This is a genomic window from Bradyrhizobium sp. CCGUVB4N (assembly GCF_024199945.1).
Classification (GTDB): Bacteria; Pseudomonadota; Alphaproteobacteria; order Rhizobiales; family Xanthobacteraceae; genus Bradyrhizobium.
In genome coordinates, this window is the sequence record NZ_JANADP010000001.1 from 2,740,155 (window position 1) to 2,793,104 (window position 52,950).

62 protein-coding genes (2 of these 62 running past the window's edge) are annotated in these 52,950 nt (G+C 64.1%); 33 read left to right on the forward strand and 29 right to left on the reverse strand.

The features are described from left to right. On the forward strand, positions 1–305 hold the 3' portion of the coding sequence (locus NLM31_RS12325) for a hypothetical protein (RefSeq protein ID WP_254135299.1). The gene continues 58 nt to the left of window position 1, outside the view; only the last 305 of its 363 coding nucleotides appear in the window; its start codon lies beyond the left edge, outside the window; its stop codon occupies positions 303–305. Between the two features lie 12 nt (positions 306–317). On the opposite strand, the gene NLM31_RS12330 is transcribed toward NLM31_RS12325, so the two are convergent. Further along, complete coding sequence (locus tag NLM31_RS12330; protein WP_254129534.1) at positions 318–593, reverse strand: DUF6496 domain-containing protein; 276 nt, start codon at positions 591–593, stop codon at positions 318–320. 83 nt (positions 594–676) lie between these two features. After that, the gene (locus NLM31_RS12335) at positions 677–871 is read right to left on the reverse strand and encodes a DUF3072 domain-containing protein (RefSeq protein WP_200472691.1); all 195 of its coding nucleotides are present in this window, start codon (positions 869–871) and stop codon (positions 677–679) included. 115 nt (positions 872–986) lie between these two features. Between NLM31_RS12335 and NLM31_RS12340 the strand changes: the two genes are divergently transcribed. Genes NLM31_RS12340 through NLM31_RS12350 form a run of 3 tightly spaced genes read left to right on the forward strand, consistent with a single transcriptional unit; the run spans position 987 to position 1,676 of the window. After that, positions 987–1,196, forward strand: coding sequence for a hypothetical protein (locus NLM31_RS12340; RefSeq protein ID WP_254192372.1), 210 nt, complete (start codon positions 987–989; stop codon positions 1,194–1,196). 34 nt (positions 1,197–1,230) lie between these two features. Next, complete coding sequence (locus NLM31_RS12345) at positions 1,231–1,440, forward strand: hypothetical protein (protein ID WP_254129536.1); 210 nt, start codon at positions 1,231–1,233, stop codon at positions 1,438–1,440. Between the two features lie 35 nt (positions 1,441–1,475). After that, positions 1,476–1,676 (forward strand): hypothetical protein, encoded by a 201-nt coding sequence (locus tag NLM31_RS12350; RefSeq protein ID WP_254192373.1) that lies wholly within the window; start codon positions 1,476–1,478, stop codon positions 1,674–1,676. Between the two features lie 102 nt (positions 1,677–1,778). On the opposite strand, the gene NLM31_RS12355 is transcribed toward NLM31_RS12350, so the two are convergent. Beyond that, positions 1,779–2,018, reverse strand: a complete 240-nt coding sequence (locus NLM31_RS12355) for a hypothetical protein (RefSeq protein ID WP_254192374.1) — start codon at positions 2,016–2,018, stop codon at positions 1,779–1,781. Between the two features lie 98 nt (positions 2,019–2,116). After that, positions 2,117–2,320 carry a hypothetical protein gene (locus tag NLM31_RS12360; protein WP_254129539.1) on the reverse strand — a complete coding sequence of 68 codons (204 nt, stop codon included), beginning with the start codon at positions 2,318–2,320 and terminating at the stop codon, positions 2,117–2,119. A gap of 7 nt (positions 2,321–2,327) precedes the next feature. Between NLM31_RS12360 and NLM31_RS12365 the strand changes: the two genes are divergently transcribed. Next, positions 2,328–2,762, forward strand: coding sequence for a hypothetical protein (locus tag NLM31_RS12365; protein WP_254196174.1), 435 nt, complete (start codon positions 2,328–2,330; stop codon positions 2,760–2,762). Here the strand turns inward: NLM31_RS12365 and NLM31_RS12370 are convergent. The 3 genes from NLM31_RS12370 to NLM31_RS12380 form a co-directional block, all read right to left on the reverse strand. After that, positions 2,759–4,252: a sensor histidine kinase gene (locus NLM31_RS12370; RefSeq protein WP_254192375.1), complete on the reverse strand. Its 1,494-nt coding sequence runs from the start codon at positions 4,250–4,252 to the stop codon at positions 2,759–2,761. The two genes, NLM31_RS12365 and NLM31_RS12370, sit on opposite strands and share 4 nt — an antisense overlap. Before the next feature lie 13 nt (positions 4,253–4,265). After that, complete coding sequence (locus tag NLM31_RS12375; RefSeq protein ID WP_254192376.1) at positions 4,266–10,562, reverse strand: HAMP domain-containing protein; 6,297 nt, start codon at positions 10,560–10,562, stop codon at positions 4,266–4,268. 351 nt (positions 10,563–10,913) lie between these two features. Continuing rightward, on the reverse strand, positions 10,914–11,426 hold the full coding sequence (locus NLM31_RS12380) for a DUF4142 domain-containing protein (RefSeq protein ID WP_254192377.1): 513 nt from the start codon (positions 11,424–11,426) through the stop codon (positions 10,914–10,916). A 95-nt stretch (positions 11,427–11,521) separates the two neighbouring features. On the opposite strand from NLM31_RS12380, the gene NLM31_RS12385 reads away from it, so the two are divergent. The 3 genes from NLM31_RS12385 (at position 11,522) to NLM31_RS12390 (ending at position 12,257) form a co-directional block, all read left to right on the forward strand. Then, positions 11,522–11,716: a hypothetical protein gene (locus NLM31_RS12385; protein WP_254129543.1), complete on the forward strand. Its 195-nt coding sequence runs from the start codon at positions 11,522–11,524 to the stop codon at positions 11,714–11,716. Positions 11,717–11,835: 119 nt separating this feature from the next. Then, positions 11,836–11,967, forward strand: coding sequence for a hypothetical protein (locus NLM31_RS42990; RefSeq protein ID WP_256561251.1), 132 nt, complete (start codon positions 11,836–11,838; stop codon positions 11,965–11,967). Positions 11,968–12,050: 83 nt separating this feature from the next. Beyond that, positions 12,051–12,257 (forward strand): hypothetical protein, encoded by a 207-nt coding sequence (locus NLM31_RS12390; protein WP_254192378.1) that lies wholly within the window; start codon positions 12,051–12,053, stop codon positions 12,255–12,257. Between the two features lie 153 nt (positions 12,258–12,410). Here NLM31_RS12390 and NLM31_RS12395 read toward each other — a convergent pair whose 3' ends face one another. Next, the gene (locus tag NLM31_RS12395; protein WP_254129545.1) at positions 12,411–12,647 is read right to left on the reverse strand and encodes a hypothetical protein; all 237 of its coding nucleotides are present in this window, start codon (positions 12,645–12,647) and stop codon (positions 12,411–12,413) included. A gap of 173 nt (positions 12,648–12,820) precedes the next feature. Here NLM31_RS12395 and NLM31_RS12400 point away from each other — a divergent pair, with 173 nt between their 5' ends. The 3 genes from NLM31_RS12400 to NLM31_RS12410 all read left to right on the forward strand — a co-directional run bounded on the left by NLM31_RS12400 (position 12,821) and on the right by NLM31_RS12410 (position 13,670). Then, positions 12,821–12,979 carry a hypothetical protein gene (locus NLM31_RS12400; protein ID WP_254129546.1) on the forward strand — a complete coding sequence of 53 codons (159 nt, stop codon included), beginning with the start codon at positions 12,821–12,823 and terminating at the stop codon, positions 12,977–12,979. Beyond that, the gene (locus NLM31_RS12405) at positions 12,963–13,178 is read left to right on the forward strand and encodes a hypothetical protein (protein WP_254192379.1); all 216 of its coding nucleotides are present in this window, start codon (positions 12,963–12,965) and stop codon (positions 13,176–13,178) included. Before NLM31_RS12400 ends, NLM31_RS12405 begins: the two co-directional genes overlap by 17 nt. A gap of 117 nt (positions 13,179–13,295) precedes the next feature. After that, entirely contained in the window at positions 13,296–13,670 is a 375-nt protein-coding gene (locus tag NLM31_RS12410) for a PRC-barrel domain-containing protein (protein ID WP_254192380.1), read from the forward strand. Between the two features lie 74 nt (positions 13,671–13,744). On the opposite strand, the gene NLM31_RS12415 is transcribed toward NLM31_RS12410, so the two are convergent. Then, a complete protein-coding gene (locus NLM31_RS12415; RefSeq protein WP_254192381.1) occupies positions 13,745–14,212 on the reverse strand; it encodes a helix-turn-helix domain-containing protein in 468 nt (155 codons plus the stop codon). Positions 14,213–14,369: 157 nt separating this feature from the next. Here NLM31_RS12415 and NLM31_RS12420 point away from each other — a divergent pair, with 157 nt between their 5' ends. From NLM31_RS12420 to NLM31_RS12440, 5 genes are all read left to right on the forward strand, one after another. Then, positions 14,370–15,107, forward strand: a complete 738-nt coding sequence (locus NLM31_RS12420; RefSeq protein WP_254192382.1) for an SDR family oxidoreductase — start codon at positions 14,370–14,372, stop codon at positions 15,105–15,107. A 63-nt stretch (positions 15,108–15,170) separates the two neighbouring features. Next, positions 15,171–16,172 carry a nitronate monooxygenase family protein gene (locus NLM31_RS12425; RefSeq protein WP_254192383.1) on the forward strand — a complete coding sequence of 334 codons (1,002 nt, stop codon included), beginning with the start codon at positions 15,171–15,173 and terminating at the stop codon, positions 16,170–16,172. Between the two features lie 108 nt (positions 16,173–16,280). Further along, positions 16,281–16,700 carry a hypothetical protein gene (locus tag NLM31_RS12430; protein ID WP_254129552.1) on the forward strand — a complete coding sequence of 140 codons (420 nt, stop codon included), beginning with the start codon at positions 16,281–16,283 and terminating at the stop codon, positions 16,698–16,700. A gap of 292 nt (positions 16,701–16,992) precedes the next feature. Next, positions 16,993–18,558: an alkaline phosphatase gene (locus NLM31_RS12435; RefSeq protein ID WP_254192384.1), complete on the forward strand. Its 1,566-nt coding sequence runs from the start codon at positions 16,993–16,995 to the stop codon at positions 18,556–18,558. Positions 18,559–18,685: 127 nt separating this feature from the next. Next, positions 18,686–19,504, forward strand: a complete 819-nt coding sequence (locus NLM31_RS12440) for an aldo/keto reductase (RefSeq protein ID WP_254192385.1) — start codon at positions 18,686–18,688, stop codon at positions 19,502–19,504. A 141-nt stretch (positions 19,505–19,645) separates the two neighbouring features. Here NLM31_RS12440 and NLM31_RS12445 read toward each other — a convergent pair whose 3' ends face one another. After that, on the reverse strand, positions 19,646–20,569 hold the full coding sequence (locus tag NLM31_RS12445; RefSeq protein WP_254192386.1) for a LysR substrate-binding domain-containing protein: 924 nt from the start codon (positions 20,567–20,569) through the stop codon (positions 19,646–19,648). A 478-nt stretch (positions 20,570–21,047) separates the two neighbouring features. Here NLM31_RS12445 and NLM31_RS12450 point away from each other — a divergent pair, with 478 nt between their 5' ends. Then, positions 21,048–21,866 (forward strand): alpha/beta fold hydrolase, encoded by an 819-nt coding sequence (locus tag NLM31_RS12450; RefSeq protein WP_254192387.1) that lies wholly within the window; start codon positions 21,048–21,050, stop codon positions 21,864–21,866. 95 nt (positions 21,867–21,961) lie between these two features. Here the strand turns inward: NLM31_RS12450 and NLM31_RS12455 are convergent, their stop codons facing one another. Together NLM31_RS12455 and NLM31_RS12460 are read right to left on the reverse strand one after the other, a co-directional pair. Beyond that, positions 21,962–22,180, reverse strand: a complete 219-nt coding sequence (locus NLM31_RS12455; RefSeq protein ID WP_254192388.1) for a hypothetical protein — start codon at positions 22,178–22,180, stop codon at positions 21,962–21,964. Between the two features lie 105 nt (positions 22,181–22,285). Beyond that, positions 22,286–22,738 carry a hypothetical protein gene (locus NLM31_RS12460; protein ID WP_254192389.1) on the reverse strand — a complete coding sequence of 151 codons (453 nt, stop codon included), beginning with the start codon at positions 22,736–22,738 and terminating at the stop codon, positions 22,286–22,288. A gap of 158 nt (positions 22,739–22,896) precedes the next feature. Here NLM31_RS12460 and NLM31_RS12465 point away from each other — a divergent pair, with 158 nt between their 5' ends. Then, positions 22,897–23,169 carry a helix-turn-helix domain-containing protein gene (locus NLM31_RS12465; protein WP_254129557.1) on the forward strand — a complete coding sequence of 91 codons (273 nt, stop codon included), beginning with the start codon at positions 22,897–22,899 and terminating at the stop codon, positions 23,167–23,169. A 7-nt stretch (positions 23,170–23,176) separates the two neighbouring features. Here the strand turns inward: NLM31_RS12465 and NLM31_RS12470 are convergent, their stop codons facing one another. Next, positions 23,177–24,409 (reverse strand): PLP-dependent aminotransferase family protein, encoded by a 1,233-nt coding sequence (locus tag NLM31_RS12470; RefSeq protein WP_254192390.1) that lies wholly within the window; start codon positions 24,407–24,409, stop codon positions 23,177–23,179. A 260-nt stretch (positions 24,410–24,669) separates the two neighbouring features. Beyond that, a complete protein-coding gene (locus NLM31_RS12475) occupies positions 24,670–25,197 on the reverse strand; it encodes a DUF3124 domain-containing protein (RefSeq protein ID WP_254192391.1) in 528 nt (175 codons plus the stop codon). 67 nt (positions 25,198–25,264) lie between these two features. Here NLM31_RS12475 and NLM31_RS12480 point away from each other — a divergent pair, with 67 nt between their 5' ends. From NLM31_RS12480 to NLM31_RS12495, 4 genes are all read left to right on the forward strand, one after another. After that, the gene (locus tag NLM31_RS12480; protein WP_254192392.1) at positions 25,265–26,995 is read left to right on the forward strand and encodes a cation:proton antiporter; all 1,731 of its coding nucleotides are present in this window, start codon (positions 25,265–25,267) and stop codon (positions 26,993–26,995) included. Between the two features lie 186 nt (positions 26,996–27,181). Next, the gene (gene ribB / locus NLM31_RS12485) at positions 27,182–28,258 is read left to right on the forward strand and encodes a 3,4-dihydroxy-2-butanone-4-phosphate synthase (protein ID WP_254192393.1); all 1,077 of its coding nucleotides are present in this window, start codon (positions 27,182–27,184) and stop codon (positions 28,256–28,258) included. A gap of 161 nt (positions 28,259–28,419) precedes the next feature. Next, positions 28,420–29,634 (forward strand): acyl-CoA dehydrogenase, encoded by a 1,215-nt coding sequence (locus tag NLM31_RS12490; RefSeq protein WP_254129562.1) that lies wholly within the window; start codon positions 28,420–28,422, stop codon positions 29,632–29,634. 158 nt (positions 29,635–29,792) lie between these two features. Then, on the forward strand, positions 29,793–30,716 hold the full coding sequence (locus tag NLM31_RS12495) for an MBL fold metallo-hydrolase (protein WP_254192394.1): 924 nt from the start codon (positions 29,793–29,795) through the stop codon (positions 30,714–30,716). Between the two features lie 7 nt (positions 30,717–30,723). On the opposite strand, the gene NLM31_RS12500 is transcribed toward NLM31_RS12495, so the two are convergent. Together NLM31_RS12500 and NLM31_RS12505 are read right to left on the reverse strand one after the other, a co-directional pair. Then, a complete protein-coding gene (locus NLM31_RS12500; RefSeq protein ID WP_254192395.1) occupies positions 30,724–31,578 on the reverse strand; it encodes a DUF1499 domain-containing protein in 855 nt (284 codons plus the stop codon). A gap of 214 nt (positions 31,579–31,792) precedes the next feature. Continuing rightward, complete coding sequence (locus NLM31_RS12505) at positions 31,793–33,421, reverse strand: fatty-acid--CoA ligase (RefSeq protein WP_254192396.1); 1,629 nt, start codon at positions 33,419–33,421, stop codon at positions 31,793–31,795. 65 nt (positions 33,422–33,486) lie between these two features. On the opposite strand from NLM31_RS12505, the gene NLM31_RS12510 reads away from it, so the two are divergent. Beyond that, positions 33,487–34,608 (forward strand): extensin family protein, encoded by a 1,122-nt coding sequence (locus NLM31_RS12510; RefSeq protein WP_254192397.1) that lies wholly within the window; start codon positions 33,487–33,489, stop codon positions 34,606–34,608. Positions 34,609–34,646: 38 nt separating this feature from the next. On the opposite strand, the gene NLM31_RS12515 is transcribed toward NLM31_RS12510, so the two are convergent. Continuing rightward, a complete protein-coding gene (locus NLM31_RS12515) occupies positions 34,647–35,330 on the reverse strand; it encodes a L,D-transpeptidase (protein WP_254129567.1) in 684 nt (227 codons plus the stop codon). A 326-nt stretch (positions 35,331–35,656) separates the two neighbouring features. Here NLM31_RS12515 and NLM31_RS12520 point away from each other — a divergent pair, with 326 nt between their 5' ends. Beyond that, positions 35,657–36,634, forward strand: coding sequence for a magnesium transporter CorA family protein (locus tag NLM31_RS12520; RefSeq protein WP_254129568.1), 978 nt, complete (start codon positions 35,657–35,659; stop codon positions 36,632–36,634). 206 nt (positions 36,635–36,840) lie between these two features. After that, positions 36,841–37,077, forward strand: a complete 237-nt coding sequence (locus NLM31_RS12525) for a hypothetical protein (protein WP_254129569.1) — start codon at positions 36,841–36,843, stop codon at positions 37,075–37,077. A gap of 82 nt (positions 37,078–37,159) precedes the next feature. On the opposite strand, the gene NLM31_RS12530 is transcribed toward NLM31_RS12525, so the two are convergent. From NLM31_RS12530 to pdxH, 3 genes are read right to left on the reverse strand one after another with little or no spacing between them, the layout of a single operon-like run. Further along, positions 37,160–37,930, reverse strand: coding sequence for a class I SAM-dependent methyltransferase (locus tag NLM31_RS12530; RefSeq protein WP_254192398.1), 771 nt, complete (start codon positions 37,928–37,930; stop codon positions 37,160–37,162). Between the two features lie 24 nt (positions 37,931–37,954). Next, the gene (locus NLM31_RS12535; protein ID WP_254129571.1) at positions 37,955–38,707 is read right to left on the reverse strand and encodes an SDR family NAD(P)-dependent oxidoreductase; all 753 of its coding nucleotides are present in this window, start codon (positions 38,705–38,707) and stop codon (positions 37,955–37,957) included. 26 nt (positions 38,708–38,733) lie between these two features. Further along, the gene (pdxH, locus tag NLM31_RS12540) at positions 38,734–39,375 is read right to left on the reverse strand and encodes a pyridoxamine 5'-phosphate oxidase (protein WP_254129572.1); all 642 of its coding nucleotides are present in this window, start codon (positions 39,373–39,375) and stop codon (positions 38,734–38,736) included. 113 nt (positions 39,376–39,488) lie between these two features. Here pdxH and NLM31_RS12545 point away from each other — a divergent pair, with 113 nt between their 5' ends. Further along, positions 39,489–39,896 (forward strand): RT0821/Lpp0805 family surface protein, encoded by a 408-nt coding sequence (locus tag NLM31_RS12545; protein WP_309143685.1) that lies wholly within the window; start codon positions 39,489–39,491, stop codon positions 39,894–39,896. A gap of 159 nt (positions 39,897–40,055) precedes the next feature. Then, the gene (locus NLM31_RS12550) at positions 40,056–41,021 is read left to right on the forward strand and encodes a DnaJ C-terminal domain-containing protein (protein WP_254192400.1); all 966 of its coding nucleotides are present in this window, start codon (positions 40,056–40,058) and stop codon (positions 41,019–41,021) included. Between the two features lie 318 nt (positions 41,022–41,339). Here the strand turns inward: NLM31_RS12550 and NLM31_RS12555 are convergent, their stop codons facing one another. After that, on the reverse strand, positions 41,340–42,113 hold the full coding sequence (locus tag NLM31_RS12555) for an anti-sigma factor (protein ID WP_254129575.1): 774 nt from the start codon (positions 42,111–42,113) through the stop codon (positions 41,340–41,342). 106 nt (positions 42,114–42,219) lie between these two features. Next, positions 42,220–42,708, reverse strand: a complete 489-nt coding sequence (locus NLM31_RS12560; protein WP_128953175.1) for a sigma-70 family RNA polymerase sigma factor — start codon at positions 42,706–42,708, stop codon at positions 42,220–42,222. Positions 42,709–42,879: 171 nt separating this feature from the next. Here NLM31_RS12560 and fabI point away from each other — a divergent pair, with 171 nt between their 5' ends. From fabI to NLM31_RS12585, 5 genes are all read left to right on the forward strand, one after another. Continuing rightward, entirely contained in the window at positions 42,880–43,701 is an 822-nt protein-coding gene (gene fabI / locus NLM31_RS12565; RefSeq protein ID WP_254129576.1) for an enoyl-ACP reductase FabI, read from the forward strand. 12 nt (positions 43,702–43,713) lie between these two features. Then, positions 43,714–44,313, forward strand: coding sequence for a histidine phosphatase family protein (locus tag NLM31_RS12570; RefSeq protein ID WP_254192401.1), 600 nt, complete (start codon positions 43,714–43,716; stop codon positions 44,311–44,313). Between the two features lie 88 nt (positions 44,314–44,401). Beyond that, positions 44,402–45,490, forward strand: coding sequence for a chorismate synthase (gene aroC, locus NLM31_RS12575; protein ID WP_254129578.1), 1,089 nt, complete (start codon positions 44,402–44,404; stop codon positions 45,488–45,490). Between the two features lie 140 nt (positions 45,491–45,630). Next, on the forward strand, positions 45,631–46,821 hold the full coding sequence (locus NLM31_RS12580) for an adenylate/guanylate cyclase domain-containing protein (protein ID WP_254129579.1): 1,191 nt from the start codon (positions 45,631–45,633) through the stop codon (positions 46,819–46,821). 16 nt (positions 46,822–46,837) lie between these two features. Continuing rightward, the gene (locus tag NLM31_RS12585) at positions 46,838–47,332 is read left to right on the forward strand and encodes a GNAT family N-acetyltransferase (RefSeq protein ID WP_254129580.1); all 495 of its coding nucleotides are present in this window, start codon (positions 46,838–46,840) and stop codon (positions 47,330–47,332) included. Between the two features lie 2 nt (positions 47,333–47,334). On the opposite strand, the gene NLM31_RS12590 is transcribed toward NLM31_RS12585, so the two are convergent. From NLM31_RS12590 to leuC, 3 genes are read right to left on the reverse strand one after another with little or no spacing between them, the layout of a single operon-like run. Further along, positions 47,335–48,648 carry a 2-hydroxycarboxylate transporter family protein gene (locus NLM31_RS12590; protein ID WP_254192402.1) on the reverse strand — a complete coding sequence of 438 codons (1,314 nt, stop codon included), beginning with the start codon at positions 48,646–48,648 and terminating at the stop codon, positions 47,335–47,337. 50 nt (positions 48,649–48,698) lie between these two features. Next, positions 48,699–49,301: a 3-isopropylmalate dehydratase small subunit gene (gene leuD, locus NLM31_RS12595; RefSeq protein WP_254192403.1), complete on the reverse strand. Its 603-nt coding sequence runs from the start codon at positions 49,299–49,301 to the stop codon at positions 48,699–48,701. Then, positions 49,298–50,722, reverse strand: a complete 1,425-nt coding sequence (gene leuC, locus NLM31_RS12600) for a 3-isopropylmalate dehydratase large subunit (protein ID WP_254192404.1) — start codon at positions 50,720–50,722, stop codon at positions 49,298–49,300. The genes leuD and leuC overlap by 4 nt, the downstream gene beginning before the upstream one ends. Before the next feature lie 112 nt (positions 50,723–50,834). Between leuC and NLM31_RS12605 the strand changes: the two genes are divergently transcribed. Then, positions 50,835–51,794, forward strand: coding sequence for a LysR family transcriptional regulator (locus NLM31_RS12605; RefSeq protein WP_254192405.1), 960 nt, complete (start codon positions 50,835–50,837; stop codon positions 51,792–51,794). Between the two features lie 3 nt (positions 51,795–51,797). Here NLM31_RS12605 and clpS read toward each other — a convergent pair whose 3' ends face one another. The 4 genes in view from clpS to crcB (NLM31_RS12625) are tightly spaced (at most 44 nt apart) and all read right to left on the reverse strand, a layout consistent with a single transcriptional unit that may run on beyond the window. Then, positions 51,798–52,103, reverse strand: a complete 306-nt coding sequence (clpS, locus tag NLM31_RS12610) for an ATP-dependent Clp protease adapter ClpS (RefSeq protein ID WP_148752581.1) — start codon at positions 52,101–52,103, stop codon at positions 51,798–51,800. Between the two features lie 44 nt (positions 52,104–52,147). Continuing rightward, the gene (locus NLM31_RS12615) at positions 52,148–52,489 is read right to left on the reverse strand and encodes a DUF190 domain-containing protein (RefSeq protein ID WP_254129585.1); all 342 of its coding nucleotides are present in this window, start codon (positions 52,487–52,489) and stop codon (positions 52,148–52,150) included. Between the two features lie 2 nt (positions 52,490–52,491). Further along, the gene (gene crcB / locus NLM31_RS12620; protein WP_254192406.1) at positions 52,492–52,917 is read right to left on the reverse strand and encodes a fluoride efflux transporter CrcB; all 426 of its coding nucleotides are present in this window, start codon (positions 52,915–52,917) and stop codon (positions 52,492–52,494) included. Between the two features lie 6 nt (positions 52,918–52,923). Next, positions 52,924–52,950, reverse strand: partial view of a fluoride efflux transporter CrcB gene (gene crcB / locus NLM31_RS12625; protein WP_375143556.1) — the final stretch only. The gene runs 363 nt beyond the window's last position; the window shows 27 of its 390 coding nt (coding positions 364–390); its start codon lies beyond the right edge, outside the window; the stop codon is at positions 52,924–52,926.

Sequence of the window (52,950 nt, forward strand, 5' to 3'; positions counted from 1 at the left end):
CGACCGGAAATGCCTTGGGGCGCGACGACGGCCGCTTCACCGACTCACCGCTAAAACCCTGGTTCGACAGCCTGCGCAGCCATCTCGGTCCATGCTGTTCGGACGCGGACGGCGTTGCCGTCGCCGATCCCGACTGGGACTCGCACAATGGGCATTACCGGGTTCGTCTTGACGGGGAGTGGGTCGAGGTCCCCGACGAAGCCGTGATTACCGAGCCGAACCGCGCCGGTCGCACCATGGTCTGGCCGGTCAAGACAGCGTTCGGCGTTTCGATTCGCTGCTTCATGCCCGGCAGCATGATCTGACGCCGGGCGGCGTCAGCGCTTGGCGGATTTCCGCTTCGAGCTCTTCTTGGCCGTCTTCTTCTTTGACGTTTTCTTTGACGTTTTCTTGGATGCCTTCTTTGGCACCTTCTTGCCCTTTGCGCGTGCTTCCGACAGGCCGATTGCGATCGCCTGCTTGCGGCTCTTCACGCGACCGCCGCGGCCGCCGGGTCCGCTCTTCGCGGTCCCCTTCTTGTAGCGCCGCATCTCTCGTTCGACATCACTGCCGGCACTGCGTGAGTAGCGGCGTTTCTTTGCCTTGCGTGCCATCAACTCTCTCCCTTGACCTCCCCTTGGCCTCGGAAGAGAACAGGAGGGCTGACGCAACGTTCCAAAGGCGCCGGCCGCGGGCCTCAGAAGGAGTTCGCGAGCTCGATCTCCGCTTCAAGCACCTGGATGCGGCGTGCGGCTTCGGCCGAGGACAGGCCGCGATCATATTGCGCGGGCTGGTAGGCCTCTTCGCTCAGCCGCTTCAGCCGCAGCCCTTGCGCCCGGGTCATCTGCTCCATGAGAAAAGCCTTGGCGTCGTATTTACCCTGAACCTGCATCTCTGCTCTCCACTCTGAATTCGTGACTTGACTATATGTTCTTATTTTGTTCTAACAAGCCATGGACAACAGAATTAATGAAATTCGACGCAAAATCAGCGCCTTGAGGCTGGAGATGGCCGATGTCGAGGCGTCCGTGCGCGATCTCGTCAATCGCGATCGCGACTGCACCGGGCGGGCTCTGACGCAGATGGAGCTGCGCCGGAAAATCAATCTGCTGATCGGCGAATGGAAGGCCGCCGGCGGTGGCGGGGTGTTGCCCGACATCCGCGACCGGGTGCGTCTTCGTGCGCAGAAGAGCGAGAGCAGGGCGGCGCGCCGTTGAGACATGCCACGGCGGTGGCGGATGGAGGCTGGCGGTGGAAGAAGACCCGGACGCCTACCGGATTCTGAAGCTCCGCGCCGAGATCCTCGAATTGGGCTCCGCGATCCGGCAATTGCAGCGCGAGGGCCTCGACGATGCCGCGGCCCAGCTCCTGATTACGCGCAAGCGGGCGCGGCTCGACCACCTCGTGAAGACAGCTCCCACAGGCGGCCACCTTAACATCACTGACATTCGACGCAGCTAAAGCGATCGCGCAACGCGACATGCCGGAGCTCGTCCGTGCCGGAAGCCGAAATGGCCGCTCTGCTGAGGGCCGTGCTTGATGAGGTCTGTGCCGATCTTGCGCCGTCCGAAATGGCGACGCGCGAACGAATTGCCGCACGACTGGGTGATCTTGCTCGATCGGGGCAATGTTCGGTCGACGATTTGAAGCGCGCCGGCCGGGACGTGCTGACCCGCGCGCCGACGATGTGGCGCTAAGTTCGCTGGCCATGTGCCTCGACTGCCGATCGAGACCGGCATCGCCAAAGCAACGAAAAGCCCCGCGTCGCCGCGGGGCTTCTCATTGTCTTGAGCCCGCGCTTACTTGCTCATTCCGTTCTGGGGCTTGGTCATGCTGCCACCCTGATCGCTGCCGGGGCCAGCACCGCCTTGGCCGGACGCGTCGGCAGGTACGGTCTTCTTCATGTTGGCGCCTGTCGTCTGCGACGACGAGGTTGATGATTCATGCTTCGCCTTGTGCGACTTGGCCTGCGCGGCGAAGGGCGCGGCAGCGAGGCCGGTTACCAACATCACGGCGAGAGTGAGCTTGGTCGTGTTCATGCGCGGGAACTCCCTGAGTTGAATTGACGCAGGCAGAGCCAACCGCTCATTGCCGAGGGAGTTCCGAACCAAAGAGCGCATTGCGCCTCACGCGCGCTTCAAGATTCCTTGTCCTCGTTGAGGATGAACACGACACCCGTCAGCGCCGCACCGATGGCAAACGTCGTCACCATCGTGCCGACAAAGACGAAGGCTGCCGCATGGCCGCCGTGATTCAGCAATTCTGCGACCGCGGGATTGGCCAGGATCAGTGCAAGTGTGAAGACCAGGCCGAGTGCCGCGCCCATCATCGCGTGTGTCATCAGCTTGATGATGCCGGTGGGAGAGATCAGGCTTGGCGATCTATTTGGCGACCTGTTTGGCGACTTTTTTGTGCGCATGGAACTGCCGATCGATCTGGCACGCCAACGCGCATCGTCGTCGCGGGTTCCATTTTGCATGAAGGAATTGTCATCCCCCGCTTCATCCGACGTTCATGCCGATCTTGCCAGGATGAACGGCATCAACACGGGAACATTCGCTATGGGTAAGGTGGTCTTTCTCTATCGCTCGCTGGCCTACCGTAACGCAGCGGCCGACATGTTGCGCAAGGCGCGCAAGCTGCCGCGCGGTGCAGAGCGCAGCGCAACCCGCCGCTACGCGACGGCGTTGCGCGATCTCGCGCAAACGGAGGCCTGGCTCGAGGGGCGTGTCGCCGATGAACCGAAGCCGATGTTACGGCTGAAGGTCGCTGCGTCGCGCTAACCCGACGCGCGCTGAAGTTCGGGGGAGGTGCTGGCCTCGAACTTGTCCTGCGTTGCCGATGTTGCCGCGCTCTTGCGTATCAACGGCACATTGAGGCGGCACAACAGGCCCTCCGAACGCCAGTCGAATTGCGCCTGTCCGCCGAGCTGGGATTCGACACTGGCCAGCAGGCTTCTCGTGCCGAAGCCTCGCGACTTCGGCGTCCTGACCAGCGGCCCTCCGGTCTCCTCCCAGGTCAGGACGAGAAGATCGTTCTCGACCTGCCAGCCGATCGCGAGCCGCCCCGACCGGGTCGAGAGCGCGCCATATTTGGCCGAATTGGTGAAGAGCTCGTGCAGCGCAAGCGCCAGCGTCTGCGCCGTCGCCGGCAGCAACTGCACCTCGGGACCCGTGAGCTCGATCTGTCCGCCGAGCGAGTAGGGCGCAAGCTCCTCCTCGATCAGCTTGGAGAGCTCGGCGCCCTGCCAGCTCGACAGCGACAGGATGGTGTGCACGCGCGCGAGCGCATTGATGCGCCCCTCGACGGCATGGACGTAAGCCTTGACCTCGTCGGCACGGGTGAGGCGCACGATCGACTGTGCCAGCGCCAGCGCATTCTTGGCGCGGTGATCGACTTCGCGCGCCAGCAGGTTCTGCCGTTCCTCGGCGCGCTTGCGTTCGGTGATATCGACCGTGACGCCGCTCACCCGCACCACGCGGCCGCCCGGATCCACCGTTGCGGCCGCCGTGCCGACGCACCAGCGCACCTCGCCATCGGGCCTGCAGACGCGAAACTCTCCCTCATAGGCGTGGGCGCCGGTATTGAACGCGGCAATCGCCTGTCCGAACCGGTCGAAATCATCCGGGTGCAGCAGCGCCTGGATGTTGGCCGAGGTGACGTTGAAGGTCTCCGGCGTCACGCCGAAAATGCGGTACTGGCCTTCGTCCCACATCCAGTCGCCGTTGACCCAATCCCAGTCCCAGGATCCCATCTTGCCGGCGGCAATCGCCATGCTGCGCCGCTCTTCGCTCTCGCGCAACTTCGCGGTGGAATTCTCGAGCTCGGCCGTGCGGGCGCGGACGCGATCCTCGAGATCCTGGTTCAGCCGTTCGAGCTCGCGCGTCTTGCGATAGAGCTCGGCAAACACCTTGACCTTGGCGCGCAGCACTTCCGGTATGACGGGTACCGGAACATAGTCGACCGCGCCCATCTCGTAGCCGCGGAGCCGGTCGATGTCGCTGACCTGGATTGCCGAGATGAAGATCATCGCGGTCTTCTGGAAGCGCGGATGCTCGCGGATCATCGCGGCGAGCTCGAAGCCGTCGAGCTCGGGCATGCAGACGTCGACCAGGATCACCGCGATCTCGGTCTTGAGCAGAACCTCCAGCGCCTCGCGGCCGGACGAGGCGATCACGAGGTTCTCGCCGAGTTCCTTCAAGATCACCTCATAGGCGAGCAGCTTGGCCGGCTGGTCGTCGACGAGGAGGATATTGACCTTTTCGTGGTCCATTCTCGGATCCAGCTCAGCGGTGCAGCCACATGCGGATCGCAAGCAGCAATTGATCGGTGTTGACGGGTTTGGCGAGGTAGTCGGACGCGCCGGCTTCCAGGCATTTTTCGCGGTCGCCCTTCATCGCCTTCGCCGTCAGCGCGATGATCGGCAGGCGGAGGAAGGCCGGGTTCTCCCGGATCACGCCGATGGTCTGGTAGCCATCCATCTGCGGCATCATGATGTCCATCAGCACGATGGCGATTTCCGGATTGGATTCGACCAGCGTCACCGCCTCGCGGCCGGTGGTCGCCGTCAGCACCTTCATGCCGCGCCGTTCCAGCACGCTCGACAGCGCGAAGATGTTGCGGGCATCGTCGTCGACGAGCAGTGCGGTCTTGCCGATCAGATCCTCGTCGGAACTGTTCAGCTTCTCCAGCATGCGCTGTTTCTCGACGGGCAGTTCCGTGATCACGCGATGCAGGAACAGCGCGGTCTCGTCGAGCAGACGTTCGGGCGATTCCACGCCCTTGACCACGATGCTGCGCGCCATGGTGTGAAGTTCCGCATCCTCTTCGGCCGAGAGTTCGCGGCCGGTGAACACCACCACGGGAACATTCGATAGCGTGTCGTCGCGGCGGATCTGCTCCAGCACCTCAAAGCCGCTCATGTCGGGCAGCCGGAGGTCGAGCACCACGCAGTCACAGGGGGCCTCGCGCAGCGTCGAGAGCGCACCCGCGCCGGTATCGGTGGTCACGATCTCGATGTCGTCGTGATGCAGCAGCTCCCGGATCGACAGCTGCTCGGCTTCGTTGTCCTCGACGATCAGGAGCCGCTTGCGTCGTGGCTGCGCATATTCCTTGATCTGGGTCAGCGCCGCGGAAACGCCCTCGGTCGTGGTCGGCTTGTTGACGAAGGAGAAGGCGCCGCGGGCCAGCGCATGCTGCCGGTCCTCGTCGAGCGTGATGATCTGTACCGGAATGTGACGCGTCAGCGGGTTGTGCTTGAGCTGGCTCAGCACCGTCCAGCCGAGCATGTCGGGCAGGAACACGTCGAGCGACACGGCGCGCGGCTGGTACTGTTTTGCGAGTTCGAGCGCCTCCGCGCCGCGCGCGGCGACCAGGACCTTGAAACCCTTGTCACGCGCAAGGTCGACCAGGATGCGGGCATAGTGCGGATCGTCCTCGACGACCAGCAGGATGCTGTCGCCGGGTTCGAGATTGAGCCGGTCGTCGGGCAGCTGCTCGATGACGCGCTGCTGCTCGGGGACAGCGGGCTGCAGTGCCGGCGGCTGGTTGTATTGTTGCGGCGCCGGCGCGGCACGCGGCGCCAGCGTCGGGCCGGAATATTTCAGCGGCAGATACAGCGTGAAGGTCGAGCCCTTGCCGGGGGCGCTGCGCAGGTGGATTTCGCCGCCGAGCAGGCTCGCGAGCTCGCGGCTGATGGCAAGGCCAAGGCCGGTGCCGCCGTATTTGCGGCTGGTGCCGGCGTCGGCCTGCTGGAACGCCTCGAAGATCAGCTTCTGCTTCTCCAGGGGAATGCCGATGCCGGTATCGGAGACCTCGAAGGCGATGACGGCCGGCGCGGAGTTCAGCACCGGATGATCCGTGCCCCAACCACCGAGCGCGCCGGCGACCTTGAGCCGCACTTCGCCTTCACCGGTGAACTTGAACGCGTTGGAGAGCAGGTTCTTCAGCACCTGCTGCAAGCGTTTGGAGTCGGTGACGATGCTGCGTGCGAGGTTCGGATCGACGTCGATCTGGAACGACAGATTGCGGTTCTCCGCCTCGTGCCGGAACGGCCGCCCGACCGTCTCGAGCAGGTTCGCGGTGAGGATCTCCTCGGCCTCGACCGTCACCGTGCCGGACTCGATCTTGGAGAGATCGAGAATGTCGCTGATGAGGTTCAAGAGATCGGTGCCGGCGCCGTGGATGGTGCGGGCGAACTCGACCTGTTTGGCGGAAAGATTGCCGTCCGGATTGTCGGTGAGCTGCTGGCCGAGAATCAGGATGGAGTTCAGCGGCGTGCGCAGCTCGTGGCTCATATTGGCCAGGAATTCCGACTTGTACTTCGAGGTCAGCGCGAGCTCGGTCGCCTTTTCCTCGAGCGCGCGGCGGGCCTGTTCGATCTCCTGGTTCTTGCGCTCGACTTCGACGTTACGTTCGGCGAGCTGCTGCGCCTTCTGCTCGAGCTGGTCGTTGGTCTGCTGCAATTCGCGCTGTTGGGTCTGGAGCTCGCCGGCCAGCTGCTGCGACTGCTTCAGCAGGCCTTCGGTCTGCATCGTCGCTTCGATCGAATTGAGCACGATGCCGATGGAATCGGTGAGCTGCTCCAGGAAGGTCATCTGCGAGGTCGTGAACGAGGTGAGCGAGGCGAGCTCGATCACCGCCTTGACCTGGCCCTCGAACAGCACCGGCAGCACCACGAGGTTTTTCGGTGCGACGCGCAGCAGCGCCGAGTTGATCGGCACGACGTCGGCGGGAATATCGGCGACCACGCGCGGGCGCCTGTCGAGCGCGCACTGGCCGATCAGGCCGTCGCCGAATTGCAGCACGCGTTGATAGGGGTAGACGCCGTCGCCGGCATAGGAGGCGAGCAGCAGGAGCTGCGGATTGTCCTCGTTCTCGACCTGGTAGATCACGCCGGTATGCGCGTTGACCAGCGGCGACAGCTCGGTCAGCAGCAGCCGGCCGACGGTCGTGAGATCGCGCTGGCCCTGTAGCATGTTGGTGAATTTGGCGAGGTTGGTCTTCAGCCAGTCCTGCTCGGTGTTCACGTCCGTCGTGAGACGGAGATTCGTGATCATCGTGTTGATGTTGTCTTTCAGCTCGGCGAGTTCGCCGCGGGCGTCAACCTGGATCGACGGCGTCAAATCGCCCTTGGTCACGGCGGTCGCCACTTCCGCGATCGCGCGCACCTGCGAGGTGAGGTTGGCGGCGAGCAGGTTGACGTTGCCGGTGAGGTCCTTCCAGGTGCCGGCCGCGCCGGGCACGTCGGCCTGGCCGCCCAGCCGTCCTTCGACGCCGACCTCGCGCGCCACCGACGTCACCTGGTCGGCGAAGGTCGCGAGCGTCTCGGTCATGTTGTTGATGGTGTCGGCGAGCGCTGCGACTTCGCCCTTCGATTTCACGGTGAGGTTCTGTTTGAGGTCGCCGTTGGCGACCGCGGTCACCACCTTAACGATGCCGCGGACCTGCTCGGTGAGGTTCGCCGCCATGAAGTTGACGGTGTCGGTGAGGTCCTTCCAGGTTCCGGCCACACCGGGCACCTGGGCCTGACCGCCGAGCTCGCCTTCGGTGCCGACTTCGCGCGCCACGCGCGTCACCTCGCCGGCGAACGCGTTGAGCTGGTCCACCATGGTGTTGATGGTGTTCTTCAGCTCGAGGATTTCGCCCTTCACGTCGACGGTGATCTTGCGGGACAAGTCGCCGCGCGCCACGGCGGTCGTGACCTCGGCGATGTTGCGGACCTGCGTGGTGAGGTTCGCGGCCAGCAGGTTGACGTTGTCGGTGAGGTCCTTCCAGGTGCCGCCGACGCCGGGCACGACCGCCTGGCCGCCGAGCCGGCCTTCGGTGCCCACTTCGCGCGCCACGCGCGTCACTTCGGCGGCGAACGAGCGGAGCTGCTCGACCATGGTGTTGAGGGTGTCCTTGAGCAGCAGGATCTCGCCCCGCACGTCCACCGTGATCTTCTTCGACAAATCGCCGCCGGCGATCGCGGTCGCGACCTCGGCGATGTTGCGGACCTGGGCCGTCAGGTTCGAGGCCATGAAGTTGACGTTGTCGGTGAGGTCCTTCCAGGTGCCGGCGACGCCGGACACCTCGGCCTGACCGCCGAGCTTGCCTTCGGTGCCGACTTCGCGCGCGACGCGCGTCACCTCGCCGGCGAAGGCGTTGAGCTGGTCCACCATGGTGTTGATGGTGTTCTTGAGCTCGAGGATTTCGCCCTTCACGTCGACGGTGATCTTGCGGGACAAGTCGCCGCGCGCCACGGCGGTCGTCACCTCGGCGATGTTGCGGACCTGGGCGGTGAGGTTGCCGGCCATCGAGTTGACGGAGTCGGTCAAATCCTTCCAGGTGCCGGCGACGCCGGGCACGTTGGCCTGGCCGCCGAGCCGGCCCTCGGTGCCGACCTCGCGCGCCACGCGCGTCACTTCGCCCGCGAAGCGGTTGAGCTGGTCGACCATCGTGTTCAGCGTGTCCTTCAGCTGAAGGATCTCGCCGCGCACGTCCACCGTGATCTTGCGCGAGAGGTCGCCGCCGGCGATCGCGGTCGCGACCTCGGCGATGTTGCGGACCTGGGCGGTGAGGTTGCCCGCCATCGAGTTGACGTTATCGGTGAGGTCCTTCCAGGTGCCGGCCACGCCGGTCACCTGCGCCTGGCCACCGAGCTTGCCTTCGGTGCCGACCTCGCGCGCCACGCGCGTGACTTCGCCGGCGAAGGCGTTGAGCTGGTCCACCATGGTGTTGAGCGTTTCCTTCAGCTGAAGGATTTCGCCCGACACGTTCACGGTGATCTTCTTCGACAAGTCGCCCTTGGCGACGGCCGTGGCGACCTCGGCGATGTTGCGGACCTGGCCGGTCAGGTTCGAGGCCATCGAGTTGACCGAGTCCGTCAGATCCTTCCAGGTGCCGGCGACGCCGCGCACCTGGGCCTGGCCGCCGAGCTTGCCTTCGGTGCCGACCTCGCGCGCGACGCGCGTGACTTCGCCGGCGAAGGCGTTGAGCTGGTCCACCATGGTGTTGATGGTGTCCTTCAGCTCGAGGATTTCACCGCGGACGTCCACGGTGATCTTCTTCGACAAGTCGCCGCCGGCGACCGCGGTCGTCACCTCGGCGATGTTGCGAACCTGTGCGGTCAGGTTCGAAGCCATCGAGTTGACGCTTTCGGTGAGGTCCTTCCAGGTGCCGGCGACGCCGAGCACGTTGGCCTGGCCGCCGAGCCGTCCCTCGGTGCCGACCTCGCGCGCGACGCGCGTGACTTCGCCGGCGAAGGCGTTGAGCTGGTCGACCATGGTGTTGAGCGTTTCTTTCAGCTGAAGGATTTCGCCCGAGACGTTCACGGTGATCTTCTTCGACAAGTCGCCGCCGGCGATGGCGGTCGCGACGTCGGCGATGTTGCGGACCTGCGCCGTCAGGTTCGACGCCATGAAGTTGACGTTGTCGGTCAGGTCCTTCCAGGTGCCGGCGACACCAGGCACCTGGGCCTGGCCGCCGAGCTTGCCTTCGGTGCCGACCTCGCGCGCGACGCGCGTCACTTCGGAGGCGAAGGAGTTGAGCTGGTCCACCATGGTGTTGATGGTGTCCTTCAGCTCCAGGATTTCGCCGCGCACGTCCACCGTGATCTTGCGGGACAAGTCGCCGCGCGCCACGGCGGTCGTCACGTTGGCGATGTTTCGCACCTGTGCGGTGAGGTTGCCGCACATCGCGTTGACGGAGTCGGTCAGGTCCTTCCAGGTGCCGGCGACGCCGGGCACGATGGCCTGGCCGCCGAGCTTGCCGTCGGTGCCGACCTCGCGGGCGACGCGCGTCACTTCAGAGGCGAAGGAGCGCAACTGGTCCACCATCGTGTTGATGGCTTCCTTGAGCTGCAGGATCTCGCCGCGGACGTCGACCGTGATCTTCTTGGACAAGTCGCCGTTGGCGACCGCGATCGTCACCTCGGCGATGTTGCGAACCTGGTTGGTCAGGTTGTTCGCCATCGAGTTGACGCTCTCGGTCAGGTCCTTCCAGACGCCGGTCACCTCAGGCACCTGGGCCTGGCCGCCGAGCTTGCCCTCGGTGCCGACCTCACGCGCCACGCGCGTCACCTCGGAGGTGAAGACGCCGAGCTGCTTGATCATCGTGTTGACGATGGTCGCCGATTGCAGGAATTCGCCGCGCAGTGGGCGGCCCTCGACGTCGAGCTTGACGGTTTGCAGCAGGTCGCCCTGCGCCACGGCCGCGACCGCACGGGTGACCTCGCGCGTCGGCCACAGCAGATCGTCGATCAGCGTGTTGACCGAGCCTTCCATGTCGGCCCAGGAGCCCGAGGCGAGGCCGAACTTCACGCGCTGGCGGGTCTTGCCCTCGCGGCCCACCACCTGGCCGACCAGCTCGAGCTGCTGCGCCATGCGCTGGTTGGCCGCGATGATTTCGTTAAAAGTATCGGCAATCTTGCCGTCGATGCCGAGATATTCGCCGCTCATCCGCACCGAAAAATCGCCGCTGCGCATGGCCTGTAGCGCGAGCAGCAATTCCGACCGGGAATCCGGCTCCGAGGTACCGTTGGGTTTGGGTTTTGGGACGCGACGACCGGAGCGTGATGCTGTTCCGGAATCGAGGTCGCTCATACTAATTCCCCCGCAGGCGCCGGCCGAATCTTTGGCGTGACGCATCTGGTCAAAATAAAATAGAGCGTCAGCCAAATTCGAAATCAAGCGCCAAGGTTGCGACGCTAGGAATTGGAACCTGCCGTGCTCAGCCCGGCCAAACTAACGACGAAGATTGACGAGAGTTCCATCCGATTACCTAAAATGTCTCAGCCCTTAGGAGGGGGCGTGGGGGGGGATGTTCCGATCTTGAAACTTCCGGCCGGGCGGCAAGGATGCCAAGGCCGCTGCCGGCCGGGACGAGATGACCGGCAGCGATCGCGCCGTGCGGCCGATCGAGCGGCAGAATCACTCGGAGGACAAGGAGGGCCGCTACTTGTCGGCCATGGTGCGCTCGGCGTCCTTCAACTGCGCGCGCAGCACCGGCAGGTGGTCGCGCGCGAAAGCGGCGAGCGCGGGATTGTCGGGCGTCTTCAGATAATTTTCGAGCAGGGTGATCGTGGATTCGTATTCGGGAATCTGGGCTGCATAGAAAGTTCTGACATAAGCGGGCCCCTCGGCGTCATCGGGCTTGGCGAGGCTGAGGCCGGCTGACGTCGTCTTGCTCACGCGCGGCTCGGTGCCGATGGCGTCCTGAATTTGCTTCAGCGTCTTGTCGCGCTTGGCCGCTTCTTCGGCGCGAAGGGCGGCAAGATTCTTGACCTCGGCATTGCCCTTCAGGTCGGTGCTCTCCAGCAGGCCCTGCTGGAAGCGGCTGAAGGCGTAGAGGCCGCTGATGACGTCCGTGGCGTCGGGCGCGCGATCGCCGCGCACTTGCTCGCCGGTGCTGTCGGCAAGCGCCGCGGTGCTGATGAAGGCCAGGACGATCGCGACCAATATACGCATGGACATCCAATGACCTGCCGCGTGCAAAGTTCCGCGGAGGTTACGATCCTGTAAGGGCGGTTGCGGGGCAGGGGTTCCGTGCCCACGTCTTATCGATGAAACAGTCTGACATCTTCAGGGACAACGCCGAGAACTGCCTGCAACTGGCCGAGCGCTCGGAAGGGCGACCCGCCTATAATCGCTATTCGCGGATGGCGGATGCCTGGACGGCCCTGGCGAAAGAGCAGGACTGGCTCGACGGCGAAGTCCCGCCCGTGAAGGTCGGCATCCGGCGCAGCCGGGGCGTTTGACCGCTCCCTTTTTTGTGAATCCGCGTGTGAGACCGCTCACGGAATGAGCGCCACCAATCAACGATCATCCGGGAATAGTCGATCGCGTTGATTTACCCATTCCAGAAGGAGGTTTTGCGATGGCTCCACGTCTGGCACTTTTCTCACTCATCCTCGCCTTCGGCGTCTCGGTCGCGTTCGCGACGGTGACGACGGTCCGGCAGGTGCATCAGGAAAACGCATCCGTGGCGGTGCATGCGGCGCATAGTTAGCGCAGCACAGTTCTCGCGCGTTCGGAACATTCGACGCACCGGAGCGTAAGCGCTCCGAGGCATCGGAGACGCGAGAGGACATCATGGCACATTCCGACCACGGCATCGTCAAGGACAAGCGCGCGGAAGATCAGCCGCGCGACAAGCAGCGCGCGCAGACCGTGCACCAGACGGACCAGAAGGGCTCGCCGTCGCGAGAGGCGACGCGCGATCCCAAACTCAACGACGACAGCAAGACGCCGGGCTCCGGCATGACACCGGATGATTCCGGCACGGCGCCGAGTGGCTAGTCACGTGAGGCTAACCACGCGAGGAACGAATCCGCGCAGGAGGAGTCGACAGATTGCTTCCGGCGACATGCCCCCGGTGCTCCGGAAGCAGTCTCCATGAGCGGCCCTGGCACCCACGGTGCCGGGGCTGTTTTGCTTTGTAGGGGGGCTGGATCAGTCTTCGGTGCCGCCTTCGGTGTGTCCCTCAGGGCCGCGGCCGAACACACCGAAATTGCTCGACTTCACGCCGGCCGCGGCATCGACGCCCACGGCGGCCAAGCCGAACTTCAGCAGTTCACGGACTGCTGCCGCTCTGGTCGGCATGCGATGTTTGAACCGGAAATCATCAACGGCGGCCAGTTCTTCCGGCGAGAGCATGACCTGAAGGCGCTCGGCGCGAAGGTCGTTCATGGTCAATCACGCAAAATGTGCAGGTTGAGTAATTTACTCAACGAACGAACTTGGCTGGGGTTCCACAAGAGTCGGAAAGATCGCCAAATTAGTAAAATAATTCAACAAAATCAATAAGTTAATATTGAAACGACTCGCCTGGTGGCGCATTCTCTTGGAAAGGGAGATAGGCCATGACGGAAGAAGTCAGGTTACCCCGCAAGCTTTCCGAAGAGCTTGAGGCGCAAAAACCGATGCGTCCGAGCCATCAGAAGGTGATCGAGCAAGTCGAGCGCTGGGCCAACAGCCCGGGCCTGCAACCCCCGAGGACGGACAATGCGAAGACGATCTGAGCCGCACACATTCGAACAACGTCTCGTCGCGCAGAAGCTGCGGCTCGAGCACGAGATGGCGAACCTGCCGCGCGGCATCGAACGCGACGCCGTCGCGATGCGCATCGAGCGGCTTCAGGCTGCTGCCGAGATGTATGATTTCCTGATGCCGAGAGAGACCAGCGCACCTGGGCGCCAAGCTGACGCTAGCCAAGTCTGACGCTAGCCACGCCTGACGCGCTCCGGCCTGAGACGAATTCGCGCAGGCTGTGTCGCCAGGAACGATCATCTCCGCGTCCGGTTGATCCTCGACACACTGGCTGAGTGGAGAATCGAAATGTTGAATCAAGGCGAGCTGGACCGCAGCGAGATGGGTCGATTGATCGGCAGCGACAAGGTTGAGGGAACATCGGTCTATGGCGTCGATCGCAACAAGATCGGTTCGATCGAACGCGTGATGATCGACAAGGTCAGCGGCAAGGTGTCCTACGCCGTGCTCGGCTTCGGCGGTTTCCTGGGCCTCGGCAACGATCACTATCCCTTGCCCTGGCAGTCGCTGAAATATGACACCGAGCTCGGCGGCTATGTCACCGGCATCACCGCCAAGTCGCTCGAAGGTGCGCCGAAATACGCTGAGCGCAGCGATTGGAACTGGGGCGATGACGCCGCCATGCGCGGCATCAACTCCTATTACGGCGTCCCCTTCGCTTAGAGGTGTCAGGCACGGGTCATGAGTGAGGCGCGGCACTTGGAGCCGCGCTTCTTTTTTGCGCAATGCATTGACGATTAGGCAGCGTCAGCGCCTCGCCGTCCCGGTCCCGCATGCACGTGCACCTGCTTGGCGTGCAGCGGCTCGCCGCATTCCGAGCACACCATCACGGGATCGAACAGCTTGCCGCACTGCTTGTGCTCGTGCAGCAGCGGGCGGCCGCGCTCGTCGCCCATGTGGGTGTCGCCCCAGTGCACCATCGCCATGATGATCGGGTAGAGGTCGAGCCCCTTCTGCGTGAGGATGTATTCGTAGCGCTTCGGCGCCTCGGAATAGGGGACGCGGCGCAGGATGCCGAAGCGGACCAGCTTCTTCAGACGCTCCGAGAGAAGATGCCGAGTGATCTGGAGCGAAGACTGAAACGCCTCGAAGCGACGCACGCGCAGAAAACATTCGCGCAGGATCAGGAGCGTCCAGCGGTCGCCGACCACGGCGACGGTGCGGGAGAGCGAGCAGGGCTCCTCGTCGAGCGTATCCCACTTCATGATCCGATCTCCGGCCTTGCCATAAGTCTGAAAAAGGAACTGACTTGAATGATCAGAGGTATTTCTATCTCAGCGTAGCATTCGATCTCCGAATTTGACAGTTCTATTTTAGAACTATAGCCTCCAATTCAATCAGCTCTCATCGGAGGAGGCGACCTTGCCCAAGCGAAACGCGACTGCGGCCGTGATCGGGGCCGGCGATTTCATCGGCTCGGAGATTGCCAGGAAATTCGCTGCCGAAGGCTTTTCGATCTATGCGGGCCGCCGCAACGGCGACAAGCTCGCACCGCTGGTGACGGACATCGAAGCGGCCGGCGGCGAGATCCATGCGCGTTCGCTGGACGCGCGGAAGGAGGAGGAGGTCATCTCCTTCCTCAACGACGCCGACAAGCACGCGCCGCTGGAAGTCTGCATCTTCAACGTCGGGGCCAACGTCAATTTCCCGATCCTCGACACCACCGAGCGCGTATTCCGCAAGGTCTGGGAGATGGCCTGCTATTCCGGCTTCCTGGCCGGGCGCGAGGCGGCGCGGCTGATGCTGCCGCGCGGCGGCGGCAAGATCTTCTTCACCGGCGCGACGGCGTCGTTGCGCGGCGGCAGCGGTTTTGCCGCCTTTGCCAGCGCCAAGTTCGGACTGCGTGCGGTGGCGCAGGCGATGGCGCGCGAGCTCGGGCCGAAGAACATCCACGTCGCCCATCTCATCATCGATTCCGGCGTCGACACCGAATGGGTGCGGCAGCGCCGGCTCGAAGCGCTCGGGCCCAACGCGCTCGACAATCCCGATCTGCTGATGCCGCCGTCGGCCGTGGCGGATTCCTATTGGCAGCTCTATCAGCAGCCGAAGAGTGCCTGGACCTTCGAGATGGAGATTCGCCCCTTCGGCGAGAAATGGTGACCGCGGCACGAGACTACGGCTAGACTGATCCCAACATCAGCAAAATTCCGGGAGGAGAACTAAGTGAAGACCGCGATCACCGAACTGTTCGGCATCGAGCATCCCATCATCCAGGGCGGCATGCATTTCGTCGGCTTTGCCGAGCTTGCCGCCGCCGTCTCCAATGCCGGCGGGCTCGGCATCATCACCGGCCTGACGCAGAAGACGCCGGAGCTGCTCGCCAAGGAGATCGCGCGTTGCCGCGACATGACCGACAAGCCGTTCGGTGTGAACCTCACCTTCCTGCCGACCTTCTCGGCACCGCCTTATCCGGAATACATCGCAGCCATCGTCGAGGGCGGCGTCAAGGCCGTGGAGACCGCGGGACGCAGCCCGGAACAATACATGCCGGCGCTGAAGGCCGCCGGCATCAATGTGATCCACAAATGCACCTCGGTTCGTCATTCGCTGAAGGCCGAGCGGATCGGCTGCGATGCCGTCAGCGTCGACGGTTTCGAGTGCGGCGGCCATCCCGGCGAGGACGACATCCCCAACATGATCCTGCTGCCGCGTGCGGCGGAGGAATTGAAGATCCCGTTCGTGGCCTCGGGCGGCATGGCCGACGGGCGCAGCCTCGTCGCAGCCCTGTCGCTGGGGGCGGCCGGCATGAACATGGGCACGCGTTTCATCGCCACGAAGGAGGCACCCGTCCATCAGAACGTGAAGAACGCACTGGTCGCGGCGACCGAGCTCGACACCCGCCTGATCATGCGGGCGCTGCGCAACACCGAGCGCGTGCTGAAGAACGCCAATGTCGATCGCCTGCTCGAGATCGAGCACGCCAAGGGCGACAAGCTGACGATCGACGACATCCATGACCAGGTCGCGGGCGTCTATCCGAAGGTCATGCTCGACGGGCAGATGGATGCCGGCGCCTGGAGCTGCGGCATGGTCGCTGGCCTCATCCACGACATTCCCACCTGCAAGGAACTTGTCGATCGCATCATGAGCGAGGCGGAACAAATCATTCGCAGCCGGCTGATGGGGTTCCTGGATGGGACAAGTGCGACGCGAAAGGTCGCCTGACACCGCAAAACTTCTTAACCACGGCGGGAACAGACCGCTGGAATTGCACGCGGCGCCTCCTAAATACAGGTAGAGTACTCCTTTAATCTTCAATTTCAGGAGGCGTCCGTGGTCCTGAAAAGCGTTCCTTTTGCGATTGCCATTGCCCTCGTATTTGCAGTGGGCGGCATCGCGCGCGCTGACGACTACAAGCCTGACGAATATCTCGGCCTCGATCTCTCCAAGGCTGTCCTGTCGCCGAAGCGGCTCGGGCCGGAGACGCAGTTCGCCCCCGTTGCGCTGGAGGCGAAGGGCGGCAACGAAGCGCAAGCCCGTGCCGAACCGGTCGACGTGCCGAAGAAGGTTGCGGCCGAACGCGTGCGCGTGTCGGAGCCGAAGGTCGCGCAGGGAAAGAGCGCACAGCCGCGTGGCGCAGCCCGCACCAAGCTCGCGCATCGCCACGGCAATCCGCTGGACGCGCAGGCGATGGACACGCGTATCCAGACATGGCCGTGTCGTTCCGGCGGCATCTGCAACTGGAAGCATTAAGCACGTCGTTGTTTCTTCACCTCGCCCCGCTTGCGGGGAGAGGTCGGATTGCATCGAAGATGCAATCCGGGTGAGGGGGTACAGGTCCTTCAACAGTCTCATGCGCGGAGAGAAGCCCCTCACCCCAACCCTCTCCCCGTAAGAACGGGGCGAGGGAGCAGACCGTCGCCGCGGCTACATCTCGCCCGTCATCTCCACGTCGTAAAACCGTAGGCGTGGAGTCAAGAAACCGTAAGGACAGGAGTCAAGGAGCGCAGGCACCTTCCGTCGCGATTCGACGAAGGTCTCCTGAATGGCAACGCTCCGCGCTTCGCGCGCATGGACCCGGCGACAGTTCCTGGTCCGCTCTGCTTCCACCCTTGCCGTCGCCTCGCTCGCAAAGCCACGCATCAGCCGCGCCGCCGATCGCCCGCAGATCGCGGGCGGCATCCAGTCCGGCGACGTCTCGGATGGCTCCGCCGTGATCTGGGCGCGCGCGGATCGGCCTGCTCGCATGCAGGTGGACTACGCGACCGTCGAAAGCTTCAAGACCATCATCGCATCGAGATCGCGCGACGCGCTGGGCGATGCAGACTTCACGGCTAAACTGCAGCTCGACGATCTGCCGGCCGGGCAGGACATCTTCTATCGCGTGCGCTTCGACGACATCGCCACCGGCATCGCCGGCGAAAGCCGCGTCGGCCATTTCCGCACCGCCCCGGCCGAGCGGCAGTCGGTCTCGTTCCTGTGGTCGGGCGATGTCGCGGGGCAGGGCTGGGGCATCGACATCTCCCGCGGCGGCTATCGCAGCTATCACACCATGCGCGACAACCGTCCGGATTTCTTCATCCACTCCGGCGATCACATCTATGCCGACTGCACGATCCCGTCCGAGCAGAAGCTGCCGAACGGCGAGATCTGGCGCAACGTCGTGACCGAGGAGAAGGCGCAGGCCGCACACACGCTGGCGCAGTTCCGCGGCAACTACAAATACAACCACCTCGATGAGAATTTCCGCGCCTTCCATGCGGAGGTCCCCATGTTCGCGCAATGGGACGATCACGAGGTCACCAACGACTGGTCGCCCACCGGCAGCTATGACGAGGCCGGCTATGAGGATGACGGCACCCCGCGCCTGGTTGCACGTGCCCGGCGCGCCTTCTTCGACTTCATGCCGATCCGGGACATCAGTGCGCGGCAGGGGCGGGTCTATCGCAAGATCCCGTACGGCCCGCTGCTCGACGTCTTCATGATCGATATGCGCAGCTACCGCGATGACACCTGGAACAAGGGCGACGATCATCGCGGCTGGATTCTGGGCGCCGAGCAGCTCGCCTGGCTGAAGCGGGAGCTCGCCGCCTCGCGTGCGACCTGGAAGGTGATCGCGGCCGATCTGCCGATCGGGCTGATCAGCCTCGACGCCGTCGCGCTCGCCGACGGCCCGCCCGACCGGCGTGAGCACGAGATCGCCGATCTCCTCGCCTCGATCAAGCATGCCGGTGTCCGCAACATCGTCTGGCTCACCGCCGACATGCACTACACGGCCGCGCATTACTACGATCCGAACAAGGCGCAATTCCAGGACTTCGACCCTTTCTGGGAGTTCGTCTCCGGCCCCTTGCATGCAGGCACCTGGGGGCCCGGCGAGCTCGACAACACGTTTGGCCCCGTGGCGATGTACCGCAACGGGTGCAGCGAGGCCCAGGGCGAGAACCTCGCGCCTTGCTTCGGCCTGCAGTTCTTCGGTCGCGTCGACATCGATGGCATAAGCGGCGTGATGACAGTGACCTTGAAGGACGTCGATAACCGCGATCTCTGGTCCGTCGACATCGTGCCGCAGCCGCAGGCGCGTCCCGCTATGGTTGCGCAGCATTCGTGATTGGCCGCCGCGCGCCTGCCACGCTATACTGCCTGCTCCCGCCACCTCTTTTCCATCACCGAAGAGTTTGCTCACGCGGCATCGCCGCGCGCATCCGGCGGGCTGAAATACCTCAGGAGCCTGTTTCATGGATAATCTGAAAACACAGGGCATCAGCATGCCCAAGCTCGGCCTCGGCACCTTCCGCATGCAGGGCGATGCCTGCCGCGCGGCTGTCGAGAGCGCGCTGTCGATCGGCTATCGCCATATCGATACCGCCGAAATGTACGCCAACGAGGAGGCCATCGGCGCCGCGCTTGCGGCAGCCTCCGTGCCGCGCGGCGAGCTGCACGTCACGACCAAGGTGTGGCACGAAAACCTGACACCGGATGCGATCCGTCGCGCCTTCGATGCCAGCCTGAACAAGCTGAGGCTCGACCATGTCGATCTCTATCTCGTGCACTGGCCGTCGAAATCGGCGAACTGGGGCGCGGTGTTCGAGACCCTGATGAAGCTGAAGGAAGAGGGGCGCACGCGCGCGATCGGCGTCGCCAATTTCACCACGGCGCTGCTCAAGGTCGCGGTCGAGGACGTCAAGGCGCCGATCGCCTGCAACCAGATCGAATATCACGCGATGCTGGATCAATCGAAGGTGCTGGCCTATCTCAACGCGAAGTCGATCCCGCTCGTCGCCTATTGCCCGCTGGCGCAGGGTCGCTTCGCCACGGACCCGGTGCTGGGCGAGATCGGCGCCAAGCACAATGCGAGCGCCGCTCAGGTCGCATTGAAATGGTTGCTCGACCAGGAGGGTGTCGCCGCGATCCCCAAGGCATCACGCCGCGAGAGCCAGCAGGCCAATCTGGACGCGCTGAAGATCTCGCTCGATGACGCCGACCGCAAGAAAATCGCCGCGCTCCCGAAGGACAAGCGCTGCGTCAATCCCGGCTTCGCGCCGGCTTGGGATTAGGGCGTTTACTCATAGAGGGCGCCGATGTCGGCTTTCGGGGGCAAACAGAAATGCAGTGCTTGATCGGAGCATTACTGCTTGCGACCCGAAGCGGAAATTCGCTGCGGCTTCGATCGTCCAATAGACGCCTGACACCGCCAGCTATTGAGCTTCAACGTATCGGATGATGCTCTGGTTTTGGACGTTCGCGACCAATTCATCCGTGCGGGACAAAAGCCGACGCAGCAAGGGCGACGGATTTTCCTGATTGTATCCCAAGGCCAAATCGACCGTTGGAGTGCCGCCCTCAAGCGCTCTGGCGACGACGTTCGGTGCAAGCATGTTCTGCGCATAGAGCGGGACGAGGCTAATTCCGCCCGTGGAGGCCACGAGCGACATGGCCGACGATATGTTTTCGCCTTCATACTTCGCCTTGAGGGTAATGCCGACCCGGGATGCGTAGTTCTGTATGACATCCTGCAAGACCGGCGATGTTCTTGCCGAGCTGACATAGATCTCGCGGGCGAGATCCTGCGGACGAATCTTCTTCCGTGATGCCAGGCGGTGTTCGGCCGGCAGCACGGCAATCAAGGGCTCCTTTGCCAATATCTTGAAAACGACGCCCTCGTTGTCTTTCTCCGGACGAAGGAAAGCGATGTCCAGCTTTCCCCGCATCAATGCCAGTGCGAGTTCTGGCGAAGATTGCGTACTGAGCGTCACGTCGACATCGGGTGCTTCCTCGCGGAGCATACGCAGCAACTGAGGGAGCCACATCACCTCGAGCCCGACGAGAAAGCCCATCGAAAGGACGGGCCGTTGCGGTTGCGCGGTTTGCCGGGCGCCCTCCGTTGCGGCCTCGACCTGCAGCAGCGCGAGCCGTGCATGATCGAGAAACACGCGTCCGGCAGCGGTCAGCGTCACGCCCCGCGCCTGGCGCTCCAATAGCTGGACGCCGACTTCGGCTTCCAGATCGCGAATTTGCCGGCTCAGCGACGGCTGGGAGGTGTTCAGTCGCCGCTCGGCGGCGTTCAGCAGGCTGCCTTCTTCAGCGACGGCAACGAAATAGCGCAGATGCCGGAGCTCCATGATCCCTCGTATATCTTCCAGGCATAGCTTGAAGCCTACAAGGTCTTGGTCAGGAGCCAAAGAGGGATTTACCGTTTCGCAGTCTTCAACCAAGAAAAGGACAACGAACAATGTCTTCGCCGAAGCCCCGTATCGTCTTCAGCAAAGTGACCCCAGCACTCCAGGCCGATAGGCACGGCGTGATCGCAATTCAGGACGGCCTCAACAATTCTGCAGCGCGATCAAGAGTGGCTTCCCTCATTTAGCGGGAAACGCGCGCGAATGCGCAGGAGCGACGAATAGCGCCGCGCCGGATCCGGCGATAACGCGATCGGGTGTCGCCACGGCAAGGGCTCGCGGGCGAGGCCGCTGAACATCGTGTCTTTTGGAAAGCCAGGGGGCGCGATCTGTGGCCTGATCAGCTTGGGCTCGCTTGCCGTTATCAGACCCCCGTCCGCAAACCTTTCAATAAATTCAATAGCGCAGATGGAGCACTTCGATGCCCACGATCACGACGACAGACGGCGTAAAAATCTTCTACAAGGATTGGGGATCAGGTCAGCCAATCGTTTTCAGCCACGGTTGGCCGCTGACAGCGGACGACTGGGATGCCCAGATGACATTCTTCCTTCGTCACGGGTATCGCGTGATCGCTCACGACCGGCGCGGCCACGGCCGGTCCGACCAGCCCGGCACCGGCAACGATATGGACACTTGGGTTGCCGACCTCGCGGCCCTGACTGAACACCTCAATTTGCGCGACGCGATCCACATCGGGCATTCGACAGGTGGCGGTGAGGTCGCTCGCTATGTCGCTCGCCACCAGGAACGCGTCGCGAAGGCGGCGCTGGTCGCTTCCCTGACGCCGAACATGTACCGGAGCGAGGACAACCCGTCCGGTCAACCGCCGGAGTGGTTCGCAGCGATCCGGGCAGGTGTGTTGGGCAACCGATCGGAGTTCTACCGTTTCGTCCCCGAGAATCCGTTCTATGGCTACAATCGCGACGGCGCCAAGCCTTCGGAGGCCATCATCGCGAATTGGTGGCGCCAGGGCATGGCCGGTGGTGCCCTCGCTCACCATGCGACCGTCGACTCCTGGCTCGAAGATTATACTGAAGACCTCAAGAAGATCACCGTGCCGGTGTTGGTGATGCATGGCGAGGCGGATCAGGTCGTCCCATTCGCAAGTTCCGTACCGCGTGCGGTCAACCTACTTAAGAACGGGTCGCTGAAAACTTATCCAGGCTACCCCCATGGCATGCTGACCACACATGCGGATGTCCTCAACCCTGACTTGCTCTCGTTCATCAGGTCTTGACGACATCTCTCCTCCGTTATCGCCCTCGTCGTTTCTGCCGATTTGTACGCAGAGAAATGGCCCCGCGAGGGGCCATTTCCAGTTCGCGCTGCGCATTAGTCCCAGTGGCGATGACCGTGCTTGACCACGACGACGCGGTCGTGATGGTGCCAGCCACGATGCCAGCCGTTGTCGCGATGCTCGCGGAATTCGGCGCGGGCGCCGTACGGGCCGTGATGACCGTGCTTGACGATGACAGTCTCAGCACTTGCCAACGTCGGCGCCGCAACCGCGAGCGCACCCAGAGCGGCAACGACATAACCAAGTTTCTTCATGATGTCCTCCTCCAACGTAATGCAATTGAGAACGACGCATAGGTGCGAACGTTCCGGAGGAACGGGAAGAGAATTCTGAATGGATATTCAGGATCAACGATATCGTTAATCGCAGCGCTGCTGCGGAAGCGTCGGCGCGCCGGTCTTGACGTATTTGCCATCCCTGATCGTGTACTCGCCACCTTCGCCGCGATTGTAGATCGCGCGCAGGCCGCCATCCTTGGTAAGTATCACGCCAAATTCGCGCGTCTGATGCAGTGATGGGAAGAACACCATCAGGTTGAGCACGCCTTCGGCGTTGACTGTGGCAGACACCACCTCGTTCTCGTCCTTGGCGTCACCGAAATTGCGCCGGTACATCACCCGGCCGTCCTTCCGGATTTCGTAAGTCAGCAGCGCGCCCTTGTCGCGGTCGGGACTGACAGCGCAATCCACCGCCCATGAGCCGAGCAAGCCCCATTGCTCGACCGTTTCCGCGAGCGTCTCCGCATGCGCCAGCGACGTCTGCGCAATCCAAAGCACCGCCGCCGTCATCCAGCGGCTCAAACAACACGTCATGTCCTGAAAAGCCCCGCCTCGAACAATTCCAAAGTGTAGCATCCCGCGCGCGGTCGTCCACGCCGGCCGTCAATCGCGCGCGAATTTGATCCGCGTCAATGAGCCCGTCCGTGGCGGGGGGCAAGATGGCGCTCCCGAAGGCGAATGTGGTGAGAGCGATGCTGAATCAAGTGATGGATTTCGCGGGCGAGGTGCTGCCGGGAAGCCGCGCGCTGCCGCCTTACTCCGAGACTGCGTTTCTGGCCGAGCTGGGCGAACGCCTGAGGTCCTCGCGCGCGCGTTGCGAGTTGTCGCGCCGGGAGCTCGCCCGCCGCTCCGGGATTTCCGAGCGCTACATCGCCCAGATCGAGGCCGGCAAGGGCAATGTCTCGATCGTCCTGTTGCTGCGGCTGGCCTCCGCGATCCACGGTAGCCAGCCCCAGGTGGCTTAGGCGAACATCACGCCCGCTTCTCCACATTGGCGCTGCGGGCCGGCACGCCGAACTCCTTGCGGCAAACCTCGGCCAGCACCGCGACGCCCTCGCGGATCTGCTGATGCGAAGGGCTCCCGAAACACAGCCGCAGCCGCGAGCCTGAGTGGCCCTTGTTGGTCGACCATTCCGGCCCGGGATTGATGGCGACGCCCGCAGCAAGCGCAGCCTGATAAAGTTTCAGCGTATCGACCTGGTCGGGCAATTTCACCCACAGGAAGATGCCGCCCTTGGGCGCCTCGAACTCGGCGGCGGTCCCGAACTGCTCGTTGAGGGCTTCCATCAGCGTGTCGAGCTTGGTGCGCAGCGTTTTCGTCAGCGCCGGCACGTGGCTGGCGAAATGCGGCTTGCAATAGGTAGCGAGCACCATCTGCTCCAGCGCGCCGGAGCCGGCATCCGTCTTCAGCGCCAGCATCCGCGACATCACATCCCAGGGCGCGACGATGAAACCGACGCGCAGCGCCGGCGCGATCGACTTCGAGAACGAGCCGATATGGATCACGCCGCCATTTTTGCTCATCGCGTAAATCGCAGGCGGCCGTTGCCCTGACCACACCAGGTCGGCATAGCAATCGTCCTCGAAGATCGGCACGCCGTATTCGGCCGACAGCTTCAGCAATTCGGCGCGGCGTGTCTCCGGCAGGATGCTCCCGGTCGGATTCTGCACGGTCGGGATGGTGTAGATGTATTTCGGTCGGATGCCGCGGCCCTTCAGATCGGCGAGCGTCGCGGCCAGCGCGTCCATACGCATGCCGTCGTCGTCGAGGGGAATGCCGACGACGTTGACGCCCAGCCGCGTCAGCCGCTGCAGCGCGCCCTGATACGTCTCCTGCTCGACCAGCACGGTGTCGCCGCGCGCCAGCAGCGTGTTGTTGACGAGGTCGAGCGCCTGGAGCGAGCCGGAGACGATCATGAGATCGTCGACCGTGCAGCTGATGCCGCCGTCGCGCTTCAGCTTTGTCACCAGGAATTCGCGCAGGGGCAGGTAACCTTGTGGACCATGCGCCAGCCCGTAAGTCGCAAGCGAGCGGCCCTCGCGTTGCAGGGCCTGATTGGCGGCCTCGATCAGCCCGTCGAGCGGCAGCTGCTCGGAATCGTTGTTGCCGCCGACAAAGCTGTATTTGGCGAGGCCCGTCCAGCGCGCAGAAGGGGCCGGCAGCCCTGCGGGAAACAGGGGCGCGAAATCGAAGCTGGACGTCATGGGAGCGTTCCTCGTTGTTTTTATTGAGCGACCGGCCTGGTGCCGACCGGGCGCTGTGGTTTTGATGATGCCATCATGCCAGTGTTTTGCCCGATGCGTCAAACCAAATTCGTAAAATCCGCATCCGCGTCGGGTGGATCGTCAGATCATTGCTGTTCCGGATTGGCTACTGTGCATGGGGTTGTTTTCGACTTTTTCAATTCGCGGTCGCGACAGCGTTCGCCTGCTTACTTCTTGCCCGCCGTCCTGGTCGGACGGCCTTATTTTTTCCCAGCCGTCCTGGTCGGACGGCCCTGGCTGATGAAAGCGTAGTGCGCATTGGCGACGCCGCCAACCATCAGGGCCTCGACCACCGGCTCGGCGATCTCGCTCGCTGCGGCCCAGTCGACGATGAAATTGGCCCCGGTCCCGCCGCGCACGTCGTCGGTCGGAATGAAGATCGAGATGGTCGCGAGCGGCTTTATCGCGACCGGCGCCTTCAAATAGCTCTCGACCTGCTTGCCGGCCGTGTCGAAATAGGCGATGCGTTTGACCACCAGTGCTTGCGTCTCGGAGGCGTTGTGGACGCTCAGGGTCACCGAGAAATCGACCCGCAGCTTGCCCTGGCTCATCGCGACGCTGGAATAGGCCGGCACGTAGAAACCGCCGGAGACCGCGAGTTCCTCCTTCGGCATCGCCGTGAGCGAGTCGGCGAAGGCCTGTTCGAGGTTCACTTTGGGCTGTGCGACCGCCGGCCCGGCGATGGCAAGGGGGCATAGCAGCATTGCAACGGCGAGCCCCGTCAGCATGTGACGAATTGCTCGCTTGCCGCGCTGCACTCGGTCTCTAGGGTGCGGCAAAACGGACCGGTCTGGCATGCACGAGCTCATTCGCGACATCACTCTCTGTATCTTGTTTGCCTGGATGCTGGGGCTAGCAGCCCATTTTTCCCGGCAACCGCTGATCCTGGCTTACCTTATCGCCGGCTTCTGCATAGGTCCATTCGGCGCCGGTTGGGTCAAGTCGCAGGAATCGATCAGCGTCATCTCCGAGCTCGGCCTGATCTTCATGCTGTTCATGATCGGGCTCGAGATCGACCTGAAGAAGATCGTGCGGGCCGGCAAGGTGATCCTGTTCGCGGCCGGCGGCCAGCTCATCGGCGGCTGCCTGCTCGGCATCCTGTTCTTTGCCGGCATCGGGCTCTCGCTCGGCGGCGGCCATTTCGACGCGCTCTATCTCTGCATCGCCTGTGCGCTGTCCTCGACCGTCATCATCGTCAAGGTGCTCTACGAGAAGCGCGAGCTCGACACCTTGCCGGGCCGCATCACGCTCGGCGTGCTGGTGCTTCAGGACATCTTTGCCATCCTGTTCCTGGCGGTGCAGCCGAGTCTGGCGAATCTGCAGGTCGGCGTCATCCTGCTCTCGATCGGCCGTGTCGCGGTGCTGGTCGCGGCCGCGCTGCTGGTCAGCCGCTATGTGTTGCCGCGCCTGTTCCACCAGATCGCCCGCCGGCCCGAGCTGATCCTGCTCGGGGCTCTCGCCTGGTGCTTTTTCGTCGCCGAGACGGCCGAGCAGCTCTCGCTCTCGCGCGAGATGGGCGCGCTGATCGCCGGTGTCTCGCTCTCGACCTTCCCTTACGCGCTCGACGTCACGGCCAAGGTCACCACGCTCCGCGACTTCTTCATCACGCTGTTCTTCGTGGCGCTGGGCATGACCATTCCCGTGCCCGGCCTCTCGGTGATCGGGCTGGCCTTGATGATTGCCGCCTTCACCGTGGCGAGCCGCCTCGTCACCACCTTCACGCCGCTCTATCTGATGAAGCAGGGTCTGCGCGCGAGCCTGCTGCCGGCGATCAATCTGGCGCAGATCTCCGAGTTCTCGCTGGTGGTGATCCAGACCGGCGTCGCCGACAATCACATCGCAGCCGAAACGGCCAATGCGGCGTCCTTCGCCTTCGTGGTGCTGGCCGTGCTGTCGACCTTCGTCATGACCCGCAGCGACGAGATCACCCGCTGGGCCATCGGCCCGCTCAAGCGGCTCGGCCTGCGCGATCTCGACCATGGCAGCGGCCATGCCGAGGAGGGCCACGAAGGCGGCCACGGCGAAGCGCGCCGCATCGTCATCCTCGGCTTTTTCCGTGCGGCGAGCGCGCTGCTGGCCGAGATCGAACGGCAGACACCGGTGTTGCTGGAACAGATCACGGTGATCGACTTCAACCCCCATGTGTACCAGACCCTGCTTTCGCGCGGCCTGCACGTGATCTATGGCGACATCAGCAGTGCGGACACGCTGCTCCATGCCGGGATCGGCAAGTCCGAGATGATCATCCTCAGCGTGCCGGACGCGCTGTTGAAGGGCGCCAGCAACGAGAAGCTGGTCCGTCACGTCCGCACCCTCAACCCCAACGCCCTGATCGTCGCCACCGCCGATCTGCTGTCCGACGTCGGCGAGCTCTACGCGGCCGGCGCCAGCTATGTCACCGTGACCCGGCTCAGCGACGCCCATGAATTGTTTACCGTGATCGAGGCCGCCCAGGCCGGCCTGTTGACCGACAAGCGCGCCGAGCTCGATGCCCGGCTCGGCGAGCGGCGCGAAGTGCTGCCCTGAGGGCGCGCCCCCGGCTGCCTTCCGCCCGGGCCGGGCGCGCCTATATGCCTGGTATCTTCGGTGCAAGCCTCATCACCAGGTCTGCCTCCGGACATGTGCGGTTGCGTCCAGGACACTAGCGCTGGAGCCCAAGTCCAGCTAAGGCGTCCGCTGAGCCTCCGGCCCGTAACCAATAGAGATTGGGACATGCCCGATACCGTTCAGGAAGTTTTGCAGGCCTTTGCCCGGGGCGAACTCGTCGTCGTGACCGACGATGACGATCGCGAGGGCGAGGGCGATCTGATCGTCGCCGCCTCATTCTGCACGGCGGAAAAGATGGCCTTCATCATCCGCCACACCTCCGGCATCGTCTGCACGCCGATCACCACCGAGGACGCGCGGCGGCTGCGGCTCGATCCGATGGTCGCCCACAACGATTCCGCCCACACCACGGCCTTCACGGTCTCGATCGACTACAAGCCCGACGGCGGCACCGGCATTTCGGCCGAGGAGCGCGCGTCCTGCTGCCGTGCGCTGTCCAATCCCAATGTCGGCGCCAACGACTTTGCCCGTCCGGGCCACATCTTCCCGCTGATCGCCAAGGACGGCGGCGTGCTGCTGCGCTCCGGCCACACCGAGGCCGCGGTCGATCTCTGCAAGCTCTCGGGGCTCCCGCCGGTCGGCGTCATCAGCGAGTTGATGAATGACGACGGCAGCGTGATGAAGGGCGAGCAGGTCGCCCAGTTCGCTGCCAGGCACAAGTTGAAGCACGTCACCATCGCCGACATGATCGCCTATCGCCAGGCGCGCGAAAAGCTGATCGAGCGGGTCTCGACCTTCACCACCGAAAGCCCGATCGGGCTGCTCCAGGGCTATGCCTACCGCTCGCCGTTCGATTCCATCGCCCACGTCGCCTTCGTCTACAACGGTGTCGGCGACGGCAAGAACGTGCTGACGCGCTTCCACAAGCCGAACATCGTCAAGGACACCTTTACCGGCCACAAGCGCATGGCGGTCGTGCTCGAGCACTTCAAGAAGTCCGGTCGCGGCGTGCTGGTCTATCTGCGCGACGGCGCCGCAGGCGTTCCCGTGGCGCCGTTGCCTGATGAGAGCGCGACGGAAGCCGACCGCAACCGCCAGTGGCGCGAAGTCGGCGTCGGTGCGCAGATCCTGCGCGATCTCGGCGTCACCTCGATCCGGCATCTCACCTCGTCGGTGCATGACTACAAGGGCCTCTCCGGCTTCGGCATCGAGATCGTCGCCAACGAGCAGCTCGAAAGCTAGCGCTGTCATTCCGGGGACGCGCCTCGCGTGCCCCGGGGTGCGCGGTGCGCATCCCCGGGATTCACGCAAGGCCCCACATCTGCAATGCAATTGCACTTGTTGCCGCGGCGATTTAGTTTGTCCGGCAATTTTTAGACGGAACCAGACCGAAAGGACGTTTCATGAGCGTGCGCCCTCAGACCAAGGACAAGCCGGCTGCGGCTTCCTTCCAGTGGGACGATCCGTTCCTGCTCGATGAGCAGCTGACCGAAGACGAGCGCATGGTGCGCGATACGGCGCGCGCCTATGCCCAGGACAAGCTCCTGCCGCGCGTCACCAAGGCCTATCTGGAAGAGAAGACCGACCGCGAGATCTTCAACGAGATGGGCGAGCTCGGCCTGATCGGCATCACGCTGCCGGAAGAATATGGCTGCGCCAATGCGAGCTACGTGGCGTACGGCCTCGTCGCGCGCGAGATCGAGCGGGTCGATTCCGGCTATCGTTCGATGAACTCGGTGCAGTCTTCGCTGGTGATGTACCCGATCTATGCCTATGGCGACGAGAACCAGCGCAAGAAGTACCTGCCGAAGCTCGCCAGCGGCGAGTGGGTCGGCTGCTTCGGCCTGACCGAGCCCGATGCCGGCTCCGACCCGGCCGGCATGAAGACCCGCGCCGAAAAGGTCTCCGACGGCTATCGCCTGACCGGCAGCAAGATGTGGATCTCGAACGCGCCGATCGCCGACGTGTTCGTGATCTGGGCCAAGTCAGCCGAGCACGACAACCAGATCCGCGGCTTCGTGCTGGAGAAGGGCATGAAGGGCCTTTCCGCACCGAAGATCGGAAGCAAGCTCTCGCTTCGCGCCTCGATCACCGGCGAGGTCGTGATGGACGGCGTCGTGGTGCCCGAAAGCGCGCTGCTGCCCAACGTCTCCGGCCTGAAGGGCCCGTTTGGCTGCCTCAACCGCGCCCGCTACGGCATCTCCTGGGGCGCGATCGGCGCGGCCGAGGACTGCATGCATCGCGCCCGCCAGTACACGCTCGACCGCAAGCAGTTCGGCAAGCCGCTCGCCGCGACCCAGCTGGTGCAGAAGAAGCTCGCCGACATGGAAACCGAGATCGCGCTCGGCCTCCAGGGGAGCTTGCGCGTCGGCCGCCTGATGGACGAGGGCAAGTTCGCGCCCGAGATGATCTCGATCATGAAGCGCAACAATTGCGGCAAGGCCCTCGACATCGCCCGAGTCGCCCGCGACATGCATGGCGGCAACGGCATCTCCGCCGAATTCCACGTGATGCGCCACGTCCATAACCTCGAGACGGTCAACACCTACGAGGGCACCCACGACGTCCACGCCCTGATCCTGGGCCGCGCGATCACGGGCATTCAGGCGTTTTTCTGAGGACGCACCTCGGCTTGGAAATGCGTCATGGCCGGGCAAAAGCGCGAAGCGCGTCTTCGCGCTAGGTGTCCCGGCCATCCACGTTCTAGGCCACGCGAAGAACGTGGATGCCCGGCACACGGCCGGGCATGACGAAGTCCGCAAGGTATGAGCAAGCCATGTCCGACAACGACGACGTCCCGTTCAACCGCAACTTTCCGCTTCACCCAGGCGTCGTCGAGGAAGTCCGCCCCGGCGTGCGGCGGGTGCTCTGTAACAATCCGAGCCCGTTCACCTTCACTGGTACCGTCAGCTACATCGTAGGCACCGGCAACGTCGCGATCATCGATCCCGGTCCCGACGACGAGGCTCATGCGGCCGCACTGCTCGATGCCGTGCGCGGCGAGACGGTGAGCCATATCTTCGTCACCCACACCCACCGCGACCACTCGCCCAATACACCGCGCATCAAGCGGGCGACCGGCGCGCCGGTCTATGCCGAGGGCCCGCACCGCGCCTCGCGCCCGCGCTTTGAGAGCGAGAAGCATAATCCGGAATCCGGCTCCGATCGCGACTTCGTCCCCGATGTCAGGGTCGCCCATGGGGATGTCGTCGAAGGCGCCGGCTGGCGGCTCGAGGCCGTGGCCACGCCCGGTCACACCGCCAACCATCTCGCCTTTGCCTGGCCCGAGCGAAAGTTCAGCTTCGTCGGCGATCACGTCATGGGCTGGTCGACCTCGATCGTGGCGCCGCCCGACGGCTCGATGATCGACTACATGGAATCGCTCGACCGGCTCGCTGCGCGCGAGGAGGACCTGTATTTCTCCGGCCATGGCCCGGAGATCCCGGAGGGCCAGCGTTTCGTGCGTTTCCTGATCCGCCATCGCAAGGCGCGCGAGGCCTCGATCCTGCACCGCCTCGCCAAGGGAGAGACCGACATCCCGACCATGGTGCGCGCGATCTATATCGGCATCGATCCGCGGCTGACGACGGCCGCCGGCTATTCCGTGCTGGCGCATCTGGAGGACCTCGTCGCACGCGGCGTTGTCGCGACGGACGGCGATCCCGTGATCGGCGGGACGTACCGGATGGCGAACGGCTAGCGCGCGGTCACTTCTTCACCGTCTTCGCCGGCGCCTTCGGTGGCGCGACCGGAGTCTTCTTCACCGGTTTCAGCGCGTCCGCGTCGGCTGCGGTGTTGAGGTCGTCGATGAATTTCGTCACGCGCGCGGCGTTGCTGCCGAGGTCGCTCTCGAAATAGCGCGAGGCGGAGCGGATATCGACGCGGGAATCGTCGCCGTCAGGCACGACCCTGATCGAGATGTCCTCGCGAAAGCCCATGATCGGCGTGCGCGCCACCGCCTCGATGCGGCCCATGCGGCGCGGCGGCTGCGGCTCGCGTTCGTCGATGACGGTCCATTTGCGCTTGATGACGAGCTGGCGTGCGATCGCATAGGCGCGGTCGACGGGGATCTCGAGCTCGATCGGCTCGATGTCGGGATAGAAGTGGCGCTGCTGCTCGGCCGAATAGAGGCCGGCATAAACGGCGGTGTTGGTGCCGTCGCCCGTGCGCAGGCGCGACAGCGCGTCGAAGCGCGGCGGGTCGATCGGATCGGTGGTGATGTCGTGGATCGGCGGCAGCTTGCGGTACAGCAGGGCTTGATACGCGGGATAGGCCAGGATCGCCCCGTCGATCAGGAAGGCGAGCAGGATCCGCGCCATGCCGCGCGAGCCGTTCTGCCAGATCGCGGCAAAGCCGGCGAGGCCGAACAGGATGGACAGCGTGGCAATCGCGAGGCCACCGAAGAAGGTGGCCAGCGCCGGCTTCATCTCCAAAAAGTCGAAGCGGACGATGATGATCGACACCACCACCGCCACCACCGCGAACACGGCCAGATTGCGCGCCCAGGTCGCGAGGCTGGACACGGGCTCCGACTGGTAGGGAGCGGAAAACCTGCGGGCCATCGAGTGAGCTCTGCCGGGGTTTTGGGGCTTGCCGGCCGATTTGGCGCGACGATGAACCGTTGAGACCACGGCCCGGGGGCAAATTCAAGGGTTCCACAGGCTCTTGCATCGTCATGGCCGGGCTTGTCCCGGCCATCCACGTCTTTCTTGCCGCCAAGATGTCGGGCAAGACGTCGATGCCCGGGACAAGCCCGGGCATGACGGTGGTGGTGATTTACGCCGCCGCGTTCGGGAAACGATATTCCTTGAACTGGTCGCGCAGCGCGGTCTTCAGGATCTTGCCGGTCGCGGTGTGCGGGATGCCGTCGACGAAAGCGACGTCGTCGGGCATCCACCATTTGGCGATCTTGCCGTCCATGTACTTCAGGATGTCATCGCGCGTGGCCTGCTGGCCTTGCTTGAGCTGCACGATCAGCAGCGGCCGCTCGTCCCATTTGGGATGGAAGACGCCGATCACGGCGGCCTCCGCCACGGCCGGATGGCCGACCGCGAGGTTCTCGAGGTCGATCGAGGAAATCCACTCGCCGCCGGACTTGATCACGTCCTTGGAGCGGTCGGTGATCCGCATGTAACCGCCCTCGTCGATGGTCGCGACGTCGCCGGTGTCGAAGAAGCCCTCCTCATCGAGGATGTTGGCATCGAGACGGAAATAGGCCTTGGCCACCGCGGGGCCGGAGACCTTGAGGCGGCCAAAGGTCTTGCCGTCCCAGGGCAGCTCCTTGCCGGCATCGTCGGTGATCTTCATTTCGACCGCGAAGGGCGCGTAGCCCTGCATCTGCAGCACGTCGAGCCGCGCATCGCCGGTCGCGTTCTGGAACGGCGGCTTGAGCGCCGAGACGCTGCCGATCGGGCTCATCTCGGTCATGCCCCAGGCGTGACGGACGTTCGAGCCCATGTCGAGGAAGGCCTTGATCATCGAGCGCGGCATCGCCGATCCGCCGCAGATCACCATCTTCAGCTCCGGCAGCTTCAGATTATTGGCGGCCATGTGCTGGAGCAGCATCAGCCACACCGTCGGCACGCCGGCGGTGTGCGTCACCTTCTCGGTGGAGAGCAGCTCGTAGACCGAGGCGCCGTCGAGCTTGGGGCCGGGCATCACCAGCTTGGTGCCCTGCGAGGGTGCAGAGAAGGCGATGCCCCAGCTGTTGGCATGGAACAGCGGCACCACCGGCAGCATTGTCTCCGAGGCGCTGGTGCCGAGCGCGTCGACATTGTTGGCCATGAGAGCGTGCAGCACGTTGGAGCGATGCGAATACAGCACACCCTTCGGATCGCCCGTGGTGCCGGACGTGTAGCACATCGCTGCCGCCGTGTTCTCGTCAAAGTCCTTCCATTTGAATTTGCCGTCGGCCTCGGCGATCCAGTCCTCGTAGGCCACGACGTTCTTCAACGTGGTCTCGGGCATATGCGCCTTGTCGGTGAGGATGACGTACCGTTCGACGCTCGGAAGCTTGTCGGCGAGCTTCTCCAGCACGGGCACGAAGGTCAGGTCGACCATCACGATGCGATCCTGCGCATGGTTGATGATCCAGGCGATCTGCTCGGGGAAAAGCCGGGGATTGACGGTATGGCAGATGGCGCCGATGCCCATGATGCCGTACCAGACCTCGAGATGGCGCCAGGTGTTCCAGGCGATCGTGGCGACGCGGTCGCCGAGCTTGATGCCGTCGCGCTCCAGCATCTGCGAGACCTTGAGCGCGCGCTGGTGGATTTCGGCGTAGGTGGTGCGATGGATCGGTCCCTCGACCGATCGCGTCACGACCTCCTGCTTGCCATGAATCTTGGCGGCGTGTTCGATGATCCGGTGGCAGAGCAGGGGCCAATCTTGCATCAAGCCGAGCATTCAGACGTTCCTCCGAGAAGTCGCTGGGCGCATTATCGCTCTCAGCGCAGGGCCAAAGAATTGTCATGAGTTTTAGCCTGCCGGACTTTCGCCGCAAATGGTCTTATCGCGGCAATATGTCCGCCGGCGCGGCAATGGTTACCGCTGCGCTCGGGCTACTTGTGCTCGCGGATCGCGTGGAAGCGCGAAACTATGCTGCGCCGCTCGATATCTTTGGTCTTGGTACACCACGGCCGCGCGCGAGCACTCATTCCGCCAGGATGCCCCTTAGGATACCGCTACCAAAGCCTCGGCCTGAGGACGCTCCCAAGGCAACGGATGAGGCGGCGCCTGAGGCCGACGGCAAGCCTTCGCCTGACAAGCCTTCCCCGGATAAACCCGGCAAACCCGCCGAGGCGGCCCCGCCGCCCGAGAAGCAGCTCTCGGCCTGCCGTCTCGCGCTCACCGAGGAGATCGCGGTCGCGCCGTCCATTCCCGATATCCATGGCCCCGGCGCCTGCGGCGGGGAGGATCTGGTGCGGCTGGAGGCGATCGTGCTGCCGGACAAGCGCAAGGTCGCCGTCAAGCCGGCGGCAATCCTCCGCTGCACCATGGCATCAGCAATCGCCAATTGGGTGCGCACCGACATGGTGCCGCTGGCCGCGAGCCTCGGCTCGACCATCACCGACCTCGACAATTTCGACAGTTTCGAGTGCCGCGGCCGTAATCGCATCGTCGGTGCGATGCTGTCCGAGCACGGCAAGGCCAACGCACTCGACGTGCGCGCGCTCAAGCTTGCCAACGGCCAGTCGATCGGCCTGACCGACCGCACCATGTCGCGCGACGTGCGCGAGCGCGTGCTGCATTCGGTCTGCTCGCGCTTTTCCACGGTGCTCGGCCCAGGCTCGGACTGGTACCACGAGGACCATATCCACCTTGACCTCGCGCAGCGGCGCAACGACTACCGGATCTGTCAGTGGAACGTCTGGGATCCCTTGCCCCAGGTCGCGCCCCTGCTGCCGGCCGAGCGCCCCGAGGAGGCGCCGCCGCGCGAGGTCGCGGCCAAATCCGAGGGGACCAAGGAGGGGGCCAAGGATGAGCCCAAGGACGGCGCCGACGATCAGGAGAGCGCGAAGCCTGCCGCGCCGGCGGACAAGCCAGCGGCCGCCTCCAGCAAGAGCAAGTCGACAACAAAAAAGCGCCGGTAAAACCGGCGCTTTTCGAAAACCATCAGATCAGATCGTGATCAGTAGTTGCTGGTCTGAGAACCGCCGCCCTGCAGCGCGAGGCGCGAATTGTAGGGCGAGTCGCCGTGCTTCGGCTCGAGCACCACGACGATGGTGCCGACCTTGACGCGGCTGTAGAGGTCGATTGCGTCCTCGTTGGTCAGGCGGATGCAGCCCGATGAGATCGAAGCGCCGATATATTCCGGCTGGTTGGTGCCGTGAATGCGGAACAGCGTGTCCTTGCCGCCCGAATACAGGTACATCGCGCGCGAGCCCATCGGATTGTCCGGACCGGGGGCGACGTAGGTCGGAACGCCAAGGCGCGAGATCTCGCCCGGGGTCGGGTGCCAGGCCGGCCATTCGGTCATGCTGCCGACCTTGGCGATGCCGGACCATGCCATGGCTTCTTCGCCGACGGTGATGCCGTAGCGGATCGCCTTGCCGCCATCCATCACGTAATAGAGGTAGTGGTTGTCGGAATCGACCACGATCGAACCCGGCGACTCCTTGCGGTGATAGTCGACGATGGCGCGACGGAACGGCTCTGCCACCGGCGTATTCTCGTACCGGATCTTGGCAAGGAGTTCCTTGTCCTTCGGCTTGAAATTCTGGGTGTTGGTGGCTTCGAAATGCGTAGCCTGCATGCAGCCCGACAGCGTGAAGCCGGCGGCCAGAATTCCCAACATAACTTTCAGCGACGACATGGTTTGGTTCCAATCAAACAAATACCGCGCAGGTCCTGAGCTAGCACCCAAGGCCTTCGACTCCGTGGATTTCATTATGGTTGAAATCTGCCACAATTCCAGCGTTTAGGGACTTTTCCCGCGCTGCAAGACCCAACCTGTGGCTTTTTTGCCGCAAGTTTTGCGCGCCCAGACCTGTTTTTGGACGCGAAAAGCCGGACTGTCGATTTCGCGCCACAGTTGGGCCACAAATGCAAACGCTCCGTTAATGTGCTTGTCATCATGAACTTGTCAGAATCGCGCTAAGGGCCTGTCATTCTGTCGCAGGCCCCCTCCCGGAGTTGTTCATGTTTTCTGTGTTCGTTCCCACCGACTCCACCCTGAAGAAGGCCGTTGTCGACGATCTCGCGGCCGTGCCAGAGCACGCGGTGTGGGTCGACCTGGTCAACCCGACCGCGGCCGAGGACAAGGCCGTGGAACGGCTGCTGGGGATCGCGATCCCGACCCGGGAGGACATGCAGGAGATCGAGATCTCCAGCCGCCTCTACATCGAGAACAGCGCGCGCTACATGACCGCGACCCTGATGTGCCATTCCGACACCGACATGCCCCGGACCACGGCGGTGACCTTCATCCTCGGCGACCATCGCCTGGTCACGGTGCGCTACGACCAGCCCAAGCCGTTCGCCCTGGTCGAGGCCAAGCTGGCCCGCACCTGCGCCCCCGCGATCACCGGCGAAATGGTGCTGATGGAACTGCTGGACGCCGTGATCGACCGCTGCGCCGACATTCTGGAACGCTGCGGCATGGAGATCGACCAGGTCAGCCACGACATCTTCGAGCCCGAGAGCGAGCGCCACGGCCACGCCAAGCAATATTCGCAGATCCTGATCTCGATCGGACGCAAGGGTGATCTGACCTCCAAGGTTCGCGAGAGCCTGGTGTCGATCGGCCGCGTCGTCACCTTCCTCTCGGCGGTGGTGGAGGGCGTGAAATGGTCGAAGGACATGCGCGAGCAGCTCAAGACCATGCAGCGCGACGTCGCCTCGCTGACCGACCACGCCTCCTATCTCTCCAGCAAGATCACCTTCGTGCTCGATGCCATGCTCGGCGTCGTCAATCTCGAGCAGAACAACATCATCAAGCTGTTTTCGGTCATGGCTGTTGTCCTGATGCCGCCGACGCTGATCGCATCGATCTACGGCATGAACTTCAAGTCGATGCCGGAACTCGAATGGACGCACGGCTATCCGTTTGCGCTCGTGCTGATGGTGATCGCGGCGATCGTGCCGTACTGGATCTTCAAGTGGAAGAAGTGGCTGTGAGCCGGCCTGCGCTCTGAAAATAGTGACCGAGACCTTACGCCGGTCGCAGAGACAGGGCTGATGGTGTCGCAGAATAGAGCGTCATTGCGGCGACGCCGTGATGCGTGTTCTGCGCCCCAATTCCTCCGGTAAAATTTGAGCGGTGGGCTGAACGTTTGCGCGAAACTTGTCTGCGATAAGCAGCGGGTTAGCCGCGAGGAACAGCCATGGTTGAAAAACACATAACGACGCCCCGCAACGTCATCGATCTGACGAGCTATCGTCAGGCCGTGGCGAGCGGCAAGGCGCCGTCGTTGTCGGCGCGCATGTGCCGGCACTGTGGTGCTCCCCTGCTCGATGGCGAGAACGATGACGATTGTTCGACTGCATTCAACGCAGCTGCCGCTCCAACTGCTGCAACGTTGAGGCTGCGCGAACGGTCGCGTCGGATTCGAGTCGATTGAGGAGTGGAAGGAAGGGCGGGCGATCCAGTCTTGCGGCGGCGTTGCTGGATCGCCTTGCTTCCCGCCCTTCGCAGTAGATGAACTAGCGCTTCACGATCTGCGCCGTCGAGACGATGGTCTCGGCGATGGCGCCATCGCGGCTGAACGCTGCCAGATGGCTCTCGACATCCCGCAACATCGCCTCGACATTGTCGCCCAACGCTTCCGGTGAGGACGACGAGTAGGTGAGGGTGCGTTGCGCCAGGTCCTGCATGCTGACCGTGTGGCTGGTCTCGACCGTGACAAGCTCGGTGGGCGTAAAGGCGCTGCCGCGGAAGAATGCGGGAAGGTCGCGATGGGTCCGCGTGCCCTTGCCGGCTTCGTCCCAGAGCTTTGCGGGTGACCAGCGGCGGCGGATCTCGTTGTAGCCATCAAGCCATGGATTGCGGCCGTCGGTGACCGAGAATGAGGCGCAGATCAGGATCGCGCCGTCGTCTGCGACCAGCCTGTCGAGCCGCGCGAGCGTCGCATCGCGATCCATCCAATGCAGCGCGCGGCCGATCGTGACGATGTCGAACGTGCCGATGTCGGAGCCAAGTGTCTCGGCTTTGCCTTCGATCAGCGTGAGAGCTTGGCCTGCGCGCGCCGCCGCCTGTCGCGCAGCCTCGAGCATCGCGGGTTCAGGGTCGACGCCGACGATACGGCCGACATGTCGCGTAAAGCCAAGTGCGAGCAGCCCGGGGCCGGTGCCCAGATCAATCAAGGCGCATCGTTCGGAGAGGCCGAGCTCGTGCGCCACGCTGCGGAAGAACTCGCCGGGGTAGGGCGGTCGCAAATGCTCGTAAGTTGACGCCGTGCTCGCAAACCGGCCCATCGATCACCTGACGCGTCACCTGGCCTAGACGTGCTGGCCGCCGTTGATGTGGATCTCGGCGCCGTTGACGTAGGAGCTGGTGTCCGTGCACAGCACATAGATGATCTTGGCGACCTCGTCAGGCGTGCCGAGGCGGTGCATCGGAATCTGCTGATCGACGATCTTCTCGGTGCCCGGCGACAGGATCGAGGTGTCGATCTCGCCCGGTGCGATCGCGTTGACGCGCACGCCGACGCGGCCGAAGTCGGACGCCATCTCGCGCGTCAGCGCGGCAAGCGCCGCTTTCGAGGTGGCGTAGGCCGCACCCGCGAAGGGATGCACGCGCGAGCCCGCGATCGAGGTGACGTTCACGACCGAGCCCTTGGCCGCCTTCAGTTCCTCGATCAAGCCGCGCGCGATCATGATCGGGGCGAAGAAGTTGACGTGGAAGACGTGCGTCCAGGTGTCGAGCTCGGTGTCGACCGAGCCGAGCCGGGCGCCGCCGGGACCTTTCGGCGAGATTGCGGCGTTGTTGACCAGCGCGTGCAGCATGCCGCCTTCGAGGCGATTGCGGATTTCGGAGATCGCGCGCGCGGTGTCCTGGGGATCGCCGAGGTCGACCTGGATGTGATCCTCGGGGCCTGCGTCCCACGGACAATCCTCCGGGAAGGGATGCCGCGAGCAGGTGATGACGCGCCATCCTGCCGACGAGAAGCGGATCACGGTGGCGTGGCCGATACCGCGGCTTGCTCCGGTCAGGAGCAGCGTGCGGCGCGGCGCATTGGACGAATGCGGCATGGACATCTTTCAGGTCGGCCTAAAGCTTAGGGGTACATCCGCGTCTTGGACCACGGCTGGCCGGCCGCGTCACGGCGAAATTCGATGCGGTCGTGCAGGCGGAATGGGCGGTCGTGCCAGAACTCGATGCGCGAAGGCGTGATGCGCCAGCCGCTCCAGCCGGGCGGCCGCGGCACGTTGCCGACGATGTACTTGGCGGCGATCTTGGCGATCGCCTGCTCGAAGGCGAAGCGGCTTTCCAGCGCCTCGGATTGCTTGCTGGCCCAGGTGCCGATCTGGGCTTGCTTCGGCCGCGTCGCGAAATAGGCGTCGGCCTCGGCATCGGTCACCGGCGTCACGTTGCCGCGGATGCGGACCTGACGGCGCAGCGACTTCCAGTGAAAAAGTAACGCTGCCTTAGGATTTGCGGCGAGTTCGCGGCCTTTCTGGCTCGCGATGTGACTGTAGAAAACAAAACCTTCGGTATCGAAGCCCTTCATCAGCACCATGCGCACGTCAGGCAGGCCGTCGGGATCGACGGTTGCGAGCGCCATGGCGTTCGGATCGTTCGGCTCGCTCTTGATTGCCTCGTTCAGCCAGGCCTCGAACAGCGCAAATGGCTCGTCGGCGGCGGTGAAATCACCGGATGTTAAGGGTGTCTGGTGTTTCATCGAGGTCGTGTCGGTCATGTCTGGAGTCCGAATTGCGTCCCGCGGCCCAAAGCGCGCTGTTGTCTGCACCTGCCCTATATAGGGCATGGGGACGCGTTGGCCTATCGGCGATGCGGTCCTCCAGCCTTGCGATGACGATGATTTTGATCGGGCTCGGCGCCGGCGGCTGCAGTCTGTCCCGCACCGACACCAATGCCTATGCCAAGGCCGACGACAACGATCTCACCGGTTCGATCGCGCGGCCGGCGAAGGACGCCCCGCCGACCGAGACTGATCTCGCCTTCGCCCGCAACGCCGCCTCCGACGTGCTGAGCAAGGGTGACAGGGATGCCAGCCAGCACTGGGAGAATCCGGAAACCGGCGCGCGCGGCTCGGTGACGCCGATCGCGCAATCCTACGCCGCCGAGGATGGCCGCAAGTGCCGTGATTTCCTCGCGAGCTACGTCAACGGGACGACCGAAAGCTGGCTCCAGGGCGCCGGCTGCCAAAGCAGCCGTGGCCGTTGGGAGATTCATACGCTAAAGCCGTGGCGGAGCTGAGCATGATCCGGGAACCGGTTTTCCGATAAGATCCTGCTCGAATCGGAGCGGGTCGCTTCACTCGACTAGTTGCAAAAATACCACTCACCCCCCACATAAGGCTCAGTTGGGGCGGGGAGCCCTTTGAACATTTCGATTTCCCGAGAGGAGACGTGACGGATGCGCGACCCCTATGAGGTCTTGGGGGTGCCGCGGAGCGCCAACGCTGCCGCGATCAAGAGCGCCTATCGCAAGCTGGCCAAGAAGCATCATCCCGACAGCAACAAGGATGATCCCAAGGCCGCCGAGCGCTTCTCCGAGATCAATTCGGCCAACGAGATCATCGGCGACGAGGACAAGCGCAAGCAGTTCGACCGCGGCGAGATCGATGCCGAGGGCAAGCCGCGCTTCCAGGGCTTTCCGGGCGGCGGCGGGCCGCGCGGTCGCGCGGGTCCCGGCGGATTCGAGAGGTACAATTTCCGTGGCGGCGGGGCAGGCCCCGGCCAGGGTGCGGGCGCGTTCGAGGATATCCTCAACAGCATGTTCGGCGGAGGGGTGCGCGGTGCGCGTCCCGGGGCCGGTGGCGGTGCCCAGTTCGAATTCGACACCGGCGGGGTCGGGATCGATCTCGACGTCAACGTCGCGATGTCCGTCTCGCTGGAAGAATCGGTCAAGGGCGGCGAGAAGCGCGTCCGGCTGCCGAATGGCAAGGAACTCAACGTCAAGATTCCGGCGGGCGTCGTCGAGGGCCAGCAGATCCGGCTGCGCGGCCAGGGCGAGACCGCGCAAGGCCATCCGCCCGGCGATCTCCTGATCACCATTGGCATCGCGCCGCACCCGTTCTTCAAGATCGAGGGTGCCGACTTGCGGATCGACCTGCCAGTCACGCTCTACGAGGCTGTGCTCGGTGGCAAGGTCCGCGTGCCCACGCTCGGCAATGCGGTGGAATTGTCGGTTCCGAAAAACACCTCCAGCGGCCGGACCTTCCGCCTCAAAGGTAAGGGCTTGCCGAAATCTGGCGGGACCGGGGATCTCTTCGTCACGATCAGGATTATGCTACCGGACGGGAACGACGCCGAGCTTGAAGCATTGATGGAGAAGTGGCGGGACCAACACCCCTACAATCCACGTAGCGGGCTGGGTTAGGGTGGTGAAGAACTGAAGGGGGTTCTCCTTACAGGCCTGGCGCATCTCCGAACGGATGATGCTCGTCATACACGCAAAGCGTGGTAGCGCTTCGACGCTCGACGTGTCGGCTGTCCGGCGGGGCAGCCGATAAAAAGGTGCGGCCTCGAGAGGGGGACCAGCGCGGTACCAAAAACCCCAATCGAGGCCGCCCGCGTCGATCGGCGGATCGAACGCTGCTCATAATCGCGTGAACACCCGGTGCGATAATGAGACGCACACATGTCTTGATTCCAAATTTTCAATGACGGAATCGAGGCACCGCGTTCGTGCGGTTGTTCAGCCGCCGTTTTTCTCTGCTTGGTCGTACACCGCCTGCGCAACCTTGGTCAGCCGGTCGCGGTCGGCGCCGCCGCCGCTGACGACGTAGCCGACGCCGCGCTCGGCCCAGAACAGCGCTCCGTCCTTGTCCGTCCTGGCGTATCGCATCTGCGTCGCGCCGGTCTCGGTCTTGGCGGTGTAGATCGTGTAGCGCTCGCCCGAGGCGCCCTCATACATCAGGAAGGACGCCGGCCCGTTCGGCCCCGGCAGCAGCCGGCCGCCGACCAGTTTCAGTCCACTCGCCTCCAGATTGGGGGCGAACACGGTCCAGCCGCAGCGCCGGGTCAGCCAGGCCTGGAGGTGGTCGCGCTCGTTGCCGCCGACCTCGACCGGATGGCGGACCTCGACGACATAGAGGCGATGGGCATCGAGCGCATCCGCCGTAAAGCTCTGGAAGGTCGAGGGCGCGTTGGCGGCGCCATGCGCCACCCAGCCGGCCGTGCCGCCGGCGACGAAAGCGACCAGCGCGGCCGCAACCGCGCCGTAGAGCCATTGCCGCGGACGGCGCTCCAGCCGTTCGAGCTCCAGCCGGGCCGGCACCGGCTCCTGGGCGACGCCGTCGTAGCGGGCGTGCAGCATCTCGGCCATGGCGCGCCAGGACTGCACCCGCTCGGCATCGTCGGGATGGGCGGCAAGCCAGGCCTCGATGTCGGCGCGGCGCTCGGTCGGCAGCTCGCCATCGACAAAGGCGTGCAATTCGTCTTCGGTCACTGGAATATTGCGGTCGTTCATATCGGTCGTCTCTGGCTCTGCGGCCCAAAATATCTAACGCGGTTCAACTGCGCTGCTTCTCTCTCCGTGCAGCTGACGCGGTAAGCGCGATGCATCAATCCTGCCATCATTTCACCCGCCTGAGCGCTGGGCGCTCACCCTCCAGCGACGCTTTAACGTGGGCACGGGCGCGCGCCAGGCGGGACATGACGGTGCCGATCGGCACGCCCTGGATATCGGCGACCTCGCGGTAGCTCATGCCTTCCAGCATCACCAGCAGCAGCACCGAGCGTTGCTCCTCGACCAGCGTCGAGAGTGCCCGTTCGATGTCGCGTCCTTCGGCCTCCGTCCCGCTGGCATCCGGATTATTCTCCGTCAGCTGCATGAATTGCGGCCGCCGCGCCAGCGACCGCCGCCGGTTCTTGTTGAGGTTGGTCAGGATCGTGTAGAGCCAGCTCCTGACGTCGCCTCCGAGAAACAATCGCTCCGAGCGCAACGCACGCACCAGCGTGTCCTGCACCAGATCGTCGGCCGCATCCGCGTCGCGCGTGAGCGCGCGGGCATAGCGGCGCAACGCCGGGATCATGGCTTCTACACTCTGGCGAAACGCACTCATGCCGTATTTGGTGTCCTGCCGTTCGGCGCACGCGCCTATAGCGATCATAACACCCGAACGGAACGGCTATTCCGGCGCTGGAAACAGCGTTAACGCCGCGTATTAGGACTGTACCGCAGGGGAGGGCTGGTGTACCTCCAGACCTTAACGAGAGCTACAGGACGTTAGCAAATGGCGCAGAATTCAGGTCTGATGCAGGGCAAGCGCGGGGTGATCCTCGGCGTCGCCAATAACCGCTCGATCGCCTGGGGCATCGCCAAGGCATGCCAGGCGGCCGGTGCCGAGATCGCGCTCACCTACCAGGGCGATGCGCTGAAGAAGCGGGTCGAACCGCTTGCCGCCGAGCTCGGCGCGCTCATGCTCGGCCATTGCGATGTCACGGATGCCGCGACCATCGATGCCGTGTTCGACGTGCTGAAGGAGAAGTGGGGCAAGATCGATTTCGTCGTGCACGCGATCGCGTTTGCGGACAAGGATGAGCTCGAGGGCCGCTACGTCGACACCACCGCCGACAACTTCTCCAAGTCGATGCTGATCTCCTGCTACTCGCTGACTGCGGTCGCGCAGCGCGCCGAGAAGCTGATGACCGACGGTGGTTCGATCATCACGCTGAGCTATTACGGCTCCGAGAAGTGGATGCCGAACTACAACGTCATGGGTGTCGCCAAGGCGGCGCTGGAGGCGAGCGTGCGCTATCTGGCCGCCGATCTCGGCGAGAAGGCGATCCGCGTCAACGCGATTTCCGCGGGACCGATCAAGACGCTGGCATTTGCCGGCATCGCCGATTCACGCCTGCTGCTGAAATACAATGAGGTCAACGCGCCGCTGCGTCGCAACGTGACGATCGAGGAGGTCGGCGACAGCTCGCTGTATTTCCTGTCCGACCTGTCGCGCGGGGTCACCGGCGAAGTGCATCACGTCGACGCCGGCTACCACGTGCTCGGTATGAAGCGCCCCGACGCGCCGGATGTGTCGATCGGCGGCAAGGACTAACCTTCACCCGGAATGCCCGTGCCCACGATCTATTATCTTCGCCACGGCGAGACCGAATGGAATGCGCTCGGCAGGCTCCAGGGCACCAGGGACATTCCGCTGAACGCGCGGGGCCGCGGTCAGGCGGTGCAGGCGGGCCTGATCCTGGCCGATCTCCTCAAGCGCGATGGCAAGGACAAGACGGCGCTGCCCTACGTGTCGAGCCCGCTCGGCCGCGCCCGCCAGACCATGGAACTTGCACGCGGCAAGCTCGAACTGCCGGTCGGGGATTATGCGCTGGACGATCGCCTGCGCGAGATCGGCTATGGCGCCTGGGAAGGTCTGACGCTGGCCGAGAGCGAGGCGAAAGATCCCGACATCTACGCCAGGCGCCTCGCCGACAAATGGACGGTGGGGCCTGCGGGTGCGGAGACCTACGCCGACGTGCAGGTCCGCGTGCGCGCCTGGTACGACGAGCTTCGGACCGACACCGTCGCGGTCGCCCATGGCGGCACCTGCCGGGCCCTGATGGTTTCGCTCGGCCTGGAGACGCCGGCCAGCGCCGCGGAGCTTTATATCGAGCAGGGCACCGTCTACGTGTTCCGCGACGGCCGGCTGGACAAGCATAGTTAGGCCTTGAGGACCTTCCGGGGCTGTAGCCGGGTTTGACCCCCGGCGCCGCGCGCGTTACCACACGCCGGAACCGAGCCAGCGAGCAGCAATGTCCTTCAACACCTTCGGCCACATGTTCCGCGTCACCACCTTTGGCGAGAGCCACGGGGTGGCGATTGGCTGCGTGGTCGACGGCTGCCCGCCGATGATCCCGCTCACAGAGGCCGACATCCAGCAGGACCTCGATCGCCGCAAGCCGGGCCAGTCGCGCTTCACCACCCAGCGCCAGGAGCCGGACCAGGTCAAGATCCTGTCCGGCGTGATGGCGCATCCGGAGACCGGGGTGCAGGTGACGACGGGCACCCCGATCGGGCTCCTGATCGAGAATACCGACCAGCGCTCGAAGGACTATTCGGAGATCAAGGACAAGTTTCGTCCCGGTCACGCCGACTTCACCTATGAGGCGAAGTACGGTCTGCGCGACTATCGCGGCGGTGGCCGCTCCTCGGCGCGCGAGACCGCGATGCGCGTCGCCGCCGGCGCAATCGCGCGAAAAGTGTTGCCCGACGTCAAGGTGCGCGGCGCGCTGGTGCAGATCGGCCCGCACAAGATCGACCGCGAGAAATGGGACTGGGACGAGATCGCCAAAAATCCGTTCTTCTGTCCGGACAAGGACAAGGCCGCGTTCTTCGAGACCTATCTCGACGGTATCCGCAAGAGCGGCTCCTCGATCGGCGCCGTGCTCGAAATCGTCGCCGAGGGCGTGCCCGCAGGCCTGGGCGCGCCGATCTATGCCAAGCTCGATTCCGATCTGGCCGGCGCGATGATGACCATCAACGCTGTGAAGGGCGTCGAGATCGGCGCCGGCTTTGGCGCCGCCGAATTGACCGGCGAAGAAAACGCCGACGAGATGCGCACCGGCAATGACGGCACGCGCTTCCTGTCCAACCACGCCGGCGGCGTTCTGGGCGGCATCTCCACGGGACAGCCGATCGTGGTGCGCTTCGCGGTGAAGCCGACCTCGTCGATCCTGCAGCCGCGCCTCACCGTCGATCGCAAGGGTGCGGACACCGAGATCTTCACCAAGGGACGCCACGACCCCTGCGTCGGCATTCGCGCAGTCCCCGTCGGCGAAGCCATGATGGCCTGCGTGCTGGCCGACCACTTTTTGCGGGACCGCGGGCAGGTGGGGCGCTAGCGCATGATCCGGACCCGGAGGGCCGCGTTAGCGCAAAGCGTGAAACGGTTTTCCGGCAGGATCATTCGCCAGCTATAATGTCGCGGTACTAGCCCACCGCGCAGCTTGACGATTCCACAACTTCGTCGGCAAATGCACGCATGCAGAATTCCGAGCTCCAACGGATCATCAACTGGCTGATCGACGGCGCCCGGTCGTCGCGCGGGCCGGCAGAGATGATCGCGGATGCCTGCGAGCAGCTCGTCGCGGCCGGCCTGCCGCTGTGGCGGTTCGGCGTTTTCATCCGCACGCTGCATCCCGAAATCTTCGGCCGCAACTTCATCTGGCGGCAGGGCGAGGAGGTCGAGATCGGCACCGTCGATTTCGAGATTTTGGACACGCCAGAATTTGCGCGGAGCCCGCTGCGTGTCGTGTTCGAGGAGGGGTTGGAAGTCAGGGGACGTATCAACGAGGTCGATACCAAGCGGTTTCCGTTCCTGGCGGACATGCGCGCCGAGGGCGTCACCGACTACCTCGCGACGCCGATGCGATTTCTGGACGGCTCGATCCACGCCATCAGCTGGACCACCAAGCATCCCGGCGGCTTCAGCGAGGACGACATCGCGACGATCCGCTCCATCGTGGCGCCGCTCGCGCGCGTCAGCGAAATCGTCACCCTGCGCCGCACCGCAGCGACGTTGCTCGACACCTATGTGGGAAATCGCGCCGGCGAGCGCATCCTCGGCGGCCAGATCCGCCGCGGCCACAACGATACCATGCAGGCCGCGATTTGGTTGTCGGATTTGCGCGGCTTCACTGCGCTGTCGGACCGGCTGCCGGCCGAGACGGTGGTCGAGATCCTCAACCGCTATTTCGACTGCCAGGTTACTGCGATCCGCGCGCATGGCGGCGAGGTCCTGAAATTCATGGGCGACGGCCTGCTTGCGGTGTTCCCGATCGACGAATATGTCGGCGATGCCGCCCACGTCTGCACCAGCGTGCTGGAAGCAGCCCGCGAAGCCCGTGCCAGCGTCGACGCTCTCGCGCATCCCGTCGGCGACGTCGTCGAACGCTTCCGCTTCGGCGTTGCACTGCATGTCGGCAATATCCTCTACGGCAATATTGGCGGGGGCAACCGGCTCGACTTCACCTGCATCGGCCCGGCCGTCAATCTCGCGGCGCGGATGGAAAAGATCGCGGGCCGGCTTGGTCGCACCGTCGTCGCATCAGAAGCCTTCGCCCATGTCTGTCAGCACGATTGGCGCGATCTTGGCGATTTTCCGATCGCGGGATTTTCCAGGGCGCAGCGTGTGTACGGGCTCGCCGAGGAGACGCCCGTGGTGATGGCGTGATGCGACGAGACTGCCGATGACCGTCGAATTCCGCCAGATCCAGGTCGCCGACACCGACGCTTTCCGCGCCGCCGTCGATATCGTTGCCCGCGAGCGCAAATACATCGCACTGGTGGAAGCGCCCCCGATCGAGCAGGTCCGCACCTTCGTCGCGCGCAATGTCGAGCGCGGCTATCCGCAGATCGTCGCCGTCGCGGGCGGCGCCGTGGTCGGATGGTGCAACGTGCCGCCGGCCGGCCGCGCCGTCTCGGCGCATGTCGGCGACCTCTTCATGGGGCTCGTACCGGAGTTCCGTGGCAAAGGCTTTGGCGAACTGCTGTTGCGGCAGGCTGTTCAGGCGGCGGACGTGTTCGGCTTCCGGCGCATCGAGCTCGGCGTCTTCGCGACCAATACGGCCGCGGCGGCTCTCTATCGAAAAGCCGGGTTTGTCGAGGAGGGCACCAAGCGCATGGCGATCCTCCTCGACGGCATCTATCACGATGAAATCATCATGGCGCGCCTCGCAGGCTGATCTCAGTACGCGATCTTCATCGCCAACGTCGCGATCACGATCATGATGGCGCCGCCGACGCGGGTTGCGATCTGGGCGAAGGCCATCAGGCCCATGCGGTCCGCGGCGCCGAGAATGGCGACGTCGCCGGTGCCGCCGAGCCCGGAATGACAGGCGGTGACGATCGCGGCCTCGACCGGATACATGTTGAGCCACTTGCCGACGAAGAAGCCGGAGGCGACCATCGCCAGCACCGTCGTCGTGCAGATCGCGATGTAGCCGGGATTGAAGGACGCCACGAGTTGCTGCCACGAGACCAGCAGCGTTCCCATCGCGACCAGGATCGCGAAGGTGAGGTTGGTCGACATGAACTTGTTGATCTGGTAGGCGCCGAGCTCCATCTCGGCCGGCAGCAATCTGGTCAGCTTGAGCGCGACCGCCGCGATGATCATCAGGATCGGGCCGGGAATGCCGGTGTATGGCGCGAGCACCATGCCGAGCACGAACAGCACGCAGGACAGCATGATGCCGGCACCCAACAGGCCGAGGTCGATCGGATGGTCGGATCGCGCCGGGCCCAGGATGTCGTCATCGCCTGTTTTCACCAGCATGCCCTGGCCGTTGAGGTCGCGCCGTTTCTCGGCGAGGCGCGCGAGAAGTCCGGCGGCGACGATGGCGACGACGTTGCCGAGCAGCGCCGCAGGCACCATCTGCGCCACCAGCTCGGCCTGTGGCCGGTGCAGCATTTCGGAATAGGCAATGGACAGCGGCAGCACGCCTTCGGCGAGGCCGCCGCCGATGATCGGAATGATCACGAAGAAGAACGTCTCCTTCGGACTGTGGCCGAACAGCAGCCCGACCGTGACGCCGATGGCGATCGCGCTGAGCGTGCCGACCAGCAGCGGCACGAACATCCGCAAGAAACCCTGCACCAGGACGCGATGGGGCATGCCGAGGATCGAGCCGGCGACGAGGCAGGCGATGAAGAAATACTGGAAATTGGCGGTGCGGAACGTCGTCGTGATGGCCTTCAGCGCCGTCTCCGGCATCAGGCCGTAGGCGACCATCGCTGATGGCACGAACAGGCACATGATCGCGGTGCCGCCGATCCGCCGCACGACCGGAATGGTCTGGCCGAGCTTGCCGAGCAGGAAGCCGAGCAGCATCAGCACCGACAGCCCGCCGATCACGTCATTGGGCAGCTTTTCGGAATAGACCGCAGCGGCGCAGACGAGCGCTGCGGGAACATAGACGGTGATCGGCAGCGGGCCGATTTTCAATGCCGTGAGCGCGGATGATTGCGTCGTCTCCGCGAGCTTGATGGTGGTGTCGGTCAAGAATGCCTCCCTCTGTCGTTTTGTGGTTGCTTGCCCGCCGGTCCGCGCGCTCAGAACCAGGGATTGTCCGCCCGGTGCCGTGCCTCGAAAGCGCGGATGTCATCGGCGAACACCAGCGTAGAGCTGATCGCATCGCGCCCTGTGAGAAACGCCTCCTTCCGCGCCGGCTCGATCGCGAAGGGGATGGTTCCGCCGCCCTCGATGCGGATGGTCTGCTGTTCGAGATCGACGGTGAGCCTGTTGCTCGCAGGGTTCGCGACGATGCCGGCGAGCGTGCCGATGGTGGCGGCATCGAGACTGATCGTCAGCAGGCCGTTATTGGCGCAATTGTCGTTGAAGATGCCGGCGAAGGTGGTGCCGACCAGGGCGCGAATGCCGAGCTGCTGAAGCCCCCAGACCGCATGCTCGCGGCTCGACCCGCAGCCGAAATTCGGGCCGACGACGAGGAAGCAGGCGTCGCGATAGCCGTCCCTGTTCAGCACGAAGTCGGGATTAGGCCGGCCCGCGCTGAAGCGGAGCAGGTTGAAGGCACCGTCGCCAAGACCGCTGCGATCGACGCCCTTCAGGAACATCTTCGGCATGATCACGTCGGTGTCGATATTGGGCGTCGTCATCGGCGCGGCGGCGCCGGAGACGCAATGAAATGGCGTCATTGCTGCTTTCCTCCGATCAGGTCGCGCACATCGGTGATGCGGCCCGTGACCGCGGCGGCCGCGACCATCGCGGGGCTCATCAGATGCGTGCGCGCGCCGGGCCCCTGGCGACCCTCAAAATTGCGGTTGGTCGATGAGGCCGAGCGCTGCCCGGGTGCGAGAATGTCGTCGTTCATCGCAAGGCACATCGAGCAGCCGGATTGCCGCCACTCCACGCCCGCATCGATCAGGATCTGCGCGATCCCTTCCGCCTCGGCCTGCGCGCGGACCTGCGTCGATCCGGGAACGACGATGGCGCGAACGCCGGTCGCGACGTGACGGCCTCTGAACACGTGTGCTGCATCGCGCAGATCTTCGATGCGCGAATTGGTGCATGAGCCGATGAAGGCGAAATCGATCGGCACCGACTGGATCGGTGTGCCCGGCGTCAGGCCCATATAGGCGAGCGCGCGCATCGCCGCCGTCCTGCGATCGGTGGTGCGATTGCTGTCGGGATCGGGCACGCGATCGGTCACGGCAATCGCCTGGTCCGGGCTCGTGCCCCATGTCACCAGCGGCGCGACAGCGCCGGCATCGATCGTCATCTCCCGGTCGAAGCCGGCGTCCGGATCGGAGCGAAGCTGCAGCCAGGCTGTGGCGGCACGGTCCCACATCTCGCCTTTCGGCGCACGGGGCCGCCCTCTGAGATAATCGAGCACCTTCTGGTCGGGTGCGATGACGACGCCGCGTGCGCCGGCCTCGACGATCATGATCGACATCACGATGCGTCCCTCGACGCTCATCTCGGTCACGGCGGGGCCGGCGAACTCCACCGCATAGCCGGTGGCCCCATCGGCGCCGATGCGACGGATGATCTCCATGACGACGTCCTTCGACGTGACGCCGAGCGGCGGATGCCCGGTCACGTTGATGCGCATCGTCTTCAGGCGGCGGTAGCGTACCGTCGAGGTCGCCAGATAGTGCTCGATGTCGGAGGTGCCGATGCCGTAGCCGAGCGCGCCGAAGGCGCCGTACGCGGTGGTGTGGCTGTCACCCGCGGCGATCACCATGCCCGGCATGACCAGCCCTTGCTCGGGCGCGACGACATGCTCGATGCCCTGACGCGGATCGAGGATGTCGAAATATTCGATGCCGAAATCGCGCGCATTGTCGGCGAAGTAGTCGACCTGCCGCGCCGCGTCGGCATCGGGCATCTGCCGCGTGCGCCGCGCTGCGGTCGGGTTGACGTGGTCGACCACCATCAGCGCTGCGGATGGATTCCACACCTTGCGCCCGGCGGCACGCAAGCCGGCAAAGGCCTGCGGGCTGGTATATTCGTTGAGCACGGTGCGATCGACATAGAGCAGCACCAGCCCGTCATCGTCGAGGCGCCGAACCACATGCGCATCGATCAGCTTGTCGTAGAGCGTGCGCCCGGACATTCGGCCTCCAACAGGAATGTGACTTTCCTCGAAGGTGCAGGCCGGGCCGGTGGAAATCCAATGTCACCTCATGATATGATTATGCAGGATTTGCATAAGCAGGATGGACGCGATGGAGATCAACTGGCTGCACGATTTCATCGCGGTGGCGTCGACCCGTAGTTTTTCGCGCGCTGCCGAGCAGCGCAATTCGTCGCAGCCGGCGCTGAGCCGCAGGATCAAGGCGCTGGAAGTATGGGCCGGGGCGGCGCTGTTCGAGCGCACGACGCATGCCGTCAGCCTCACGCCTGCCGGCGATGCGTTCCGCCTGACCGCCGAGGACATCATCCGCCGCCTGTCCGCCGGGCGCCTGGAGGCGCAGGAGCTCGCGCGCGGCGCCTCCGACGTGCTGAAATTCGCATCGACCAATGCGCTGTCGTTGACGTTCTTTCCGGATTGGCTGCGCCAGGTCGAGGCGACGCTGTCGTTCGTGCCGAATGTCCAGCTCGTCGCAAACCACATGGAGGCGTGCGAACGCATGTTGTTGGCGGGCGAGGTGCATTTTCTGCTTTGCCACCATCATCCCGCCGTCGTCACGGCGCTGACGACCTCGCAATTCCGCTCGGCGCATGTCGGCGACGATTGCCTGATCCCGGCCTCCGTACCGGCGTCGCGATCAGGCAAGGCTGCGCGCTTCAGGCTTCCGGGAACGGAAGCAGCGCCGGTGCAGGTCCTGAACTACCGTCAGGAATCCGGAATGGGGAAGATCCTCGATGCGGTACGCGCGACCTCGCCGCTTGGTGCGCATCTGAAGCCCGCGTTCACCTCACATCTTGCAAAGCTTCTCGTCACCATGGTGCAGGCCGGCCGCGGCATGGCCTGGCTTCCGCAAAGCCTCATCGCCGACCAGCTCGCATCGGGCGAATTGGTGAAGGCCGGCGGACAGGAGTGGGAGATACCGATCGAGATCCACGTATTCCGCCCGCGATCGCGGCTGACGCCGGCGGCCGAAGCATTCTGGACCCATGTTCAGGAGCATCCGCCCGCGAGCAACCCGCGCAAGGCGGTGCGCCTCCGTCGCGGTCGCGGCTAGGGGCTATTCCTCCGGCTCCGTCGTGAACAGCAGCGGATAGCCTTTGGTGCGCGCGGCATCGGTGGCACGCGTCGCCTTGGTTTCGGCGACGTCCTTGGTGAACACGGCGACGACGCAGGCGCCCAGCTTGTGCGCGGTGATCATGACCTTGTAGGCCTGATCCTCGGTCATGCGGAATTCGGCCTTCAGGATCATGGTGACGAACTCGCGCGGCGTGTAGTCGTCGTTGATCAGGATGACCTTGTGCAGCTTGGGCCGCTCGACCTTGGTCCTGGTCCTGGTTTTCGGCGTGGTAACAGTGTCGTTCATTCCGCCTCCTGAACACGGCGGGCCTTGGTTCCCGGCCGGAGCGATCAGCTCGCGGCCTTCGTACCATATTGCAGGACCTGTACCTTCTCCAAGGTGATGAGGCCGCTCGACATCATGCCATCCAGGATGGGCAGGAATGCGTTGATGTTGTCCTCGCTGTCGACGATCTCGATCAGGAGCGGCAGGTCTTCCGAGAGCCGCAGGATCTTCGAGGTGTGCAGCCGGCTCGACTTGCCGAAGCCCATGGGACCGCGCAGCACGGTGGCGCCGGCGAGGTGCCGCTCGCGCGCGGCGAGAACGATGGCTTCATAGAGCGGTTTGCCGTTGTAATGGTCGTTCTCGCCGATGAAGATCCGGAGCGAAACAGCCTGATTGGGGATTTGCATGGTCAGCTCCTCTTCAAGCGGTTGTAGCGGCTCGCCATCATATGCCCCGCCCATACCGACACCAGCCAGCAGACGACCGAGGCCGCGACATAGGCGAGGGCGGTGTATTTCATGCCGCCGTGGAACAGTCGGAACGTCTCGAGGCTGAAGGTCGAGAAGGTGGTGTAGCCGCCGCAGAAACCGGTCATGACGAACTGCCGGTGCTCCGGCCGTGCCAGCACGCGGCCGTCGGGCCCGGTCAGCGTCGCGTAGAAGCCGATGATCAGCGAGCCCGTCGCGTTGATGAACAGCGTCGCGAAGGGAAAGCCGGGGCCGGTGTCGAGGGCGAGCCCGACCAGATAGCGTGTCAGCCCGCCGAGGATGCTGCCGGCAGAGACCCAGGCATAGAGGATCGCGGTACGCCAGCGGTCAGCAGAGGAAGCCTTCATCTGCCGCTAGCTCCCAAAATTGTCCGCGAGGAG

What these genes read in the sequence shown, in the direction of transcription:
- NLM31_RS12330 (WP_254129534.1), bottom strand. Translation starts at nt 593, where the DNA reads ATGGCACGCAAGGCAAAGAAACGCCGCTACTCACGCAGTGCCGGCAGT.
- NLM31_RS12335 (WP_200472691.1), bottom strand. Translation starts at nt 871, where the DNA reads ATGCAGGTTCAGGGTAAATACGACGCCAAGGCTTTTCTCATGGAGCAG.
- NLM31_RS12340 (WP_254192372.1), top strand. Translation starts at nt 987, where the DNA reads ATGGCCGATGTCGAGGCGTCCGTGCGCGATCTCGTCAATCGCGATCGC.
- NLM31_RS12355 (WP_254192374.1), bottom strand. Translation starts at nt 2,018, where the DNA reads ATGAACACGACCAAGCTCACTCTCGCCGTGATGTTGGTAACCGGCCTC.
- NLM31_RS12360 (WP_254129539.1), bottom strand. Translation starts at nt 2,320, where the DNA reads ATGACACACGCGATGATGGGCGCGGCACTCGGCCTGGTCTTCACACTT.
- NLM31_RS12365 (WP_254196174.1), top strand. Translation starts at nt 2,328, where the DNA reads ATGATGCCGGTGGGAGAGATCAGGCTTGGCGATCTATTTGGCGACCTG.
- NLM31_RS12370 (WP_254192375.1), bottom strand. Translation starts at nt 4,252, where the DNA reads ATGGACCACGAAAAGGTCAATATCCTCCTCGTCGACGACCAGCCGGCC.
- NLM31_RS12375 (WP_254192376.1), bottom strand. Translation starts at nt 10,562, where the DNA reads ATGAGCGACCTCGATTCCGGAACAGCATCACGCTCCGGTCGTCGCGTC.
- NLM31_RS12380 (WP_254192377.1), bottom strand. Translation starts at nt 11,426, where the DNA reads ATGCGTATATTGGTCGCGATCGTCCTGGCCTTCATCAGCACCGCGGCG.
- NLM31_RS12385 (WP_254129543.1), top strand. Translation starts at nt 11,522, where the DNA reads ATGAAACAGTCTGACATCTTCAGGGACAACGCCGAGAACTGCCTGCAA.
- NLM31_RS42990 (WP_256561251.1), top strand. Translation starts at nt 11,836, where the DNA reads ATGGCTCCACGTCTGGCACTTTTCTCACTCATCCTCGCCTTCGGCGTC.
- NLM31_RS12390 (WP_254192378.1), top strand. Translation starts at nt 12,051, where the DNA reads ATGGCACATTCCGACCACGGCATCGTCAAGGACAAGCGCGCGGAAGAT.
- NLM31_RS12395 (WP_254129545.1), bottom strand. Translation starts at nt 12,647, where the DNA reads ATGAACGACCTTCGCGCCGAGCGCCTTCAGGTCATGCTCTCGCCGGAA.
- NLM31_RS12400 (WP_254129546.1), top strand. Translation starts at nt 12,821, where the DNA reads ATGACGGAAGAAGTCAGGTTACCCCGCAAGCTTTCCGAAGAGCTTGAG.
- NLM31_RS12405 (WP_254192379.1), top strand. Translation starts at nt 12,963, where the DNA reads ATGCGAAGACGATCTGAGCCGCACACATTCGAACAACGTCTCGTCGCG.
- NLM31_RS12410 (WP_254192380.1), top strand. Translation starts at nt 13,296, where the DNA reads ATGTTGAATCAAGGCGAGCTGGACCGCAGCGAGATGGGTCGATTGATC.
- NLM31_RS12415 (WP_254192381.1), bottom strand. Translation starts at nt 14,212, where the DNA reads ATGAAGTGGGATACGCTCGACGAGGAGCCCTGCTCGCTCTCCCGCACC.
- NLM31_RS12435 (WP_254192384.1), top strand. Translation starts at nt 16,993, where the DNA reads ATGGCAACGCTCCGCGCTTCGCGCGCATGGACCCGGCGACAGTTCCTG.
- NLM31_RS12440 (WP_254192385.1), top strand. Translation starts at nt 18,686, where the DNA reads ATGGATAATCTGAAAACACAGGGCATCAGCATGCCCAAGCTCGGCCTC.
- NLM31_RS12445 (WP_254192386.1), bottom strand. Translation starts at nt 20,569, where the DNA reads ATGGAGCTCCGGCATCTGCGCTATTTCGTTGCCGTCGCTGAAGAAGGC.
- NLM31_RS12450 (WP_254192387.1), top strand. Translation starts at nt 21,048, where the DNA reads ATGCCCACGATCACGACGACAGACGGCGTAAAAATCTTCTACAAGGAT.
- NLM31_RS12455 (WP_254192388.1), bottom strand. Translation starts at nt 22,180, where the DNA reads ATGAAGAAACTTGGTTATGTCGTTGCCGCTCTGGGTGCGCTCGCGGTT.
- NLM31_RS12460 (WP_254192389.1), bottom strand. Translation starts at nt 22,738, where the DNA reads ATGACGTGTTGTTTGAGCCGCTGGATGACGGCGGCGGTGCTTTGGATT.
- NLM31_RS12465 (WP_254129557.1), top strand. Translation starts at nt 22,897, where the DNA reads ATGCTGAATCAAGTGATGGATTTCGCGGGCGAGGTGCTGCCGGGAAGC.
- NLM31_RS12470 (WP_254192390.1), bottom strand. Translation starts at nt 24,409, where the DNA reads ATGACGTCCAGCTTCGATTTCGCGCCCCTGTTTCCCGCAGGGCTGCCG.
- NLM31_RS12475 (WP_254192391.1), bottom strand. Translation starts at nt 25,197, where the DNA reads ATGCTGACGGGGCTCGCCGTTGCAATGCTGCTATGCCCCCTTGCCATC.
- NLM31_RS12480 (WP_254192392.1), top strand. Translation starts at nt 25,265, where the DNA reads ATGCACGAGCTCATTCGCGACATCACTCTCTGTATCTTGTTTGCCTGG.
- ribB (WP_254192393.1), top strand. Translation starts at nt 27,182, where the DNA reads ATGCCCGATACCGTTCAGGAAGTTTTGCAGGCCTTTGCCCGGGGCGAA.
- NLM31_RS12490 (WP_254129562.1), top strand. Translation starts at nt 28,420, where the DNA reads ATGAGCGTGCGCCCTCAGACCAAGGACAAGCCGGCTGCGGCTTCCTTC.
- NLM31_RS12495 (WP_254192394.1), top strand. Translation starts at nt 29,793, where the DNA reads ATGTCCGACAACGACGACGTCCCGTTCAACCGCAACTTTCCGCTTCAC.
- NLM31_RS12500 (WP_254192395.1), bottom strand. Translation starts at nt 31,578, where the DNA reads ATGGCCCGCAGGTTTTCCGCTCCCTACCAGTCGGAGCCCGTGTCCAGC.
- NLM31_RS12505 (WP_254192396.1), bottom strand. Translation starts at nt 33,421, where the DNA reads ATGCTCGGCTTGATGCAAGATTGGCCCCTGCTCTGCCACCGGATCATC.
- NLM31_RS12510 (WP_254192397.1), top strand. Translation starts at nt 33,487, where the DNA reads ATGAGTTTTAGCCTGCCGGACTTTCGCCGCAAATGGTCTTATCGCGGC.
- NLM31_RS12515 (WP_254129567.1), bottom strand. Translation starts at nt 35,330, where the DNA reads ATGTCGTCGCTGAAAGTTATGTTGGGAATTCTGGCCGCCGGCTTCACG.
- NLM31_RS12520 (WP_254129568.1), top strand. Translation starts at nt 35,657, where the DNA reads ATGTTTTCTGTGTTCGTTCCCACCGACTCCACCCTGAAGAAGGCCGTT.
- NLM31_RS12525 (WP_254129569.1), top strand. Translation starts at nt 36,841, where the DNA reads ATGGTTGAAAAACACATAACGACGCCCCGCAACGTCATCGATCTGACG.
- NLM31_RS12530 (WP_254192398.1), bottom strand. Translation starts at nt 37,930, where the DNA reads ATGGGCCGGTTTGCGAGCACGGCGTCAACTTACGAGCATTTGCGACCG.
- NLM31_RS12535 (WP_254129571.1), bottom strand. Translation starts at nt 38,707, where the DNA reads ATGCCGCATTCGTCCAATGCGCCGCGCCGCACGCTGCTCCTGACCGGA.
- pdxH (WP_254129572.1), bottom strand. Translation starts at nt 39,375, where the DNA reads ATGACCGACACGACCTCGATGAAACACCAGACACCCTTAACATCCGGT.
- NLM31_RS12545 (WP_309143685.1), top strand. Translation starts at nt 39,489, where the DNA reads ATGACGATGATTTTGATCGGGCTCGGCGCCGGCGGCTGCAGTCTGTCC.
- NLM31_RS12550 (WP_254192400.1), top strand. Translation starts at nt 40,056, where the DNA reads ATGCGCGACCCCTATGAGGTCTTGGGGGTGCCGCGGAGCGCCAACGCT.
- NLM31_RS12555 (WP_254129575.1), bottom strand. Translation starts at nt 42,113, where the DNA reads ATGAACGACCGCAATATTCCAGTGACCGAAGACGAATTGCACGCCTTT.
- NLM31_RS12560 (WP_128953175.1), bottom strand. Translation starts at nt 42,708, where the DNA reads ATGAGTGCGTTTCGCCAGAGTGTAGAAGCCATGATCCCGGCGTTGCGC.
- fabI (WP_254129576.1), top strand. Translation starts at nt 42,880, where the DNA reads ATGGCGCAGAATTCAGGTCTGATGCAGGGCAAGCGCGGGGTGATCCTC.
- NLM31_RS12570 (WP_254192401.1), top strand. Translation starts at nt 43,714, where the DNA reads ATGCCCGTGCCCACGATCTATTATCTTCGCCACGGCGAGACCGAATGG.
- aroC (WP_254129578.1), top strand. Translation starts at nt 44,402, where the DNA reads ATGTCCTTCAACACCTTCGGCCACATGTTCCGCGTCACCACCTTTGGC.
- NLM31_RS12580 (WP_254129579.1), top strand. Translation starts at nt 45,631, where the DNA reads ATGCAGAATTCCGAGCTCCAACGGATCATCAACTGGCTGATCGACGGC.
- NLM31_RS12585 (WP_254129580.1), top strand. Translation starts at nt 46,838, where the DNA reads ATGACCGTCGAATTCCGCCAGATCCAGGTCGCCGACACCGACGCTTTC.
- leuD (WP_254192403.1), bottom strand. Translation starts at nt 49,301, where the DNA reads ATGACGCCATTTCATTGCGTCTCCGGCGCCGCCGCGCCGATGACGACG.
- leuC (WP_254192404.1), bottom strand. Translation starts at nt 50,722, where the DNA reads ATGTCCGGGCGCACGCTCTACGACAAGCTGATCGATGCGCATGTGGTT.
- NLM31_RS12605 (WP_254192405.1), top strand. Translation starts at nt 50,835, where the DNA reads ATGGAGATCAACTGGCTGCACGATTTCATCGCGGTGGCGTCGACCCGT.
- clpS (WP_148752581.1), bottom strand. Translation starts at nt 52,103, where the DNA reads ATGAACGACACTGTTACCACGCCGAAAACCAGGACCAGGACCAAGGTC.
- NLM31_RS12615 (WP_254129585.1), bottom strand. Translation starts at nt 52,489, where the DNA reads ATGCAAATCCCCAATCAGGCTGTTTCGCTCCGGATCTTCATCGGCGAG.
- crcB (WP_254192406.1), bottom strand. Translation starts at nt 52,917, where the DNA reads ATGAAGGCTTCCTCTGCTGACCGCTGGCGTACCGCGATCCTCTATGCC.